We start from the raw sequence: 57,671 nt of genomic DNA, 5'->3' as shown, positions 1-57,671 counted from the left end.
AAGTCATCCACCGGATCGTAGCCGGGCTGCTTTGCTGAGGAAATCTCACCGAATCGTTGATGCGGTGGGATTTTTTTGTATGCCGAAGCGGGACAGGTTCTTGTTCTGTCAATCGATTTGTAGAAATGATCACCAGGGGAATATGAGCTTGTTTTTTTCTGCCTTGAACAGAAGCATGCCATGCCAGGACGAGGGGACATACACCGGTTTGAGTTTAAACTCTTATGTGGTTTATTGTATAATAAATAATGTTTTTGTCAGTAAAGCAGATTTGAGTTGCTTAAGCGGTGTGAAATGCCTTACGGAAACCGAAAAGGGGTTAAACGTGATGAATAAATCCGAACGAATCCACCAGATTACGGACGCGATGTCGAGAAACGGGCTGCGTGTCACCGACCAGCGGAGAACGCTGGCCCAGATTTTTACAGATGATGAAGGGTATTTGTCCCCAAAAGATGTGTATGACAAAATGAAGCAGCAGTATCCGAGCGTCAGCTTTGATACCGTATATCGGAATTTGCGGCTGCTTAGTGAGATGGGGGTTCTGGAGCAGTACTACTTTTTGGATGGCGGCTTGAAATTTAAAGGCTGCTGCTCCACACATCACCATCATCACTTGATATGTCTGAGTTGTGAGAAAACGCTGCCTCTTGATTACTGCCCGATGGACCAGTCTATTGACCTGCCTGCGAATTTCAAAATTTCCAATCATCGTTTCGAAATTTATGGATTATGTGATCAATGTCAGTAGCATGATCAGCCGAATCCTTGGGCTCGGTTAAGTTAATAATTAAATACGACCAAAGGAAACCGCGCATGGGACCGTGCGCGGTTTTGTATTTGTCCGATCGAGAAGAGCGTCCATGTATCCTTTGCTTGGGAAAGTACACTTGGTTTGCATCCAGAATATTTGAAATTTTGAATGGTTGTAGAAAATCAGTTGTTGACAGATTAGCGATTATTGCCTATATTCATACATGATATTAATCGTAATGGTTACGAATAAAAGGAGATGGAACAGAGATGAGAGTGATTGTTACTTTGGCATGCACCGAAACTGGGGATCGCAATTACACAACAACCAAGAATAAGAGAACGCATCCTGAACGTCTGGAAATGCGCAAATATTGTCCTCGCTTAAAAAGATATACGCTGCACCGTGAAACCCGGTAAGCTGCTTCAATCAGCCGCGGGGAAATCAGCGTTCATGCGATTCATGCTTCGTCTTAGATATTAGATAGGCGAGTGACGAGAAGAGTCGCTTTAAAAATTAAGCTTAGATCGTAATTTTTACATGTTGATGTCGTTGGTTTGTTTTGAAATTTGCGAAAGGGGGAGGAGGGATGATTTTGTCTTCCATGCAGGGCGTCGTGTTTGGTTACGGAGATGAAGCGGTCATTGAGAATTTGACGCTGGATATCTATGCCGGTCAATTCACTGCCATCTCGGGTCCCAATGGCGCGGCCAAATCGACGATGCTCAAATTGATGCTCGGCTTAATCAAGCCATGGCGCGGGACTGCCCGATTTACGCGTGTGCTGGAGGACGGGACGAAATTGTCGGTTGGATACGTACCGCAGCAGGTTGCGTCTTTTAATGCAGGATTTCCAAGTAAAGTCATTGAGCTTGTCCGTTCAGGACGTTACAACCGACTTGGATGGTTTCGACGGTTTACGGCGAGAGATCATGAAATGGTGGAACGGAGCCTGAAGGAAGTCGGCATGTGGGAGTATCGCAACCGCAGGATCGGGGAATTGTCAGGAGGCCAGAAGCAGCGGATATGCATGGCCAGAGCGCTGGCCCAAGAGCCGCATGTGCTTATTCTCGACGAGCCTACCACCGGGCTGGACGCGGCCAGCCGTGCGGATCTATACAGGCTGCTCAGCGGTTATGTTAAGGAGCAGGGCAAGACGGTGATCATGGTCACCCATTCCTTGGAAGAAATCGATCCCTATGTGGATCGTATCGTCCGCCTGGAGCGAAAGGAGAATGGGGGATGGCAATGCTCGGTTACGAATTCATGCAGCGGGCCTTTATCGCAGGAGGCCTGATCGGCATTATCGGTCCTGTACTTGGTCTGTTCCTGATGCTGAGACGGCAGGCATTGATGGCGGATACGCTCTCTCATGTGTCGCTGGCAGGGGTGGCGCTGGGCTCGCTCATGAATCTGAATCCAGTTCTAACCGGGTTCGCCGTGGCTGTTCTGGGGGCACTGATCATTGAGCAGCTGCGAAGGGTTTACCGTACATATAGCGAGGTTCCGGTGGCTATTATGTTGACCTCGGGGCTGGCGATTGCGGTTGTTCTGATGAGCTTTAGCCCTAATCTAAGCAAAAGCTTCAGCGCCTACCTCTTCGGCTCGATTGTTGCCGTCAGTGATACCCAGCTTCGGCTGATTGCGATCGTCGCTATGGCCGGAGTGCTGTTTTTCATCGGTCTGCGTAGACCGCTCTATCAATTTGCTTTTGATGAGGAGACGGCTTTCGTATCCGGAACGCCGGTCTCGCTGCTCTCATTTATGTTTGCTGTTTTTACCGGAATGACGGTAGCGGCTGCCATGCCGATTGTGGGGGTGCTTCTTGTGTCGGCGCTGATCGTATTGCCCGCCTCCATAGCGCTTCGGCTGGCATCTGGCTTTCTCGCGGCAGCTGTGATTGCCGTTGCTGTTGGTCTATGCGGTGTTTTCTCGGGGCTCACCGCTTCCTATTATTTAAATACGCCCCCGGGAGCGACCATTGCACTGATTTTATTAGCATTCCTTGTTGCAGCAGTAATCGTCCAGAAACTGCTTGGTATCCAACATCGCAATCAAAAATTAAATCAATATCGGAGGTACAATGCATATGAAAAGCTTTAAGCGAACAATCACCGCTTTATCCTTATCCGCTGTGCTGGCGATTGCTGGCTGCGGTACAGGTAAATCGGCAAGTGAGGGGAACAATCCTTCTACCGATCATCCGTCAGAGACTACAGCCGCATCCTCACCGTTGAAAATTAAAACAAGCTTCTACCCGATGTACGAATTCACCCGTCAGGTAGCGGGCGATTTGGCAGAGGTAGAGAATTTGGTTCCAGCGGGCGTTGAACCGCATGATTGGGAGCCGACTCCTCAGGATATGGCAGGAATTGCAGAAGCAGATGTACTTGTATACAACGGTGCTGGCATGGAAGGCTGGATTGACCAGGTACTCGGCAGCATCAACGCCAGTGACCTGACCGTGATTGAGGCAAGTAAGGGGCTTGAAATTATTGAAGATCCGGACGGGGGACATTCCCACAACCACGGTCATGACCATGATCATGAGGGTGAGCACAGCCATGAGGAGCACGCACATGATCATGACCATGAGGGCGAGCACAGCCACGAGGAGCACGCACATGATCATGACCACGAAGGCGAGCACAGCCATGACGAGCATGCGCATGACCATGACCATGAGGGTGAGCACAGCCATGAGGAGCACGCGCATGATCATGATCATGAAGGTGAGCACAGCCATGACGAGCATGCGCATGACCATGAGCATGAAGGCGAGGACAGCCACGACGAGCATGACCATGGCGGAGAGAGCGGACATCATCACCATGATCATGGTGGATTAGACCCGCATGTATGGCTCTCACCCGTTCTGGCGATCGAGCAGGTGCGCAACATCGAAGCAGGATTGTCCGCAGCAGCTCCGGAGCATAAGGAAGCTTTCAAAGCAAACGCTGACGCTTACATCAGCAAGCTTGAGGCACTGGATCAGGAGTTTCGGGATGGCTTGAAGGATTCCAAACGCAAGGACTTTATTACCCAGCATTCCGCATTTGGATATTTAGCGAGAGAGTATGGCCTGACTCAAGTTCCGATTGCGGGTCTGTCTCCCGATCAAGAGCCATCCGCTGCCCAAATGGCGAGCGTGATTGAATTTGCGAAGGAACATGAAGTGAAGACCATTTTCTTCGAAACGCTTGTGTCCTCTAAAGTGGCAGAAGCGATTGCGGCGGAGATCGGCGCTTCGACTTCCGTGCTCAATCCAATCGAAGGATTGACGCAAGAGGACATCGCGGCCAATCTCGACTACATTTCCATCATGCGTCAGAATCTGGAGGCGCTGAAGACCGCCTTGAACGAATAATCAAAATAAGAAAAGGAGTTGTTACCCTACATTGGCCAAAAAATCAAAAGTAGTGAAAGAGGAGAAACGTCAGCAGTTGGTAGCTAAGTATGCAGCGAAACGCAGAGCCTTGATCGATCAAGGCGATTATGCCGCCCTGCAAAAGCTTCCCCGGGATTCGTCACCGACAAGGCTTCACAATCGATGCGCCGTCAGCGGCAGACCGAGAGGTTACATCAGCAAATTCGGCGTGTCTCGAATCGTGTTCCGTGAACTGGCTCATAAAGGGCACATTCCGGGCGTGAAAAAGGCAAGCTGGTAAAGAAACATTGCATTAAATCGTAATTTTTACATCACTATAGTGCGCCAGAATCCGTGATTTGGGTTTAAAAGCATACATCTCAGGGGGAGAACAGGTCCATGTTTATACGAACTCATCAGCAAAAGAAGAAATCTTACCTCACAGCCGTAATTATACTTCTCGTGTGCTTCGCGATCATGATGTCGGCATGTGGAGGCAGTGAAAGCCCAGCCACTTCGGGATTAAATGACAGCTCTCCAGAAACGCACAATGAAGCTTCTCCGGAGCTCTCCGAATCGGATTCAACAACGGCTGAGGGACCGTTCATGACGTTTCAGGATGCGGCAGACCGCACCATAACACTTCAGCATCAGCCTGAGCGTATTGTCGTCCTCTCACCCGAGTACTTGGATCTGTTATATGCCGTTGGCGGCAAGGCAGTGGGTCGGATGGATGCTACCGGCGTATCCATTCCGGGTGAGGCAGAATCGATCACCTCTGTCGGTACAGTCAGTCAGATCAATCTTGAGCAAGTGGTGGCGCTAAGGCCGGATCTTGTCATCGGTCAGACTCGGTTTCACAAAGATCTGATTCAAGCGCTGGAGAGCAGCGAGATTCCGGTCGCTTTGATGAGCCTGTCCAGCTATGAGGACATGAAATCCAAGGCTGAGTGGATGGCGAAAATCGCCGGCACAGAAGACCAGCTGCCAGAGAAGCTGAAAGCATTGGACGAGAGGGTGGACGCTGTATTGGCTCAATTGCCGAAGGAGAAGCGCACCTTCATCAACCTGAATGTTACACCAGGCGGGATCTCCATTCAGAAGAATGGCACGACCGGGCTTGAAATTGCGAAAATGCTCGGCTTGACCAATGCAGCCGAGACGCTAGAACCATCTCCGAACAGTCCGACAACGACACCATACAGCATGGAGACGCTGGTCCAGCAGGACCCCGATTATATCTTTCTCATCATTCATGGGCAGCGGGCTGCTGGTGAGCAAAAGATCCAGGAAGAACTGGAAGGCAACCCAGCCTGGGCGTCCATCAGGGCGGTTAGGGAACAGCGTGTCATCCTTGTTCCGTCCGACCTGTTCTTGACCAACCCGGGGCTTCAATATGATGAATCTCTGACGTATTTAGCGTCCATGGTGTATCCGGAGCTCTTTGGTGATGCTCAATAAGTCCATCCGGCGTGTATCCATGCTGATACTGTTTACGGCAGCTGCCATGGCAGCATGTTTATTCAGCATCTCGACCGGGGCTGTTATGGTACCGCTGCGAGATATCGTAAACAGCATCCTGCAGTATGATCTGTCTGGTATGCATCGGGATATTATCTGGAATATCCGTCTGCCGCGGACACTGGTGGCGATGGTTGTTGGCGCGAACCTGGCCGTCTCCGGCGCGCTGCTGCAAGGAGTCATGCGCAATCCGCTGGCAGACCCACACATTATCGGGGTCTCCAGCGGAGCGGGGTTATTCGGAATTTTTCTGCTTGTCGTTGTACCCCAGTATGATTACCTTTTGACCCCAGCAGCTTTTGTTGGTGCGACTCTTGCTGCTTTTATTATCTATTTACTGGCCTGGAAAGACGGTGTCAGTCCGCTCAGGATCGTTCTGGCGGGCGTCGCCGTCTCTGCTTTCTTGGGGGCCGGCATCTCGGCAATGCTTACTTTTTACAGCGATCGGGTACATGGCGCCCTTATCTTTATGGTTGGAGGTCTCGCGGCCAAAAGCTGGCCAGACCTCGCCATCATTCTGCCATATTCGATCATCGGCCTTGGTCTGGCGATGATGTTCTCCAAGCAAATGAACATTATGATGCTGGGTGATGTGAATGCACGCAATCTGGGGACCCGGGTGGAGCTGTCACGCTTGTTGATCACGGCAACCGCTACGCTGCTTGCGGCCAGTGCTGTCAGCATTGCGGGCTTGCTGGGATTCGTCGGTCTGGTCATTCCACATATCGCCAAGCTCTTAGTCGGCTCTGATTACCGGATGCTTATCCCATCTTCGGCCCTGTTAGGGGCTGCGGTGCTGACGTTCTGCGACACGCTGGCAAGAATTATGTTCTCGCCGATCGAGCTGCCGGTTGGAATCATAATGGGGGCGATTGGAGCGCCTTTTTTCCTGTATCTGTTAAGGAGGAAGAGAGCATGAATCGCTTGGAGACCGATCGTCTATCGCTCAAGTATAGTGACAGAATCATTATTCAACATTTGAACATCGCCTTTGAGGCGGGGGCGGTGTACAGCATCATTGGGCCGAATGGCTGCGGGAAGAGCACGCTGCTGAAGGCGCTGGCCCGGCAGCTGAAACCGGCGGCTGGTCAGGTGCTCCTGGATGGCAAGGCGATGTCCAGTCTAAGCGGCAAGCAAGTGGCCAGGCAGTTATCATATATGGCTCAAACCCAAGAGCAGATCGAAGTTACGGTCAAGGAGTTGGTGGGGTATGGAAGAACACCGCATCAGCCTTATTGGAACCGCGTTAGTGCGAAGGATCGGGAGATTGCAGATTGGGCGCTGGAGGCAACAGGGTTAACCACTTATGGGGATCGTTTGCTGCACACGCTCTCAGGCGGAGAGAGACAGCGGGCCTGGATTGCAATGGCGCTGGCGCAGCAGCCGGAACTGCTGCTTCTGGATGAGCCGACCACGTATCTGGATATTGCCCATCAGCTGGAGATTCTAGAATTGGTTCGAGAACTGAATCAACAATTTAAGATGACGGTGATCATGGTGCTGCATGATATGAATCATGCGTCAGTCTATTCGGACTATATTCTAGCTATGAGATCAGGAGAGATCGAGGGCTTCGGATCTCCAACCGAAGTGCTGACACCAGATCTGCTTGGCCGCGTCTTTGGCGTGAAGGCACATATTGAGGCTGCGCCGGAGCACGGGAAGCCGATCTGCCGGATTACGGGTTTAATACAGAAATAAGGAGAGGAACGCAGTGGAGCATATACAGCAGCAATATCCTTTTACGGCTATTGTAGGTCAGACACGCATGAAGCTGGCACTCATTCTGAATGTCATTAATCCGAGGTTAGGAGGCGTGCTGATTCGAGGTGAGAAAGGAACAGCCAAGTCCACCACGGTCCGCGCTTTAGCAGGCCTTGTACCTGATCTGAATGTCGTTAATCTGCCCGTCAGTGCAACGGAAGATCGTGTGGTCGGAGCGCTGGACATTGAGCATGCAATCAAAACGGGAGAAAAGAAATTTGAGCCCGGATTGCTGGCTGCGGCGCACGGCCACATTTTGTATATTGATGAAATTAATCTGCTGGACGACCATATCGTGGATGTCCTGTTGGACGCAGCTGCGATGGGAGTCAATACGGTGGAGCGGGAAGGCATCTCTTATTCGCACCCATCTCGCTTCATCTTGGTGGGGACGATGAATCCGGAAGAGGGGGCCCTGCGTCCGCAGCTTCTCGACCGATTTGGTCTCTCTGTTGAGATTGGCGGTGAACGGGATGTTCAGGAGCGCGCGCAGGTGATTCGAAGACGAATGGATTATGAGCGTGATCCTGGCGCATTTGTAAAGCAATACGCGTTAGAGCAGGAACAGATGCTGAACCAGATCCTTCAGGCCCGGAATCGGCTGGATCAGGTTCGGATACCAGACGATATGCTCGAACTGGCTGCAAGCATTGGCATCGCCCTAGAGGTGGAAGGCCACCGATCGGACATCACCCTGATCAAAACGGCTGCAACGCTAGCGGCCTGGCATGGACAAGAAACTGTCAATCCTGCTCATATGCAGGAAGCCGCTTATCTCGTCCTGCCTCACCGCATGCGGAGGAAGCCGTTTGAAGAGGCCGGCGGCATGGAGCAGAAGCTGCAAGGCGTACTAAATTCAGCAGGATCGGTACAGGCAAGATGAAGGCGAAGGAGCTGATGCATGCCGCTCCCGTGTATCCGTTTAGCGCTATAGTAGGACAGGAGAGGGCGAAACGGGCGATCCTGCTCTATTTCATAAATCCGGCTAGCGGCGGCGTTCTTCTCAGCGGTTCTCCCGGTGCAGGCAAAAGCTTGCTTTTGCGCGGGGCAGCTGCTCTTCTGGGAACCCGAAGAAGCATATCCGTACCCGCAAATGTGACCGCAGACCGCCTTCTTGGTGCATGGGATGCAGCCGCCATTGTACAAGGCAGAACGATGACTCACCAGCCTGGGTTGCTCGCGGAAGCTGACGGACAGCTGCTCCTCACGGATCATCTGAATCTGCTGCCGGAAACCATCATCAAGGAAATCGTTCGTGCTTTCAGCATGGGTGTCATTCATTTGCATAGAGAAGGGATATCTGCCGTCCGAAGCAGCCGCTTTATGCTTCTTGCAGCAATGGATGCGGAAGAAGGAGGGATACCTTCTCCCATTCTGGACCATTTCGGTTATGGCATCGCATTGGATACAGCCGAATCCTTGACGTCCAGAGTCGAGATCATTCGCCGTCAGCTTCAATATGAGCGCGATCCGGATGCGTTTGTACACCGGTATCGGGCACAGGATGAAGCGCTTCGGCAACGAATGGAGGCCGCAGCGCGCACGCTGCCCCGCATTAAGGTGGGGGCGTCAATGCTCCAATTGGCGGCTTCCATCGCCAAGGAAGCGGGCATTGCCAGCTCCCGGGCCGAGCTGGCTCTTATTGAAGGTGCTAGAGCGGCGGCAGCCTGGGATGAACGAGGGGAGGTCACTTCTTCCGACATTCGAGAAATTGCGGAGTGTGTGCTGCCTCATCTCATGAGTGCAGTAGCTGATGAGTCTCGTGCTGCAGACCATTCTCCGGCAGCTCCAGATTCCGCAGAGCAGCCAGGCCATTCGCCGGAGGATGATACCTCACGCGATTCACGTTCCCCAGACGGCTCCCCGGATCACGCGGCGAGCGGCTCCGGCCGAATGACAACCACATCCAGTCCGGCTTCAGACCCTTCTGCGTCCAGGGATGAGGATGAGGAAGGGCAGCGCTTATCCGCTTCAGAAGACCGGATCATCCTTCCGGACGACGGTTTCCGGCTTCAGCCCCTGGATTATAATCTTCGGCGGAAGATGGCTGATGGAGGACTGGGCAAAAGGGGGCGAGCCCATGCCAACATGAATAAAGGACGTGTCGTAGGTGCTGTGACTCCGCACCGAAAGGTGCAGGCAGATGTCGCTTTTGATGCTACGATTCGTGCAGCTGCTCCCTTCCAGACGATTCGCGAGAAGAGGGACGGGCTTGCGTTCGCAATCGAGCCCGGAGATTTGCGTCAGAAGAAAAAAGAAAGCAGCGTGGGCGCCTCGCTGCTGTTCGTGGTGGACGCCAGCGGCTCGATGGCAGCTCGGAAACGAATGGCCGCTGTAAAGGGCGGCATTCTGTCCCTCCTTCAGGATGCCTACGTTAAGCGGGACCGTATCGGCATGATTGCCTTTCGAAAAGGAGAAGCCGAGTATGTGCTCCCGATTACGCGCAGTGTTGATGCAGCATCCAAGCATTTGCGGGACATCCCTACGGGCGGAAAGACACCGCTGACAGCCGGGCTTGTCAAAGCTTACCAAACGCTGGAGCTGGAGAAGCGCAGAAACAATGACACGCTGCCGATGATCATTCTTGTCACTGATGGCCGGGCCAATGAAAGTCCAAGCGGTCTTACTTCCTATGCCGACGTCTGGAAGGAGTGCCTCAGTGCTGCCGAGCCTATTCGCGCTTCCGGAATTCCATGTCTCGTGCTGGACACGGAACAGGGATTTGTCAAATTGGGACGCTCGAAAGAGCTGGCGCAAGCGCTGGGTGCTGCATACAGGAAGCTTGAGAATATGGACGAAGAAGGCGTAGCTACCGCAGTTCGTCTGACCAAACGATGACCGGGTACCGCTTCACATCCAGAAAGGAGGCAACAAGATTGAAGATCGTGATCTTTACAACTTCGCATGCGGCCATGAAGGATTTATCGCTGATGTATACCAACATGGAGACATCGCTTCGCAGTCGTATCGCGTTATCCATTTTTAATATTGAAGGAGAGTTATCGGAGGAAGAATGGGAGCGGGTGAAAGCTAGGGCCGAGGAGGCCGAGTTTATTATTCATGATCCGCACGGCACGCCTGCTCAGACCCTGTCTCGTCTCCATAGAATATGCGCAGCTCTCGATACGGAGCAGGTCATTGTAGGGGGGAATGCGGAAGGGATTCAGGAGCTGTTCCGGTTAGGCTCATTGCGTTACGATGACATTGCCGGCAAGCACCAACACGGAAAGCCGCACGCTTCTGCCGATCAGGCTGAGTGCCGAGAGGATCTCGAATGCTACCGATCGCTTGTTGAATACTGGAGACATGCAGGCATCCATAATATGCAGCATATGCTCGGTTACATTGCAGCTAGGCTAGGGAAAAAGCTGGATTGGCCGGCGGTGGAGCCGCCCGCTGCACTTAAAGCGGCAGGCATCTATGACCCGTGTCTGAAGCGGCCCTTCGATTCAATAGAGGCCTATCGCCTCACCGTGCCTGTCCGGAAAGAACTGCCGACGGTAGCCGTGCTGTTCATGGGCTACAGCTATCCGCTCCATACAGGTGACATTGTAGGCAGCATCATACAGGACATCCGGCCCTTCGCCAATGTTCTGCCCGTTGCATTCGCTTCCCTCGTCCGCGTGGACCCGAAGAGGTTGAAGGATTTGCTCATGCACGGCGGGACCTCTGGCAACAAGGTGGACCTGATCGTCAATTTTGTGCCATTCCGGCTGGGGGCAGGGCCTACCGGGGGCAAGAGCGAAGAAATGTTGTCCATGTTAAAAGAGCTGGAGGCGCCGATGCTGCATCCCTTTTTCCTGACACGCAGGGAACGTTCCGACTGGGAACTATCCGCCCAAGGCCTGACCCCTTCCGAATTCCTCGTGCAGATGATGCTGCCTGAGCTCGACGGGAGCATAGATACACTGCCGGTTGCTGCCTTGAGCACGCGTGACTATGATGAGGAGATGCAGCTGCATACCAAGGAGCTGCAGCTGATCGAAGAGCGGGCACACCGATTGGTCAGCCGGATCCGGCGGTATTTGGCGCTGCGCAGCAAGCCGCAATCGGAGAAACGAATTGCTATTATCGGATACAATTATCCGCCGGGAGAAGGGAATCTTTTTCAAGCCTCATTGTTAGATACATTCGAGTCGATCTCCAGGTTGACAGCCGCACTGAAAGCGCATGGCTACGAGACCGATACATTTACCGGTGCAGAATTAAAGGAGCGCTTCCTTCGGGAAGGGCTGATCAATTCCGGTGACTGGGCGGATGAGCGCTGGTCTGAATCTCTTCCCAGGATCAGCACCGATCAGTATGTGAAGAATAACCAGGTATTTGCCAAACGAGAAGATGAGCTTCGTGAGCAGTGGGGAGAGGCGCCGGGAAGCATAATGACGATCGAGAACGAGGCGTTCAAAATCCCTGGTCTGATCAGCGGGAATTTGTTTATCGGACTGCAGCCGAGCCGGGGCGTGCATGAAAATCCCGAAGCGGCCTACCATGATAAAAGCCTGCTGCCGCACCATCAGTATTTGGCCTTTTACCAGTATATCCGGGACGAGTTCAAGGCGGATGCCATCCTGCATGTCGGGACCCATGGCACGATTGAGTTTATGGCAGGCAAGGAGAGCGGCATGTCCGGAGACTGTGTGCCGGATGCCATGATTTCGGATCTTCCTCACTTTTATGCCTATTATGTCGGGAATCCTTCGGAGGCGATGATTGCAAAACGAAGAACCCATGCTGTCCTTCTCGGCTATCAATCCCCGCCATTTACAGCTAGCGGCCTGTATGGGGAATATGCAGCGCTTGAAGGGCTGCTGCACGAATACAGGGAAGCGGAGCGGCTGAATCCGGCGCGGCTTCCGGGGCTGTGGAGAAGGCTGCAGGAGCAGGCTGAAGCGCTGTCGCTTGAAGCCGATGATCTGGAGCAGATCGAAAGCGAATTGTACCGAATGCGAAGATCCTTGATCCCCGAAGGACTGCATGTTCTGGGTGAGGGCTATACCCACGAGCAGGCGGCAGGTCATATGAGAATGATCTTAAGCCATGATAACCGTGCGCTTGGCTCCTTGCAGCGAATCTATGCCACGACACTCGGCTGGGATTATGATCAACTGCTGGATGGGCAGCATATTGATAAGCTGCGAACGGTGGATGAGCATGTCGAGCAAGCCGTGCGGTCCTTCATGCAAACGTCCAGTATTCCGGATGCCCCCGGCGGGCTAAACGAGGAGCTTCAGGCACGCTGGCAGGAACTATGGGAGAAAGGGATGGCGGCGTACCATTCCACAAATGCAGAGCAGGAAATCCAGCAGCTCTTGTCAGCGCTCGATGGGAAGTATGTGCCGGTACGCCTTGCCGGAGATTATATTCGGAACCCGGAGGTTCTCCCGTCAGGGTACAATCTGGTGCAGTTCGACCCAAGAGCCATCCCCACACAAACAGCCGCTTCCAGTGGATGGAAAATCGCAGAGAATACACTGAAACTGTATTATAAGTCTCACCATCAATATCCGGATACCACAGCGCTTGTGATGTGGGGGCTGGAAACATCGCGAACACAAGGCGAGACGCTGGGCCAGATTCTGGCGTATCTCGGCGTCAGAATTAAAGAACGGGGAGCTATGATGCCGATGGCGTATGAAATTGTTCCCCTGGCAGAGCTGAATAGGCCGCGGCTGAATGTCATCGTACATATTTGCGGTTTCTTCCGGGATATGTTCCCTGAGCAGATGATTATGCTGCATCGGATTTTTCAAGACATTTCCGAGCTGGATGAGCCAATGGACCAGAATCTGTTCAAGCGACACTCGGTGAAGCTGTATGAACAGCTTCGCTTGGCTGGCGCAGGACATAACGAAGCATGGGATCTGGCATGCGCACGCATATATGGACCTGCCGAAGGGGAGTACGGCACATCGGTCACCAAGCTCATCGAGACGAAGCAGTGGGAGGATGAAAGCCAGCTGGGCGAGGCCTTTATGAGCAGTCTGAAGCATGTATACAGCTCGAAGTACAGGGGCGAAGACATGTATGACCTCTACAAGGCGAATCTGGCTGCGGTGGATATTGTTTCGCAAATCCGCAGCAATCACGAGCACGAAGTTACGGATTTGGACCACTATTACGAGTTCTTCGGAGGATTGGCCAAATCGGTAGAGATCGCCAAAGGGACAAAAGCAGCGATATACATCACCGATTCGACGGGTGAGCGGGCATTGACCGAGGAAGTGCGGAAGTCGGTGCAGCGCGGGGTTCGCACCCGGCTGCTGAATCCCAAATGGATGGACGGCTTGCTGAAGCATGATTATCATGGCGCGCAGAAAATCGCGGATCGCATCGAAAACCTGCTGGGTCTGGCGGCGACAACCCATGAAGTGGATTCCTGGATTTTCTCAGCGGTTCACAAGGAATACGTGGCTGATGAACAGCGCAGCAAGCAGATGCGGGACAATAATCGCTGGGCTTATCACAGCATGCTGGAGACTTTGCTGGAGAGCCATCAACGCCAATACTGGCAGGCTTCAGATGAAGAGTTGCAGATGCTGCACGAGCGGTATTTGGAGCTTGAAGGTGAACTGGAAAGCAATGAATGATGACATAAGCAGCTCATTTTGAGCTGCTTTTCTGCGTGATATCCGGATCGGTGGCGAGCACGGACGTGAGAAAGTGACCGCAACCATAGATGGAGCCTGTCAGCACAAGCACCGCATGCCTACCCGGATGCATAAAGGCGAGGATGATTGCAGGCTTCATATATGCGGCTTCTTGAAATTGCCGTATTCAAGCCGTTGAGCAGCCCTGGAATCATACGAAATGTACCCTCCGCTCAAAAAGGTACCTATTCAAAAAGTGGCACATCCAGTAACATGGAACCTATATAGAAAACCGGATTGGCCAAAAATGATAGCGCTATCAAGAAAAAAGGGGGGAGTCCAGATTGTTGAAACGATCATTCGCGGCAACCGGTTTGAACAGATGACCATGAGCGCCATTCTGGTTGCAGGCGACGCCAATTCTTGGTATGAGTCGGGTGCCGTTCGAAATATGCTCATTGCAGACCACGTGTTTATTGGCTGCGGCGGTGCGGGGCATCCGGTCATTCGAATTGCGCCCGAGAACGAGGCGGGCTCCGGTGCTGATCCGGTGCATCGCAATATTCGCATCGAGGGGAATCGGTTCGAGGGTACAGCAGCACTTCTGCTGTCAGTGCATGGGACGGAAGGGCTGGTATTTCAGGGCAATGAGGTGGACGTGACGGGAAGCCGGACCGGGACGCTGGAGTCGCTTGGGCTGATCACGGTAGAAACATGCCGGAACGTTGACATTAGCGACAACGGGCTCTTTTACATGCAAGATCTGGACATGGTCCATCGACCAGATGGTTAATCATGGATCTGATATTTAGACATCGCAAGAGAAAACAAGGCAATTCAATTCCATCTACTGAAAGAGAAACGGAGGTAGTTAAGCATGCAAGAGAACAAAAAACTGATGTACGGCAAACCCGCCTCGGTATGGACCGAAGCGCTGCCGATCGGCAACGGCCGTCTGGGTGCGATGATCTACGGCGGCGTGGAGCGGGAGACGATTAGCTTGAACGAGGATACGCTATGGTCGGGATATCCGAGGGACTGGAACAATCCGGCTGCACGGGAGGTTCTCCCGGTTATTCGGCAGCTTACGCGGGAGGGGCGTTATGCGGAAGCGGACCAGCTGGGCCGGAAGATGCTGGGGCCCTACACGGAATCCTATATGCCGCTTGGCGATCTACGTCTGAGCTTTGATCATGGCCCGATCTTCCATTCCTACCGGCGCACACTGGATCTTACGCGCGCTGTTCATCGGACCGAGTACAGTGTCGGTCAGGTTGCTTATGTTCGGGAGATGTTTGCATCATTCCCGGATCAGCTGATTGTGCTGAAGCTGCGTGCCAGTGTACCTGGAGCGCTGGATGTCCATGCGCGGCTGGAGAGCCAGCTCCGTCATGTTCTGCTGATGGAGGATCAGGCCTGCAAGATACGCGGACATGCGCCTGTACGTTTGGAACCAAGCTACGTGTCAGCCGACAAGCCGGTTCGGTATGCGGATTCCGGGCCGGGCAAGGGAGTGGCATTTGAAGGACAGCTGCATGTCGCAAGCACGGACGGTCAGGTCTATGCCGATGCCGGAGGCATCCATGTGTATGGAGCGACCGAAGCGGTTCTGGTTATCAGTGCGGCGACCAGCTTCAGCGGCTATGACAAGATGCCGGCCGGCCCGGACGTTGCAACAGATGCTTGTGAGCGGCATCTGGCAGCGGCGCTGCAGCATGACTATTCACAGCTCCTTGAGCGGCATATGCAGGATTACCGCCGTCTGTTTGACCGTGTCGATCTGCGGCTCGGGGACAGCGTGGCCGGCTGCGCAGAAATGGACACGGAAGAGCGCATTGTGCAGTACGGGGCCTCGGATCCGGGGCTGGTGGAGCTGCTGTTCCACTATGGGCGATATCTCCTCATCTCCAGCTCGCGTCCCGGCACGCAGGCAGCGAATCTGCAGGGCATATGGAATGCGTCCATACGTCCGCCGTGGAGCAGCAACTGGACACTGAACATCAATGCAGAGATGAACTATTGGCCGGCCGAAGTCTGCAATCTGGCTGAATGTCATCGCCCGATGCTCGATATGATCGGCAATCTGGCCCAGAATGGTGCCGTAACCGCCGCGGTTCATTACGGAGCCAGAGGTTGGGTCGCTCATCATAACACCGATCTATGGGGGCAGACTGCGCCGGTGGGCAATTACGGGGACGGTGATCCCACCTGGGCACTGTGGCAGATGGGCGGCATCTGGCTGACCCAGCATCTGTGGGAGCACTATACGTTTGGCGGAGATCTGCAGTACTTGCGGGATGAAGCCTACCCCATTCTGAAAGAAGCTTGTCTGTTCGCCCTGGACTGGCTCATTGAAGGGCCGGCTGGCTATTTGACGACCTCCCCGTCTACATCGCCGGAGCATAAATTCCGCACGGCTGACGGAACTTATGCGATCAGTGAAGGGGCAACGATGGATTTGAGCCTGATCTGGGAGCTGTTCACCAACACGATCGAGGCCAGTAGCATCCTCGGCATGGATGATGATTTCCGACGAGAGCTGAGCAGCACCCGGGAACGACTGTTTCCGCCGCAGATCGGGCGTTACGGCCAGCTGCAGGAATGGGCAGCGGACTTTGAAGACGAGGATCCGTTTCACCGGCACACCTCCCATCTGGTGGGGGTATACCCGGGGCGGCAGCTGACCGCTGAAGAGACGCCTGAATGGTTCGAGGCAGCGAGGGTGACGCTGCAGCGGCGCGGGGATGAAAGCACCGGCTGGAGCCTCGGCTGGCGAGTTGCGCTCTGGAGCCGCTTTGGCGACGGGAATCGGGCTTATCAGCTGCTTAAGAACATGCTGCGACTGGTCAAAGACGGGGAGGGAGAGCGCTATAACTATGGGGGGGTCTATGCAAGCCTCCTGGGCGCGCATCCGCCGTTCCAGATTGACGGCAATTTTGCCGCCTCGGCCGGCATTGCCGAAATGCTGCTCCAATCGCATCGCCCTGCGATGAAGCTGCTGCCTGCGCTTCCGGACGGGTGGCGGGAAGGGGTGGTGCGCGGTCTTCGCGCCAGAGGCGGCTTTGAAGTGGATATTCGCTGGGCATCCGGCTCGTTGATCGAAGCTCGCATATACTCGAATCTCGGGAACCGATGCATCATCGACACGAGCGGCAGCGGGATAAGTTATGCCGTGTACTGCAAGGATGAAAGGTTCGAAATCACGCCGGATGAACAGGGGTACTGCGCTTTCTCAACAGCGCCGGGACTAACGTACCGATTGGAGCCGTTAAAGTAATCGGGGAAGGAGCAAGACGAATATGAATGCTGTGGCGCTACCTGATGATTGCCGAATTGTTCCTGGAGGAGACCTTCACATTCTCTCTTCATCCGAAGAATAGTCATTGTGAGAAAGCGAATAACCCGGAGGGTGGCTTGACCGCTCCTCCGGGTTATTAATGTTGAAGCCCTCTTACGAAGAGTTCCGAAAGGATTGCTGATGAAACGAAGTAATATCGTGAAACAGGGAACGCCCGTCGTCCGTGATGCGAAAATCAGGGGACAGCGGCAGTGCCAGCGCGCGATAGGGCTCCGGAACCCAGATGTACTGATGCACATAAGGGGTTTCGATGAAACCGCAATGATGCCAGAAAGCCAGGCGGTTCCGATTTGTTTCCGTATCCATTGCTTCCGCTTCGATGATCATGGCTTTAACTTGATGCTCGCGTACAGCCCAGTCGCGAATGTGCATGAAAAAGCGTGTGCCGAAACCTTTTCCCCGCCATGTGTCACGGACAGCCATATAGTCGAGGATGAGCCGCCTGTTGCCCAACTTGCCGCGAAATCCGGTCACGGCCATGGCAATGGCCTCGTCCCCGACCATTCCGGCATGCAAGCAGGCAATCCCGCGCTCCAGCATGCTCCGCAGCACGCGTTCCGGCTTGGCTCCGTGTGTAAAGGCCTCCTGGTAGATGGGGCCAAGCTTATTCCACCACGCCTCGCTCCATTCCGTTAATGTCTTCATGTCTAGCCGCATGGCGCGCCTCCTGTTCAGATGTCTTGAATCTGCTATTATTTTATACGGGACAAGGAGTTGCGACAAGCTGACTATAACGCAGTCCATAAGGCTGTTTATCATCAGAGGTGCGTCATTCAGGACATATGTCCTTTCCAAACGGATGAAGTTCATCTTTAATTAGAAATTGACATGAAACAGGAAGCAAGTCGGAAGGAACAAGGAGAGAGATTATGAAAGGGTTGCTGTTTGCTTTTTTGGCAGGGGCTTTTATAACGGTTCAGGGCGTCGCCAATACACGGATCAGTGCAGATATCGGCACATGGCCGGCTGCGGCGCTAACCCAGTTTGTCGGTTTTGTAGCTGCGTTCGTGATCTGGATCATGATCCGTGACGGAAACAGAAGTCAGCTTGCGCAGGTCTCCCCGCTTTATTTAAGCGGCGGTGCGCTGGCCGCGATCATTATTTTTGCGAATGTGACGGCAATACAGAAGGTCGGTGTTACGCTATCGATGGCGGTGGTATTGAATGCGCAGCTGCTGATGACGTTTCTGATTGACAGCTTTGGCTGGTTCGGTGTGAAGCAGAAGCGAATGCGGCTGCCGCAATTTATCGGTATCGGATTGATGATCGCGGGTGTCGTCATATTGAAACTTTAAGTGCAGTGGAATAATGGTTCTTGGGAGCAGCTGATGGATAGGAGAAGGGGGCAGCCATGAAAGAAATCGCGGATCGCAAGCAGTTCCAGCACTATATGGACAAGTACGGATTGGGTGAGGTGTTTACCGAGGCGCTGACCCCTTATTTAAAGCTGTACAGTTGTGACCAGGGAGAGCTGATATGCACGCAAGGCGAACCGGCCACTGCATTGTATGTGCTCGTTAAAGGGAAACTGAAAATCTACAACACCTCCCCGGAGGGACGGACGCTGATCGTCACCTTCCAGAATCCGCTGGAGGTCGTTGGCGACGTTGAATATATCCGGGCTGGTGAGATCATCAACACGGTGGAGGCGGTATCGCCGGTTCATATGATTGGCGTCGAATATCGCTGGCTGCGAAAATATGGAGGCGATCATTCTCCACTGCTGCATTTTCTGCTGGACATCATTACGAATAAGTTCTACACGAAATCAACCTCGATGAGCTTCAATCTGCTATATCCGGTTGAGATCAGACTGGCGAGCTATCTGTTGTCCGTTTCATTTGACGAGGGCGATAGCCAGTTCCGGGGCAGTCTTAGCACGGCCGATCTTGCCGACGCCGCGAATCTGATCGGCACCAGCTACAGGCATCTGAACCGGGTGCTGCGCAAATTCACCGCGCATGGCTGGGTCGAGCGAAGCCGCAGCGGCATCGTGGTGACCGATCGGGACGGCCTTCGCAGGCTGGTCAGCCGGAATATTTATGAATAGAAAAGAGGGACCTTAGATGGTGTTGGGATTATTCTTGGCGCTGATCGCCGGCTCACTGGTCGGCCTGCAAAATGTGTTCAATACGAAAGTGAACAGGCATACGGGGACGTGGACAACGACGACGCTGGTGCTTGGATTGGGCTTTGCTGCTTCATTCATGATCGGAATGTTTGCGGATCGAGAGGGCATGACCGGATTTCTGCCTCATATGCAGACCTGGTTCTGGTTCAGCGGTCTGATCGGTGTCGGGGTCGTTACCTGTATGGTGCAGGGAATGAGGCTGCTCGGACCGACGTTTGCTGTAGCGATCACAATGACCTCACAGCTCGGGCTTGCGCTGCTGTTTGATACGAGGGGATGGCTGGGGCTTCAACAGGTGCCATTCACGCTTCATCAGCTAATCGGCGTTCTGGTGTTTGTGGCCGGCATCTTTGTGTTTAAACTTGGGGGAGCGCGGGAGCGTCTTAAGGAAACGGTCCGCCGTCCTGGAATGGAGTAATCCCCCAGGCCTTGAATGGCCTGGGGGCTTGGTCTTTATTGAATCTGCTCCAGCAGTCCAATCACTTCTTGCTTGGTTTCTGCATGGAGCAACTGGTCGCGGAAGCTGTCATCCATCAGCTTGCGCGAGAGCATCTGCAAAATCTTCAAATGCTCGTTGCCCTTGTTCTCTGCGGGAACGGCAATCATAAAGATCAGCTTGGCTGGCGTGCCATCAGCACTGTTCCAGTCGACCCCTTCACGACTTATGCCGAAGGCGACGCGAGGACTGAGCACGGCATCTGATTTTCCATGCGGAACGGCGACATTCATCCCGATGCCCGTCGAGCTTTCCTGCTCGCGACGCATAATCGCCTCTCGGAACGCTGCGCCGGAGGTCAGCACTTCTTGGGCTTCCAGCTTGCTGATCATTTCATCAATGACTCCATCGCGCGTGGAGGCGGACAAGGAAGTATCAATCAAATCCAGACTGATGATATCGGTCAGCTTGCGAATGGGCCGCTGCTTCTGCTCCGATATCCCGTTGGCCCGAGGGAGTTCCGAGGCTTCGGCTGCTTCTGTGGGGTTGTTGAAATCGTTCGTCTGCACAGGCGTCCCCGAGGCAGGGGAGACCGTGCCTATACTTTCTCCGGCTACGGCCAGCTGCTGCTCAATCTGGTCCTTCTTCAACAGCTTGATCATCAAGGCGGTGACAATCGCACCGACGATGACAGCGACGAAGAACATGAAGACGTTGTCGATGGCGCCAAGAACGGCTACAATCGGGCCGCCGTGAGCCACCCGGTCGCCAACGCCGCCGAGCATCGCGATGACGGATCCGGCCATCGAGCCGACCATAATGCTCGGGATGACACGCAGCGGGTCCTGTGAAGCAAACGGAATCGCGCCTTCGGTAATGCCGAACAGGCCCATCGTGAAGGCAGCCTTGCCGGATTCACGCTCTGTCTCATGGAACTTGCGTTTGAACAGAAAGGTGGCCAGTCCCAGACCAATCGGCGGAACACAGATCGCAACCGCAATCGGCCCCATAATGCCATAATTGCCCTCTGCGATCATGGCGGAACCAAACATGAACGCCACTTTGTTGACAGGACCGCCCATATCGAAGGAGATCATGGCGCCGAGGATGAGGGCCAGCAGAATCGAGCTGGTGCCTTGCATGCCGGACAGCCAATTGGTCAGTGATACGAACACCTGAGCGACCGGTCCGCCCAGCAAATATATGAACGCCAGGCCGACGATCAAGGAAGCCAATACCGGTATAATAATGATAGGCATGATCGGGTGGATAACTTTCGGCACCTTCCAGTTCTTGATCCACAGCGCTACATATCCCGCCAGGAAACCGGCGATAATTCCGCCGATGAAGCCGGCACCAGCCTCACTGCCGTAGAAACTGCCATTGGCCGCGATGTAACCGCCGATGATGCCCGGAGCCAGACCCGGACGGTCGGCGATGCTGAAGGCGATGAAGCCGGCCAGAACAGGCACCATGAACGTAAAGGCTGCAGCGCCCAGCTGTTCGATGGTTTTCCAGAACGAGTCTTCTGGAATTTGCAGCCCGCCGGGTGTCGGCTCGCCGCCAATCGATAATGCGATGGCAATCAACAGTCCGCCGACAACGATAAACGGGATCATGTAGGATACGCCGCTCATCAGGTGGCGATAGAACGAATTTTGCGGTTTTCCGGAAGCGGCAGCCTTCTCGGCTGGCACATCTTCTTCGCTGTGCCCCTGATACACAGGTGCTTCGCCGCGGATCATGGTGTTGATCAGCGCTTCGGGCTGGCGAATTCCTTCCTGCACCCCGGTGACGAGCAGCCTTTTGCCGATGAAGCGGCTCTTATCCACCGTCTTGTCTGCTGCGATGATAATGCCGTCAGCCTCGCGGATATCCTCTTCGGTAAACTGGTTTTCCACACCGATGGAGCCTTGTGTCTCCACCTTTATCGTAATGCCGAGCTTGTCAGCGGCTTTCTGCAGGTTTTCCGCCGCCATATACGTATGTGCAATCCCGTTGGGACATGAGGTAATAGCCAACAGTTTCATTGTTCCATCCTCCTCTTTTTATTGCACTTGTAATCCCTTACCCTCATTATCTTATCGCAAATAATCGAAGAAAATATCTTAATTATTAACCGAAGGCTCTGGAATATACGGATGATTTCCGTGATCAATCTGCTCGTCTAGGCGAAGCACCTGATATCAGGGATTGCTGGATGACAATGTGATGGAACGGTTTAGAGAAATAGGCGAAAAGTAAAAGTATGAGATATCCGCCGATGTGACTGAAACTCCTGAAGGCTGGCTGTATCGGAGTTCGTAACAGGATCAAGAGAAGCCCCCGGCTCCCCGGGGGCTTCTTCTTGTATAAAGGTCACTTTCCGTCGTGTTCGAAACGCTTCAATACAATGGCCGAATTATGTCCGCCAAATCCGAACGAATTGGAAATTCCGATTCGCAAATCCGAATAACGGGCCGTATTCGGGACATAATCGAGGTCGCATTCCGGGTCAGGATGATTCAGATTGATCGTTGGCGGAATAAGTCCTTGCTCCAGCATTTTAACAAGAGCAATCGCCTCGGCTCCGCCGGATGCGCCGAGCATATGCCCGGTCATCGACTTGTTGGCCGTCACCGGGACACGGTAGGCATGATCGCCGAATACCTGCTTGATCGCAGCTGTCTCTGACCGGTCGCCAACGATGGTGCTTGTCGCATGAGCGCTAATGACATCAATATCGGCCGGAGCGAGCCCGGCTTCTGCCAGCGCGGCCTGCATGGCCAGCGCGGCCCCTTGACCGTCTGCCGGGGTAGCCACCATATGGTAGGCATCCGAGCTTGCTCCATAGCCGATGACCTCAGCCAGGATAGGAGCACCGCGCTTCAGCGCATGGGAGAGCGATTCAAGGACCAGGATGCCCGCTCCTTCGGCCATGACGAAGCCGTCCCGATCCCGATCGAATGGACGGCTCGCCTCCGAAGGCGCACAAGCGCGAGTGGAGAGGGCTGTTGCATTCGCGAAGCTGGCGAGCGAAATGTCGGTAAGCGCAGCCTCGGTTCCGCCCGCAATAATCACGTCGGATCGCCCGGCCTGAATGTGAAAAAAAGCTTCGCCGATGGCGGTATTGCCGATGGAGCAGGCGGTTACCGGAGCCAGCGTAGGCCCGCGCGTACCGTAGGTGATGCTGATCAGGGCAGCGGCCATGTTCGGGATCATCATCGGGACGAGTGTAGGGCTGATCCGTTCCGGCCCCCGTGCGGACAAGGTCTCCGTCTGGGAGATGAGCGTCTGTATGCCGCCGATGCCGGACCCAACATATACGCCCATCCGCTCCTTGTTCACCTGGTTCAGGTCCAGTCCGGAACGGGTGACCGCCTCATCGGCTGCAGCCAGCGCAAACTGACAGAAACGGTCCATGCGCCGGGCTTCCTTCGCGCCGAAGCGTTCGTTCGCATCAAATGCGGAGACGGAGCCCGCGATTTTAACTTTATGCCTGGTCGTGTCCAAAGTATCTATAAGTGAAATGCCCGACTCGCCTCTGGACAGTCGGGTCCAGAATGTTTCTACATCGTTGCCGAGCGGTGAAATGATGCCCATGCCGGTAATGACAACTCTTTCCATGAGAACGTCAGCCTCCTTGTTTATCTTCTATATTGGAGAATATAAGGCTATAATGTCACTAGATGTATCCTATTACAAGATACCGTTTATCCTAGTATAAATTATGATAGTTTAGGCTTGGTACTAAATCCAGGTACTAAAGGGAGGTGCGCGCATGGAGTCCCCTACGCGTCGTCATATGTTAATTCGAAGACAGGCATTGTCAGACTTTCTTAAAGGGCAGCGGGCGAAAATCTCGCCAGAAGCAGCCGGGCTCCCTCCCGGTGCGCGGCGGCGAACGCCGGGACTGCGCCGGGAGGAGGTTGCTCAGCTGGCTGGAGTGAGCACCACCTGGTACACCTGGCTGGAGCAAGGCCGTGACATCCAGGTATCGTCATCGGTGCTGGACAATGTAGCCAAGGCGCTGCAGCTCAATGCCGATGAGCGGCGTTATCTGTATTCGCTGGCCATGGACAGCGGGGACAGCGGCGCTGCTTACCCCGTGCGTCAGGGCGAGGTCCAGCTCAGTCCGTCCCTGCAAAAAATTATGAGCGAGCTGAGGCTCTGTCCGGTCATGATTTCGGACCGAATGTGCAATATTGTAGGCTGGAACCGTGCGGCCTCGATAGTGTTCCTCGATTTTGACCAGATCCCGCCGGAAGAGCGGAACATCATTCGGTTGCTGTTCACACGCCGGGAGTTTCGGCGGCTGGCTGTGAACTGGGAGCAGTTTGCCAGCGGTTTTCTGGCAATGTTTCGCACGTATTACGGTCAATATGTGGATGATGAGTGGTATGATCATTTTTTGGAGGAAATGAAGCGGCAGCACCCGGATTTCAAGCAGATGTGGGAACAAAGCCAGGTCAGCTATGCGCCGGAAGTGCATCTGGAATTTCGGCATGCCAAGGCCGGGAAGATGGTGTATGAGCTCACCTCGCTGAAAGTATATGGCGATGCTGACCTGCGCTGCAGCATTTACACCCCTGCGCCGGATACGAATACTGAGGCGAAGTTGCGGCAATTGATGGAGGAAGAATAGCATCAGGGCGGAGAATAGGATTGCGGCTCATTGCGAGAACTTGTGCAAATCCCTCATATAGGGGCAAACAAGCGGCAATGCTATGATTACATTCGAACAAAATCTTCGCATTCTGCGCGCTGTTGAGCCGAATGCGCCTTGAATCAGGCCATCCTTTATATATCAGGGCAAAAGGAGGGGGGCCATGCGGAAGCAGCATGGTTTGCATCACAAATTGGCCTTGTTCCGCCAACAATACCCTGTCAGAACGTTCGTGCACAGTGGCATTCGAATCAGCTACCATATCGGTGGAAGCCATGAACCTGCCTTGATATTGCTGCCTGGCGCGATCGGCAACGGAGAAGCTTTTTTCCTGCATATGCTTGAGCTTGCACAGCGGTATACGGTCATATCATTTTACTATGGGGAAGCCGCCTCGATGGATCAGATTGCAGCCGGAGTATTGGCGGTATTATTGCGGTATCATGGAGCCGCTCATCTGGAAATCAGGCAAGGCGGTCATCTTAGCCTGATCACCGACATGGATTTATATGTGGAGAGGATCATTCGCTTTATGGACGGTGAAGGAACTGTAACCGATGCATAACTCCAGCTTCACCGCTGCAGGCGGTGCGCAGATTCATGTCAGCCGCGAGGAATCGCGGCTTTTTCGCATGCAGTGAAGATGCAGAAGGGATCTTGATCCGCGGAGCAGGGTGCTGTTTGCCGATGAGCTAAGGGATCAAATCGCCGTTTTGGCAAAAAACGCCGGAGGAAGTAGAATGAAGCTAATGAATGAACCGATATGCGGGTCATCAGGAGGTTCAGGATGAGGTGATCGGACTGCAGCAGTGTGTGGAAATGCTCATAATCATCGTAGAAATGCACATATAGGGCTTATTTAGGAACTGATATATTGAGAATAAGCCGGAGGTGGCGAATGAAGTTTCGAAACCCGTTAACCCAAATGAATGTCAAGCAGCAGCTCGTCCTGCTGTTTCTTGTGCTTGTCATTCCGCTGTTCATTCTAAACAGCTATGGCAACAGTACGGCAGGGCAAATATTGAAGCGTCATGTGACCAATGCCTACATCGAGCTGAACCAGCAGAACTTCAAGCTGATCAGCAGGGACATTGAGACGATTAACAAAGTAACTTCCACCGTGGTGCAGAACGAGTTCATACAACAGCTCAGCACGATCGGGGAGGAAGATGTTCTAACCCGGGTCAAACATTATGAGAAAATCGAAGTGATGCTGAATACATACTCTCAGGAATCGGATGAAAGGGAACCGCTGTACTACTCGCTTTACGTGTATGACCCGGATAATGCGTATTTTTTTGCCCCGTATTATCCCGATCCGTTGAAATCGGGTGTATATTTCTTTTCCGATGAGTTGCAAAAGCCGGAATGGTTCGATGAGGCAGTGGCCCGCAAGGGAAAAGGGTACTTGAGGCTCACTGATTATTACTCCCCGTCGGTCCAGGCACCGGAGGAAACGAATGCGCTGCTGTATCTTCGGGCAGTCAACAATATTTATAAAGACGGCACGATCGGCGTACTGGCCGTCTCGAATGTCGAGGCGAAAATCGAGGAATCTTTGAAAACGGTATCATTGCCGGAAGGAGAGCTATATTTTACCGATTGGAACAATTTGATCCTCACATCGAACGTGCCCGGGGAGGAAGGTTATCTTGCGCTGCCGCCGGAGCTGGATCCGGGCAGCTCTGCGATCGGCGTGAAGGATGCGATCACGAAGGATTTCATCTATGTTGCCGATTACAACTACGTGCTTCAGCAGAAGCTCGTGTACAAGGTGCCGGTCAAGGCGCTGCTGCAGCAGCAGGATGAGATGAAGCAGGTCATTCTTCTGATCTCGGTCGCTTATTTTGTGGTTGGGCTGATCATCATTCTGTATTTCTGGCGCTCCCTGATGGCCCCGCTGCAGAAGCTGGTCCATTTCGTGCGCCGCTACGAGCCGGGAAGCATCGTGCCTGAACCCCCAAGCCGAAAGCGCAGCGACGAGGTGAGTGTGCTCATCTCCACCACCTATGATATGGCGCGAAGGCTGAATGATCTGATTCGTGATCAATATTTGATGGAGCTTAAACAGAAGGAGACCCAGCTCGCGCTATTATACCAGCAGATCAACCCGCATTTGCTGTACAACACACTGGAGAGCATTTACTGGAAAAGCGTAATGGAAGGGAACACTGCCTCGGCGGCAATGATCAAGGATCTGTCGAAACTGATGAAAATCAGTCTGAGCCGCGGCCGCGAGCTGATTACGCTGGAGGAGGAGCTTCAGCATGCGACAGCCTATATCAAGCTGCAGCAGAACCGGCATGATTACACCTTCCGCGTGGAGTCGGACATTCCCGCTGCGCTGCTCGATGTGATGATTCCGAAAATTACGCTTCAGCCATTAATAGAGAACGCCATTATCCATGGCATTAAAAATATGGGCGAGGACGGGGAAATCCGGATCAGCGCCGAGGAGAAACAAGGAGCGCTGTATGTTCGCATATCCGACAACGGATTTAAAACGGTGGATTACGAGGCGATTGCCAAGGTGCTGAACGATGAATCGCCGAATCCGTCATCGGGTTATGGCATTCGCAATATTCATCAGCGGCTGCAGCTTCATTATGGCCCGGAATACGGGCTCACGTATGCCAAGCGGCCTGGAGGAGGCACGATGGTGACGGTGAGGCTGCGGGTGATTCGCCAGAGCGATTAAAGGAGGAGACGATAGCGATGTACAACATTTTAGTCGTGGATGATGAGCCGCTCATTTGCAGAGGGCTGGCCGGGCTGCTGCGAGCATCCGGACTTGGCATCGGTCAGATTATGACGGCTGCCAGCGGGGAAGAGGCGCTGGATTATATTCGTATGGAAGATGTCGATCTGCTGATTACCGACATCCAGATGGGCGAGCTATCCGGGATTGAACTGATGCATCAGGCGAAAATGGCAAAGCCTTGGGTGCAGGCGATCATTATCTCCGCCCATGAGACGTTTCAATATGCCCAGATGGCGATCCGGCTCGGCGCCAAAGACTATCTGATCAAGCCGCTGAACAGCGAGCAGTTTCTTGACTCGGTCCGGAGTGTGCTGCTGAAGATGGATAAGCCGCTGCCTCGAACGGAAGAGGTGCTGTCCGCCGGGCATGAGGACTTTCGGATGGAGGAGCCTGGGCCAGCATACAGCGAGCCGCTCAACCAATTGCTGGAGGAGCCTGTGGATCGATTGGATGAGCCTCACCCGAAGACCGCGTATTATGAACATCTGGGCTTGAAAGGCCCGTATTTCTCGGTGATCAAAATCCGCCTAGCTTTAAGCGAAGCGGAGGATGCACGCTATTCGGAGCAGGATGCCCGGCTGCTGCAATATGCGGCCTTGAACATCGTCAAGGAGCTGCTGGATCAGCAATGGCATGCCGATGTCTTCTACGGCCGGAACCGGGACATCCATGTGATCGTCCAGTGGAGCGAGGAGGAATACGCCGAGCTGCAGGCCGGGCGAATTCATCAGCTGGAGATGATCGGCAGAAGCATGCATCACCATATCGTCAAGTATTTAACGCTATCGTGCACGGTCGGCATCAGCCAAATCTTGAAGGGGCTCTCGTTCCTGAACGTATTGAGCCGGCAAGCGGATAAAGCGATGCTGTGGAGCCGGGAGCACAAGGATTACCATGTATTCTATTACGGCGATTTCAGCTGGCATAACTACGAGCGCGACCCGGATGCCGATGAGCTCTCTACCCAGAGCAACCAGATCGTGGAGCAGGTCAAACGCTACATCGATGAGCATTACCATCAAAAGGGGCTTACCATACATGAAGTGGCCAAGCGAAATCATGTCAGCCCGAATTATTTAAGCTATCTGTTCAAGAAAATAACCGGCTCCAACCTGTGGGAATACGTGGTGAAGCTGCGCATGGAAGAGAGCCGGTCGCTGCTCCTTCACACCGATCTGCGCCGGTATGAGATTGCCGAGCGGGTCGGATATGAATCGCCGGAGCATTTCAGCAAAATCTTCAAAAAATATTACGGGGTCAGCCCAAGCGACTTGAAAAAATAAGGGGAGTAAGATCAACCATCATTCTCATAGAACTAGACATGTTCCGCCCTTTCTCTCTTCTCTACAATGATGTTGATTGCATACCAACATGAAATGAGGGAGAACAATGGGGGAGCCAGAAACGGCGCTGCAGCCCGTCTTGCAGAAGCGGTCCGGCAAGCCGAGAGGCCGATTCAGAAAACATCTGTGGGGATATTTGTTTCTGCTGCCGGCGGTCATCATTTTTATTCTGTTTCTATGGGTGCCGATCGCCAAAGGGGCGCTGTACAGCTTCTACAGCATCGACTTTGTGAACGGCAATACGTTTGTGGGTGTCGATAACTATGCGCGCGTATTTCAGGACCCGGACGTGTGGACGGCGGTCAAGAACACGCTTTATTACATGCTGCTCACGGTGATCATCGGCTTCTGGGTGCCGATCGTGGCTTCGATCGCCATCTCCGAGCTGCGCTATTTCCAGGGCTTTGCGCGCATCGCCGCCTATTTGCCTTTCGTTGTGCCGGGCGTCGTGCTGTACGGCATGTGGAGATGGATGTATGATCCGGTCGGTCCGATCAACGGGCTATTGATCACATTTGGCGCGGATCCGGTGTCCTTTATATCCGACAGCCGATGGTCGATGATTGCGATTGTGTTCATGGAGACGTGGCAGCAGTTCGGCTCAGCGATGCTGATCTATCTCGCCGGCGTCTTGAGCATACCGAAGGATTGGTATGAGGCCGCGGAGATTGATGGTGCAGGGGTGTGGAACCGGATCCGGTATATCACGCTTCCTTCGATGCGAACGCTGATTGCATTGATGTTCATTCTCCAGGTCATCAGCACTTCACAGGCCTACCAGTCCCAGCTGGCCTTGCTGGATGGCGGACCGAACAATGCCACGCTGACGTATGCGCTGCTGATTGTGAAATACGCCTTCACACGTCTGGATTACGGAACAGCGACTGCCATGGGCATGCTCATGTTTGCCGTATTAAGCCTGGTCGGGATCATCCAGTACAAGCTGAACAAGGGGGATGATGGAGCTTGAGCAAACCTTATGAACGGGGCATTCTCTCGGATGCCGATCTGCAGAAACCGTGGAACAAGGTTGTCTACGGCTTCATGGTGCTGTGTATTGTTGTCATGATTGTGACGATGCTGTATCCGATCCTGATGACCGCATTTAACGGACTGAAGACGAATCAGGAGGTCAACACCTTTCCGCCGCGGTTTTTGCCGCAGACGTGGAATTGGAGCAACTTCAAGGAAGGCTGGGCCTACATTCAGCTGCCGATGTTTCTGAAAAACACGCTGTATGTATTTGTCGGAAATCTGGTGATGACCATATTTGTGCTCGGGCTTGCGTCTTTCAGCATCTCGCGCCTGAAAGTGCCATTTCACCGCGGGATTTATTTCTTCATTCTGATGACTTTGTTTATCCCGGCTTCCAGCTATATGATTCCGAATTTTGTTAATTTGAAGGATTTGGGGCTGCTGAATACGTTCTGGGCATTCTGGCTGCCAGCGGGGGCGAATGCCTACTTCTTTTTGCTGATGAAAAATTTCTTCGACGGGATTCACCCGGAAATCTTCGAGGCGGCGCGGATCGACGGAGCCTCGGAGATGAACAGCTACATCCGGATCGCCGTACCGCTGTCCATTCCGATCTTCGCTACGCTGGCGATCTTTATATTCTCAAATGCCTGGAATGACTGGTTCTGGCCGTCGCTCGTGCTGCACAGTGAATCGAAATACACGCTCGCCACCGCGATCTATAAATATGTGATCAATGCCCGCAGCATGGACAACAACATCAAGTTCACGATTCTGTTCATGGTGATGGTGCCGCCGATCCTCGTCTTTCTCGTGTTTCAGCGCTTCATTATGCGCAGTGTCAGCCTGGCAGCGGTAAAAGGATAGGTCGAGGTGATCAGGGCAAGGGCGCGCTGAATATCCGGGGAGGCCCGCGTGCAGGCGGGAATTCGGTCATGGAGGCAACATCGTAGGCCTGCACATGAAGGGAATATGATAACACATCGTTCGAAGGAGCGAGCTCTTTTATGATGAGAAAGAAGCAACAACCATTCTGAAGGGAAAAGGGGAGTTTTCATGCGCAAGTATTCAATGCTGCTGCTCAGTTTGATGCTGCTGGCTGCCGTTCTGGCTGCCTGCAGCGGCAATGGAGCGACAGAGGACAATCCAGGCGGGGAAGCGGCAGGCCCGGATGACGGCTCGCAGAGCAAAATTACGATCAAAATCCATTATCCGCTGCCGGATCAGAAGGAGGCCAGGGCACAGGAAGATGACAAAATCAAGCGTTTCACCGAGATGTATCCGAATGTGACGATTGTGAAGGACGACTGGCAGTATAATGTCAACGAAATCGGCATTAAAATGGCTTCGAATGAAGCGCCGACCTTCTACAACACATTTGCAACCGAAGCACAAATGCTGGTGGAGCATGGCTGGGTGGCTGACATCAGCGAGCTGTACAACAGCTGGGAATACAAGGATGAGATGAACTCGCTGCTGCAAAGCCAGTTTATCGTGGACGGCAAGGTGTATGGCATTACGCAAAACGGCTATGTAACCTCAACGGTGATCAACAAAGGCTTGTTAGACGAGAAGCAGATTCCGCTGCCGGACATGGACTGGACGTGGGACGATATGTACAATACCGCCAAGGGCGCAGCAGATCCGAAGAAAGGCATCTCGGGCATTGCTCCGATGGGCAAGGGTAACGAGGCCGGATGGAACTGGACGAACTTCCTGTTTGAGGCCGGCGGGGAAATCCAGGAGATCGAGAATGGCAAATATACGGCCATCTTCAATTCCGAGGCGGGAGTAAAAGCGCTGGACTTCTACAAGAAGCTGCGCTGGGAAGCTAATGCGATTCCGCAGGACTGGGCGCTAGGCTGGAGCGATGCCATCAATGCGTTTCAGCAGGGACGGACCGCGATGGTGATCGCCGGTGCATCGGATATTATCGACTCTGCGCTGAACCAGGGCGGTCTTAAGCCGGAGAATGTCATCGCCTATCCGATGCCGGCCTACGAAAAGGGCGGGAAGCATATCGGCATTCTGGGAGGCAATTACTTGGTTATCAACCCGAATGCAACGAAGGAAGAGCAGGAAATGGCGTTCCGGTACATCACCTTTGATTATTTCACGGATAAAGGGCTGGAGGCGCTGGAGGCGAATATTCAGGAACGGAAGAGCAACGGCAAGTATTATGTCCCGGCACCGCTGAACTATTTCAGCGATGATTCCGAGTATGCCCAGAAGCTGAATGCGATTTACGATAAATACGACAATGTGTATCGTTATGATGAGCGGATGCTGAGCCTGATCGACGGCAAGCCGGAGGCCCAGTACGGAACGCAGGATTACTACGGCGTCATGGCCAACGTAGTGCAGGAATCCTTCTCGAAGGAAGGGACGGATTCCAAGTCCCAGCTGGATGAAGCGGCCAAGACGGTGCAGACGAGATTTTTTGACAAGATTGAAGCGCCATAACGTTGTTAGGATGCAGGAAGCTCCGCGGATCCCAAGGATCTCGCGGAGCTTCTTCCGTTGTACTATCGATGAGGAAATGGAGCGGGCTGTCGTCTACCAGTTGTTGCCGGACACCCGGATCACGCGGAAGTTCGGGGTTCTGTCTTCCCCGTATATGGCGGTGATTCCCGGGTTGTTCACTCGGACATTGGTGAAGCTTGCTTCTCCGACGACAGGGCCTTGACCTGCTTCTGCGCTGACCACCAGCTTGATGCCGTAGCGAGGCGCATGATGGATATTGATATTCTCAAGGCGAACGTTCTCCATCGGCAGATTCTCCGGTGATTTGGTCTGGAACATCAAACCGAAGTAGACCGGGTTGTTGATATCTACATTTTTCACCACAATATTTCGGAAGCTTCGGTCACCGGCAAACAGCCAGATCGCTCCGAAGTTCTGATAATCATTGATTTTGTCATCTGCACCGACGCTGGTCCAGAAATCGCCGCCTGTGCGGTCCAGGGTGACGCCATCGATGACGGTGTCCTGATCGCCAAAGCCGAGCGTGTTGTAGCCAAAGCTCAAGCTGCTGATTGTTAAGCCCGGATATGTCAGCGTATCGGCACCGTACAGATTCTGGAACAGGTTGCCTTGACCGCCATATACGGCGAATGCGGCTGCGCGTCTCACATTGGTTGCCGTCAGATTGGTATATTTGTTGCCAACATTGTAAGAGCCGCCTGCATCAATGGCACTGAACAAAGCAAACGCGTCATCGCCTGTTCCGCGGGCATAGTTGTTGTCGATGACATTGTAGGATGAACCGTTGGTCATGTTGATGCCGTCTGCAAACATGTTCTTGATCCGGTTGTTCGTAAACGTGTTGTATGAAGAGTTCACGCCCCAGTAGAGACAGACAAAATGCTCAGCCCACACGTTATCAACGGTCACGTTTCGCATGCCGTTTCCGTCAATAAATTTCCCGGGACCGTCCTGTCTGTAGACATAATTGCCCCAAGCCGACAGATCCCGGATCGTTGAGCCGTTTGCTTCCTGTCCAATGTTGAAGCCGATATCGGTATTCGTCTGGTTTTGCGGAGCGACGAGCTTCGTATGCCATGGCCCGGCGCCGATAATTTCCGTTGCCCGGCCGTACAGATGGATCTTGGACGATAAGGTCCATTCGCCGGCGGGAATGAAGATGCCTTTCTTCGAAGGGTCCTGCCGGAATTCATTAAGCGCCTGCTCGATCGATTTCGTGTTGGATACCTGGACATACAGGTTGGGGTTCGGGTTGGATGCCGGCGGTGCAACATTCTCGGTTTCGATCATATCGACATAAATCCATGGCACATCGCCGGCGTCCTTTTGGATTCGAATCTTGGTTCCGGCCGGATATACCTGATCCAGCATAAGCTGACTGTCCTCATACAGCCAGTAGGCTTTGGAGCCGGCATTGTCGTAGCCGAGCCGGTCGAGCGTGGTCGGTGTTGCATAGACGTAAGAAAATTTGGAGGTAACAGTAAAGTTGCCTTTATCCACATCGTCGATGTACAGGCTGATCGTTCCGGTTGTATTCTCGGCAACGGCGTTGCGCAGGACAAGCGCGTTGGCGGGTGCGGTCAGCGTGAACTCGACATACTGGCCGTTGCGGTCCAGATATACGGCGGAACGGCCGGAGGCTTCGCCGGCAAAATCGCCGAGGATATAGTTCGGTGTAAGCCGTGTGCCGTTCGTTCTGTTCGAAGGTGCTTCGGCTTCAAGGATGGTGAACGGCATGTTCGCGCCGCGGCCGCTATCATTGCCGCCTGAACCGTATCGGGTGACGGTGTTGCTGGGCGAGGAAGTATTGCCGATGGCATCCTTGGCAACGACATAGTAGCTTACGGTGGCGTTCTGAGGCTGTTGATCAGTATAGGTGAGGGTCGATCCGCTCACACTGCCGCGAAGCAGGCCATTGGCATAAATGTCGTATCCGGTGACGCCCACATTATCGGTGGAGGCTCCCCATGCGAGGCGAATCGTGTCTGGCGCCGGCTCCGTATAGGTCAGATTGGACGGGGCTGTAGGAGGTATACGGTCGGCATTGTCAGGGGCAAACTGTACCCAGTTGATGTTGAAATCATGCCCGCTGGCATATAGACGGAGCGTTTGCTGACCCGCGCTCAACGTGACATAGTCGGTGACCGTCTGCCAATTCTGCCAGCCGCCGGTATTCGGGACCGCCGTCGTGGCCAGCGTCGTGGTGCCGGAACGCAGCTGGATCTGTCCGGTGGAGGCATTGCTGGCCACTCGATAATCTACAGCATACGTGCCGGCGCTCTGAACATGAACATTGTATTCGAGCCAGTCGCCGACATCAATCCAGCCAACGTTCAGACCGCCGCCGATGTCGGATGTCGGCTCAGTCTGGATGCCGTGCATGGCACTGTAGCCTTCGGCTTCAATCTTGCCCGGAATCGGCCAGGTGACCACTTCGGATTGGCCGTATACCTCAAGCTCTGACAGCTGTGCTGCGGGCCAGCCCGTGTTGGCGGTTACGTGGATTCGAATGTATCTCGTGCTGACCGGGCTCCATTCAATGGTGACGGAGTTGCCGGCCGCCGGATTAAAGGTGTAGCTGGCGGATGACTTGAGGTCGGTGAAGCTGGAACCGTTGGCGCTGCCTTGAACGGACAACGTCTGGGCGCGGGTCTCCCAGCCCGGAGGAAGCTTCAACACGACCTGATGGACAGTTGTCTGGCTGCCGAGGTCCACCTGCACCCATTGCGGGAAGGCATGGTTGACGCTTTCCCAATAGGTCCCCGGATTGCCATCGGTCACATTAGCTGCGACGTACACATCGGCATGGCCCGATGCGGTCACCGGTTTGCCTGCAGCGAGATTCTGCAGTGCAGCGGCATCGGCGGTGCGGGGTGTGCCGAGGGAAGAGAGCAGCGTCCCCAGCAGCAGACTGAAGGCACAGACTAAGGCGAGCATTCGTGTGTGGCTGTTCGCAATTTTCATTCTGTACATAAACCTCCTTTATTTAATGGATTTGTAAAGGATTGCATATTGATCATAGGCAGGTTTGGACGATAAATGAAGTCGCGATTCTATGGACATTGTGTGCAGGATTAAGCAGTGAATTGGGTATCGGCTAGATACGATGAAGCGGGATGTGGGAGCGGCAGTTTCTGCGAAGTGCGGGCGGGGACAAGTTCGGCGTGATTTTTCAAGTTAATATGGATGAGCAGGCATCGGAGCAATAATCGTTTGGAAAGAAGCTTGAGGCCATGATGGCAACCTCACAAGACCTTCGTATTGAAGGTCTTTTTCTTATGTGCGCATTCAGGTGTGAATTCGGGCATGCTACTAATGGCCGCGAGACCAGCATCAAGAAATTCTCGAATACGAGGTGCCAAACCCCTTGTCGTTGCCCAATACTTACTTCCACGTAAGTATCTCACTTTCAAGTACGTACTTCCGCATTCTAAAGTAACTGCTCTACAATGAAAGCTGTAATCTACACCAATACGCTCATAAGGAGAGATTCATAATATGGAACTTCAATTGGCACTCGATTTGGTAAATATCCCGGAAGCAAAACAAGTGGTGGCCGAAGTGGCCGAGCATATCGACATCGTAGAGATCGGAACGCCGGTGGTCATCAATGAGGGGCTTCATGCGGTTAAAGCGATCAAGGAAGCATTCCCGCATCTGCGCGTGCTTGCTGACCTGAAAGTTATGGATGCCGGCGGTTACGAGGTAATGAAAGCATCCGAAGCGGGCGCAGACATTATTACGGTGCTTGGCGTATCGGACGACGCCACCATTAAAGGCGCTGTTGCGGAAGCCCGCAAACAAGGCAAACAAGTGATGGTGGATATGATCAATGTGAAGAACATGGAGGAAAGAGCGCGGGAGATTGACGGTTTCGGAGTCGACTACATCTGCGTGCATTCCGGCTACGACCACCAGGCAGAAGGCAAGAACTCCTTCGAGGAACTGGCTACGATCAAACGGGTGGTTCAGCAGGCAAAAACCGCTGTTGCCGGGGGGATCAAGCTCGAGACACTTCCTGAAGTTATTGCAGCGAAGCCGGATCTTGTCATCGTAGGCGGCGGCATTACAGGCCAGTCCGATATGAAAGCTGTAGCTGCGGAAATGAAGCAGCTCGTACAGCAGGCGTAAGCATCGATGAGCGCCATCATGTTCAAACAGGCAGCCGTTATTGCTAGTGAGATCGCAGATTCGGTCGAGAAAATCGACGGCACCCAGGTGGAAGCACTGATTGAACGGATATTGAGGAGTGAAGCGGTGTTCGTCGCCGGAAGCGGAAGATCCGGGCTGATGATCCGGGCGTTTGCCATGCGGCTGATGCAGATGGGACATCGGGTTCATGTCGTGGGCGATACGGTAACGCCTGCAATCGGAGCTCGGGACTTACTTATCATCGGATCCGGCTCCGGTGAAACGCAAAGTCTGGTCGCTATGGCCCAGAAGGCCAAGCAGATCGGATCGAGTCTGGCCGCAATCACGATCAAGCCAGAGTCTCGCATCGGAGCACTGGCAGATGTCGTCGTTCAGCTGCCGGGAGCCACGAAGGATCAGCAGCAGGATTTCCTGACGACGGTCCAGCCGATGGCTTCCCTATTCGAGCAGACGATGCTGGTGGTGCTGGATGCAGCCATCCTGAGGCTGATGGAGAAGAGCGACCAGCAATCGGACCGCATGTTCGGGCTGCACGCCAATCTGGAGTAGATCTGTTTTTTGAAGTTATTGCCCTGACCGTTGTATACTATAGAGTAAAGGGGTGAAGCATTATGGCAAATGAAGTCAAGCAGCGCATCAATCTGAAAGAAATAAACTGCCATAAGGAGTTAACCCTTGCGGTCATCGGCGGTAAATGGAAACTGATCATCCTGTGGCATCTCGGTCTGGGCGGCGTTAAACGATTCGGTGAGCTGAATCGGCTCATTCCGCATATCACACAGAAAATGCTGACCAATCAGCTGCGCGAGCTGGAGGAAGATCAGCTGGTACACCGCGTCGTGTATCCCGAGGTCCCGCCAAGAGTGGAGTATTCGCTCACACCTTACGGCGAGAGTCTGATGCCGATCCTCAAGCTCATGTATGACTGGGGCAAGGATTACGGCCAGAAGGTGATCTGGAAAGACGGAGATATGCCTCTGGATGCAGCCGACGAACAATCTGTGAAAACCGGGCAAGCAGTGGCTGAATAGCCGTATCTGACTAAGACAAGCCTAGGCACCTTCGATAGATAGATTCAGAATAGAGCCATTAGTTTATACCAGATCGAATCATAACAAGGTACGACTTGCTGCACAATCGCTGTGCGATAGACATACACCATGCAACGGGTTCAAGCCTCCGGATTTTATGCCGGGGGCTTATTTAATGATGGGATATCCTTGTTCGGACATAAAGGCGCGTGATTGCCATATAGCCGGGGAGTGAGATAGCCGGGGCGCACGTTACTTCGGTTTCTCTGAATCCCGGTAGGCGCTGGGCGATTGGCCGGTTACTTTTTTGAACAGCATGGAAAAGTACTTGTCATTGCCATATCCAACCCGGAAAGCGATTTCATGAATGGGTGCATCACTGTCCCGAAGCAGGCGCTTAGCCTCTTCAATCCGGCGCTTGATCAAATAGTTCACGGGCGAGTCGCCGAGCTCCTTTTTGAACAGATGGGACAGGTAGTGCTGGCTCACGTACAGCGTGTCGGCAATCTCTTTCAGCGTAATGCTGCGGGTGTAGTTTTTATCAATGAACTGTTTGGTGCGGACCGTAATTTCATTCTTGTCCTTTAGCGGGTCAAACGGGTGCTTGACGTCAATGATCCGGTACAGCAGCGTGATCAGCGACATGAGCAGGTTGCTGCTGAGCGTTTCGTAGCCGAGCACCTGGGAATCGCATTCCTGAAGGATCTCGGACAGATAGCTCTCCACCTTGTAGGCGTATTTCTCGCATGGAACGACCGGCTCCACGGAGGCGGGAAGCAGATGCCCGAGCGGCACCCCCTCGATATGCACATGGCTTACACCGCAGTAGATGAGCTTGAACGGCTCGGAACTGCTGGAAAATTCCTCATGCGGGACACCGGCATTGTAGACAGCCACATCGCCGGGCCGCACCTCATATGACTTGCCTCCGATCCGGAATGTCCCGGTGCCCTCTACAATGTATATAATTTCGCAATAATCGTGAATTTGCGGCGGGGCGTAGAAGCGGCATTCATCCACAACCTGGCCTGCAAATAACAGCTCCGGTCTCTTCTTGAACCGGAAGCGATCGCTTTTGCGATGCGGAATTTCGATTTTGGGCACGCCTTGCATTCCTCCCCCGGCAAATAGATACCTCTATTATAGCTCAATTTGAAACCGATGGAAAAAGGAAGAGAGCCCGCGGCTTCGTCACACACTAAGCGAAGGCACGGGGTTCACTTTTTTGTTGTTTTGGGTTTGGAAAAAGGCAATATAGTAGGTTCTCGCCCCACGCTTCCTCCAATTAGAATAAGGGCATATTCCAATAGCCAAGGAGGCAGGACAGGCATGGTTGAAAACGGTTACAGATGGAGAAACGGATTTCCGAAAATCGGCATTCGCCCGACCATTGACGGCAGAAGAAGAGGGGTCCGCGAATCGCTGGAGGAGCAGACGATGAATCTGGCGAAGGCGGTGGCGCGACTGCTGAGCGAGCAGCTGCGCTATCCGAACGGTGAGCCGGTTGAATGCGTGATTGCGGATACATGTATCGGGGGAGTGGCAGAGGCGGCTGCCGCGGCCAAAAAATTCAAGCAGGCCGAGGTCGGCCTGTCGATTACGGTGACGCCGTGCTGGTGTTACGGCACAGAGACGATGGATACCGATCCGGTAATTCCGAAAGCGGTCTGGGGCTTTAACGGAACCGGACGTCCGGGAGCGGTGTACCTGGCGGCGGTATTGTCTGCCCATGCGCAGAAAGGGCTGCCGGCATTCGGCATTTACGGGGAGGATGTTCAGGATGAGGGCGATGACCGGATTCCGGAGGATGTGCAGGAGAAGCTGCTTCGCTTCGCCCGGGGCGGTCTGGCGGCAGCGATGATGCGCGATCAGGCCTATCTGTCGATGGGTTCTGTATCGATGGGGATTGCGGGCTCGATGGTCAATGATTCCTTCTTCCAGGAATATCTTGGCATGCGCAACGAATATGTGGACATGAGCGAATTCACACGGCGGATTAACGAGGAGATCTACGATCCGGAAGAGTACAAGCTGGCTTTCGAATGGGTGAAGCGGAATTGCCAGGAAGGACCGGACAACAATCCGGAAGACCTGCAGACGTCCAGGGAGCGCAAGAACAAGGAATGGGAGACGGTGGTGAAAATGACGCTGATCGCGCGCGACCTGATGATCGGCAACCCGCGGTTGGCCGAGCTGGGCTTTGAGGAAGAGGCGCAGGGCCATCATGCGATCGCTTCCGGCTTCCAGGGGCAGCGGCAGTGGACGGACCATTTTCCAAACGGCGACTTTATGGAAACGCTTCTTAATTCGTCCTTCGACTGGAACGGGACAAGGGCGCCTTATATTGTAGCAACCGAGAATGACAGTCTGAATGGGGTTGGCATGCTGTTCGGCTACCTGTTGACGAATACGGCGCAGATATTCGCGGATGTGCGCACATACTGGAGCCCAGCGTCCGTAGAGCGGGTGGCTGGCTACAAGCTGGAGGGGCGTGCAGCCAACGGCATTCTGCATCTGATCAATTCGGGCTCAGCCGCGCTGGACGGCACAGGCGAACAGACGAAAGACGGGGCGCCTGTCATCAAGCCGCACTGGGAAATCAGCGATGATGAGGTCGAGCGGATGCTGAAAGCGACGCAGTGGCGTCCGGCTTCGGTTGAATATTTTCGCGGCGGCGGCTTCTCAACCGACTATCTGACCCGGGGCGGCATGCCGATGACGATGGCTCGGCTGAATCTGGTGAAGGGCCTGGGTCCGGTGCTGCAGATTGCCGAGGGCTACTCGGTGGATCTGCCGGAGCATGTGCATGACACGCTGGATAAGCGGACGGACCCGACCTGGCCATCGACCTGGTTCGCTCCGAACCTGACTGGCAGCGGCGCATTCACGAGCGTCTACAGCGTGATGGATCATTGGGGGGCGAACCACGGTGTGATCAGCTATGGGCATATCGGTGCCGATCTGATTACGCTGGCATCGATACTGCGCATTCCGGTGAGTATGCACAATGTGCCGAAAGAGAGCATTTTCCGCCCGCGGGCATGGGGGCTCTTCGGTACCGAGGAAGCGGAAAGCGCCGATTTCCGCGCCTGCGAGACGTTCGGGCCGCTGTATCGATAACGCCCGCCGCCGGCTGACGGCCAGTGACGGCCCATGACCGTGTCGGCCTAGGATGCAGGCTGCCACAGTGGTGATGCACTGCGGTCGGTAACCGGTTGGCATAGTGATGGCAGGCAAGGATCAAAAAAAGCAATAAAGGAGAATCGCAAACCATGAGCAACGATAATGCCAGAGAGGTGCGCCAGGAGTTGTGTAAATACGCTCGTAAAATTGTGGAGGGCGGTCTCGTCGTAGGCCCGGGTGGCAATATCAGCGCGCGGGCTGGTGACAAAATGTATTTGTCGCCAAGCGGCTTCGCGCTGGAGGAGATTGAGCCGGAGCAGTGGATCGAAGTGGATATTCCGACAGGGGAAGTGACCGAGACCGGGCTGCGTCCCTCGTCGGAGGTGCTGATGCATCTGTACGGATACCGCAAGAAGCCGGACATGGGGGCCATGGTGCATACGCACCCGCCGCATTGCATCGCCTTTACACTGATTGAGCAGGAGCTTCCGATCATGTTTCCGGATCAGGCCGCGCTGGTCGGACGGACGGCGTTCATTCCTTACCTCGTGCCGACCACCGATCTGTTGGCCGATGCGGTGGCTGCGAAAGTCAATGAGGCATGCTCGATTCTGCTCGGAAATCACGGCCTGGTAACTACCGGACGCAATTTGCGGGAGGCCTTTTACCGGACCCAGGTTGTGGAGGAGAGCGCAAAAATTTATTTAAGTGCCCGGGCGGCCGGGACACCGGTGCCGCTGACCGATGAGGAAGTGGCTGAGATTGCCGCGCTGGAGAGTGAAGACTACCGAATCCAGCTGCTGCAAAAAATGAAATGACGGAAGGGGCGTGAGGTTGTCCATGACCGTGAATGAACGACGGATTCCTTGCGTGTTGGCGTTTGATTTAGGTGCCGGCAGCGGACGCGCCATCATCGGCGAGATTGTCGAGGAGCCCCCTTGGACGACAGACGGGCCAGGAGAAGGCGGGCGCAATGGCACGGAGCGTGACCAGGACGCGGCGGTCCTGCTTGACCAGGCCGGTGAAGAGATGCACTTGCAGTCAAGCGGATTGGCGGAGGAAGCTGTGCGCAAACTCCGGATCACGGAGATTCATCGGTTTCCGAACCATCCGGTTCAGATCGGCCGCCATTTGCACTGGGATACCCCGATGCTGCTGCAGGAGATTAAGAACGGGATTCGCAAAGCGTTTCAGGCAGGCTATGAGCCGCAAAGCTGTGCCATCGATACCTGGGGCGTCGATTTCGGGCTGCTGGACCGTAACGGCGAACTGCTGGGCATCCCGTACCATTATCGCGACCGGCAAACCGAAGGGGTGGTGGAGGAGGTGTCCGCCCTGGTCGGATCGGAGCGTCTGTTTCGCGAGAGCGGGCTGCAGTTCATGCCGTTTAATACGATCTATCAGCTGTATGCTATGAAAAAGGCCGCTTCCCCCAAGCTGGACGTTGCCGACACCTTGCTGCTCACGCCGGATTTAATGAATTATTTTCTAACTGGCAAGCGCTGCTGTGAATTTTCAATGGCAACAACGACCGGGCTATATGACCCGGGAAGAGGCGGTTGGAACGTTCAGCTGCTGGAGGAGCTGGGGCTGCGCAGCGACATGTTCCTGGAGCCGGTATCACCGGGAACGGTCATCGGATCATTGACGTCAGAGGTGTGTGCGGAGCTGGGAGTGCCGCCGATGAACGTCGTTGCCGTCGCTTCGCATGATACGGAGTCAGCCGCGGCGGCTGTGCCGGCATCCTCAGCTTCCTTCGCCTATCTGGTCAGCGGCACCTGGTCGCTGCTCGGCACGCAGATGCCCGCGCCCTTGCTGACGTCATCGGTATTCGAGCATCAATTCTCGAATGAAGGCGGTGTGGACGGCAATTATCATTTGCTTAAAAATATTATGGGCTTGTGGATTTTGCAGGAGTGCAAGCGCAAGTGGGAGCAGGACGGCTGCAGCTTCACCTATGCCGAGCTCATTGAACTTGCAGAAGCGGCCGAACCGCTGCGCACGCTCATTGATCCGGATGCGCTGCGGTTTATGAACCCTCCGGATATGCCGGAGGAAATTCGAAGCTACTGCCGGGATAACGGCCAGCTTGAGCCGGACTCAGTCGGCAGCATGGTGCGCTGCATCCTGGAAAGCCTGGCCTTCCGGTACCGGCAAGTGCTGGAACAGGCCGAGATGCTGACAGGCTCAAAGTTCGCCGGACTGCACATGGTTGGCGGCGGCATTCAGAATGAACTGCTGTGCGCCTTGACGGCGAATGCCATCGGCCGCCCGGTCTGGGCGGGGCCGGTCGAAGCAAGCGCGATCGGCAATGTGCTTGTCCAGCTCCGAACGTCCGGCCATATCAACGATATGCGGGAGGGGCAGGAGCTGGTGAAGGCTTCGTTCCCGCAGCATATCTATGAGCCGGATGAAGCCGAGCGTCGTGCGGTGTGGGAAGCAGGCTACACGCGATATCTGCGGCTCATCGAGTCGGACATTCGCAGTGGTGCCGGTTAGAGTGCGGAGCCGAGGTTAATCCAACCTGTGAAAGAGGAGGAAACGCATGCTTAAAGGAATATCGCCGTTGATCTCGCCGGAGCTGATCAAACTATTGATGGAGATGGGGCATGCCGACGAGATTGTGATCGCGGATGGCAACTTCCCGGCAGCCAGCCATGCGCAGCGGCTCGTTCGCTGCGATGGTCATGGCGTTCCGGAGCTGCTGGCCGCCATTCTGCCGCTGTTCCCGCTCGACTCCTATGTCGAGCGGCCTGTATCCCTGATGGCCGTCATGCCGGGAGACAATGTGGAGACGCCGATCTGGGATCGTTACCGCGACATTGTGCGGGATCACCATCCGGGGAGCGACCTGTTTGAGACGGTCGAGCGGTTTGCTTTTTATGAACGGGCAAAAAACGCCTACGCTATCGTAGCCACCGGGGAAACCGCGCTGTATGCCAACCTTATTTTAAAAAAGGGCGTGGTCGTTTAAACCCCTTGGATGTGTCGCGTTATCGCATACAGACGGTTCACGGTTCATTTGACGTGACTGAATGTTTGCTGAAGTTGAAGTGAAGTTGATATGAAGTCGGAGGACGTCCAGCGGGCGTTCTCTTTTTTATTATGGGTGTAGTAAATTATTGGTTTTTATAGATTCCAGAAGGGAACGTATGTGCTATCGTTGCTGCTACAAATCGATTCGGAAGAAGACAAGACAGGGGTCTCGTGGGGGGATGCAGGCCGAATCTATTTTTGGATTCATGAGGATGATCTTGCAAGCCTGTGTTTTGACCGGGTCGTATGTGAAATGCAGTGCACCTAAAATTTTGATTCTTTACTTACAATGCAGTTATAATCCAAGTATTCAATACGATGAAGCACTCGTATATTTTCCTGATAGGAGGAGCGGCATGGAGGTTTTTGCGGAATATTTAAAAGGGATCGATCATCCGGATCACCGCGAACGAACTGAAGAGGTCTTGAAATGGGTAGCTCATAAGTTTCCGCAATTAGAGCCGAAAATTGCATGGAATCAGCCGATGTTCACCGATCACGGCACGTATATCATTGGTTTCAGCGTATCCAAGCAGCATATGGCTGTGGCTCCGGAAAGAGTAACGATCGATCAGTTCTATGATGACATTGTACAGGCAGGTTATAGTCACACCAAGGAATTGGTGCGTTTCCCGTGGAAGGGTGAGGTGGACTTCACGCTGCTTGAGAAAATGATCGAGTTCAATATTATGGATAAGGCGGACTGCTCAACTTTCTGGCGGAAATAAACAGGAGTACAGTCGCTGTACTCCTGTTGTGCTAACGCGATGACACAGATTCACAGGCTGCGAATGTGATCGGCATGTGAGCTGATAAAACGACATACGGCTGCGGATTTACGCGTCTGGTCCAGAAGGACAGGGGCGGGATCCAGCCCTTCCTGATAGCGGTGCAGGAAGTGAAGGAAGACATCCAGCTTGCGCAGCTGAAGCAGCTCAGGGAGCAACTTCAACTCTTCTGACTCCAGCGGGCGGACGCTTCTGTAACCAGCGAGCAGCTCATGAATCACAATTAACGAAAGCCCACCGGGGGCGGATAGCTGTTCAGCGAGGCAAACAGCAAGCTCCATCGCCCTAGAATCACGTGTAGCAAACTCGAAGTCAAGCACAGCGCGGATAACGCCTTCTGGCTCGATTAAGACATTGGCGAACGATACGTCGCCGTGTATCCATTGTCTATTCAGGCAGCGAATGGCGTCAGCGTAACGGTTCAGTGCAGCCAGAACTTTCAGCAGGAAATCAGCGTCTTCCGCAAGTGCGGTAAGAGCGGGGTCGGACGCATAGAGGTTGCGGGCGGTTGCCGCAACTTCTTCCGTGTCCGGGCCGAGTAATTCATCATACGGCGGGTATGCAGGCGCAGCTTCAAGCTGCAGCTTCTCCATCGCCTGCGTAAGCTGGCCTACGACTTGTCCATATGCGTAAGACAGGTCGTGGCGATCGGCAGCGGGTTTGATACCCGGCAGATAGGTGAAGAGGGCGGCGAGCTTCCCGTCATTAGCCGTCGTCCAGGTCCGGCCTTGATCCGTGCGAAGCGGGCAAGGGATCAGAAAGGGGAGGAGCTGCTGCTGTGCCAGTTGGAGCAGCAGTTCATGCTCGGCAGCCAGCTTCAGGGTTGAACGATGGTTCTCGTAAATACGCAGCACGATCGTTTGTCCGTCTTCCAGGACAGCGTAGCGGGTCGTATTGTTCATGCCGCTCTCGCGCGCTTCGATCTGACTGACTGGCGGAAGCGGATAAGCGGCGAGTATGGCTTGGTAGTATTCTTGGTTCATCGAATCCATGGGATACAGACTCCTTAGCTGAATATTCTTTACCGGGTTAACGTGAATTATCGGGCAGCTTTCCATGCAGCGCTGTAATAAATTTTAGCATATTAGGTCCAAGCGGTTTACATCGATATTTGCTTTGTGCTGGCTTTACGCGGGCTCCATGTTCTGTTCTTCAAGATCATGGAGCCCGCGTTTATTTTGTGTGAAGCTACAGGAGAGAATCTCTTGTCCTGTTCTTCAGCTCTCGTTAGCTGGTCTCTAAGCTTTCGATACCTCGCCAGCTGGTGGTGAAGCCTTTGTATGTACCTTGTATTCCCGAAACGTTTCTAACGACGATTCAAAATAGATAGGAAGACAGGATTATCTCAGCACAGAGGAAATCGCTCGGAATCAAGGCGTAACAGGGCAAAAGCGTTTATATATTTTCAAATAACCTGTGAAAATGGTATTGACGAATAGGATGTAAGCGTTTAAAATAGCGACTAGAGTTGAGTGAAACGTTTCGATTGACTTGGATTCATTCTATTAGCTGAAAGAAATGAGGGACTTCAAGGTGAATGCTACGACAGATGAAATGAAATACTCCATCCGGAGCGGCCAGACGACGTTCAATTTTTTAAGAAGCGGGGATATTTTCGATATCACGCATGAGCACACGATGATCAATCAGCTGTGCGGCAACGTGCTTGACGGATCGGCCAACAATTTGTTTCTGCGGGTTCATGAGTCATCCGGCATCAAGGTTTACCCGCTGCTTGGAACAGCGTCTGCAAGCACCGTTTCCTTTGCGGAGCAGCAGGTGAAATGGGAAGGAAACGCCCATGGCATCCAGTATCAAGTGCTGTTCACATTAACGGACCAGTCGATTTGGTTCTGGGATGTTCGTATAGAAGGGGACGGAGACAGGGTCGATGTCATTTACGGGCAGGATGTTGGTCTCGCTTCCCGAGCGGCGATCCAATCCAACGAAGCCTATATGTCCCAGTACGTTGACCATGTTGTATTTGAAGATCAAGAGCATGGGTATGTCGTATGTTCGCGTCAAAATCAGCCGCAGAGCGAAGGCCGGTTCCCTTATCTCCAGCAGGGGGCTTTAACGAAAACGATCGGATATTCAACCGATGGGTATCAGTTTTTCGGTAAGTCATATAAAGAGACGGATCAGCCGGAAGCGCTTTATAAAGAGACTTTGGCGAATGAAATCTACCAATATGAATTTGCATACACGGCGCTGCAATCGGAGCGGATCAAGCTTCAGGGTAAGGCGCAATTCATATTCTACGGACTGGCTAAGGCCGATCATCAACCGGCCATTACGGAAAGGGAGTATGCAGACGAGATTCGTGCGGCTTGGTCCGGTGTCTGCGAGGCTGAATCCTTTCAATCGGTCCCGAAATATTCGAAGAAAACGAACATCGGTAAACCGCTTCAGACGCTTTCCATATCCAGGGATGAGCTGGAACTGTTGTTCCCGGACCGGCATCAGGAAGAGTTGGAAGGGGAGCAGCTGTTGTCTTTCTTTACGGAAACGCATGAGCATGTTGTGCTGAAGGAAAAGGAACGGCTGGTCGAGCGTTCTCATGGACATATCGTCATGAGCGGCAAACATTTGACAATCAACGAGTCCATTGTGACCTCAACCTCTTACATATACGGGTTGTTCAACGCGCAAGTCGTAGTTGGAAACACTTCTATGAACAAGATGCTGTCCAATGCCAGAAATTCGCTGAATGTGATGAAAATTTCGGGACAGCGGATTTACGTGAAGATCGAGGATCAGTATCGCTTGCTGACGATGCCTTCCCTGTACGAAATGGGCTTTAACTATTCAAGATGGTATTACAAAACGGCGGATGAAATGTTCATCGTCACCAATTTCACGACAGTGGATGCGCCGGAAATCCGCTTGGACGTCAGAGCGGCTAGCGGCAAGGCTTATTCGTTCTATGTCACCAATCAGATCACGATGAACGATAACGAGTATGTTGTCCCGTTCCGTATGGAGCGTAAGGGAAATACGCTGACCTTTAATGTGCATGAGTCAAGCTTCCCGGCAAGCGTATACCCTAACTTAGCTTATGATATGCATCTGGAAGGGGCTGAGCTTCACGTCACGGACGAGACGGCATTTATCGAGCATGCTGCGCCGGGGTCCGCTTCGTTGGTCGTGCTGGATATCAGGTCGGTCGATCGCTTCGGGCTGATCATGCAGGGGCGGATTCATGGTGATACGATCCTGCTCACCGATCGGGAGTTCGGCGATGAAGTTGAGAAACACCGCGCATTCTATAAAGAGCTCATGAATGGGTTCAAACTTACCCAGCATGAGAAGGTTACGGACGAGCTGGCCAGAGTGAACACCATCGCATGGTGGTATACGCATAATATGCTGATCCATTATCTGGTGCCGCATGGTCTAGAGCAGTACGGCGGAGCGGCGTGGGGGACGCGCGATGTGAGCCAAGGACCGATCGAATATTGGATGTCGATGGGCAAATACGATGTCGTTCGCGAAATTTTCAAAACGGTGTTCGCCCACCAGTACGAGAATGACGGCAGCTGGCCGCAGTGGTTCATGTTCGACAACTATTTCCGAATTCAGGCTGGCGAAAGTCATGGTGATGTCATTGTCTGGATGCTGAAGGCGATGAGCGACTATTTAACTGCGACGGGCGATTTCAGCATTCTGGAAGAACAAGTGCCGTACACGAATCGTGAAACGTTCGAGCCGACCGCATACACAGCGAGCATTTACGATCATTTGAAAAAGGAAATCCAGTATATCAAAGACCATTTCCTGCATGATACGTTCTTGTCCAGCTATGGGGACGGCGACTGGGACGATACGCTGCAGCCGCATGATCCGTCACTTAGAACTTATATGGCAAGCAGCTGGACGGTTGCTTTAACATACCAAGCCATGAATCAATTATCGCAGGCGTTGACCGGACACGATGAGAAGGAAGCGGAAGAAATTCGCCAGCTGGCTGAAGGGATTGCAGGGGATTTCAACCAATACATGCTTCAGACCGATGTCATTCCGGGATTCATATACCTGGAAGATCCGAAGCATCCGGAATGGATCATACATCCAACGGATACAAAAACCGGCATCCAGTACCGTCTTCTTCCGATGACGCGCAGCATGATCGGGGAGTTGTTTACGCCAGAACAGGCAGAGCGTCATTATCAGTTAATTAAAGAGAAGCTGCAGTGTCCGGACGGCGTCCGGTTGATGAACCGGCCGGCCACCTATGCCGGCGGTGTCAGCACGAACTTTAAACGGGCGGAACAGGCCGCTAATTTCGGGCGCGAGGTTGGATTGCAGTATGTTCATGCTCATATCCGTTTTGCTGAAGCTATGGCCAAAATGGGGAAGCGGGATGAAGTCTGGAATGCCCTGGCGATCGTGAACCCGATTAACATTAAGGATGTTGTGCCGAATGCGGAGAGACGCCAGAGCAATGCATATTTCAGCAGTTCGGACGGCAAGTTCAATACGCGTTACGAAGCACAGGCGCGCTTCGAGGAACTAAGAGAAGGGAAAGTCCCTGTTAAAGGCGGATGGCGAATTTATTCCAGCGGTCCTGGAATTTACATGAATCAACTCGTTTCGAATTGCCTTGGCATTCGACAACATCAGGGGGATTTGATTCTGGATCCGGTGCTGCCGACTCATCTGGATGGGTTGTCTCTGACGTTTAAGTACCAGGGGCACGATATTCAAGTGAATTATCATTTAAATAATGTCGAAACGATTCAGGTAAAGATTAACAACCAAGCGGTCACAGCAGAAACGGCTTCAAACCGGTATCGCAACGGCGGTGTTATCATCAAAAAAGCCGATATTGCTCCGTTTTTAGGGCAAGAGAAGATGGTAATTGACCTGATGCTGTAACAAAAATAATTTATATAATCGAATATGAAGACATTGTAAACGGTTGCAGGACAATATATAATCGCTGTAGAAACGTTTCATCAACCAATCAAATCATGGGAATGTGAAATTTAAGAGGGGGAACAAAGATCATGATGTTAAGAAAAGGCATGAACTTAGCTTTAGCAATTTCGCTAGCAGCGACCCTGGCCGCTTGCGGTTCAGGGGAGAAAGCATCCGAGGGATCGAACCAAGATGTTGGCAATGCGGACAAGATCGTATTGAAATACGCCAACTGGAACTTAGGTACGGAAGCGGATCAGAACCTTGAACGCCGTATGATCCAAGCTTTTGAGGAATCGCATCAAAACGTATCGATTCAAATCGACGAAACGATTACGACGGACGATTGGAAGGCTTCTCTGGCAACAGCGGCAAGCGCCAACAAATTGCCCGATGTATTCATGCTCAATGACATTCCTGGTAGTGTAGCCAACGATTGGCTGCTGGACGTATCCGATATTGCCGGAAATGACAGCGAATTCACCAACTTGCCGCAATCGATTCAAGATTCAACGAAAGTGAAGGATGGGTTGTATGCTGTTCCATTCGCCCAACACATGATGGGCTACTATGTGAACAAGGAAATTTTCAACAACTTGAACCTGGACATTCCGCAATACGGAATCGAGCTTGACGCCTTCATCAAAGCGATCAAAGATTCGACGGATATTGGTCAAGGGACCATTGGCATCGACTCCGCACAATCCTTGGTCGATTGGTATCCAGCTATGAAAAACCCAGACTTTAATTGGTTTACATATGCTGACGGCAATTACCATCTCGATTCTCCAGAAATGGTCGAAGGCGTCAACACGGCCAAGGATCTCGGCGCGAACGGTTATGCGTACGAAGGGCTTACTCCGGAACAGAAGGAAGGCTTGAGCGGAGAAGATCCTGGCGTAGCCTTCAGATCCGGACAGATGGCATTCTACTGGAACGGTACATGGATGAACAACATTTTCGCAACCGAAGCAAACTTTGATTGGGATTTCATCGGCTTGCCAACCGGAAGATCGGCGCTGGCGACGGATTACCTGGGCATTGCCAAAACTACAAAAAATCCGGAAATGGCTTATGAATTCGCCAAATGGATGTCATTCGGCAAAGAAGGCTTCATGAAACGAATGGCGATTGCGGACGAGACGGGACTGGAGTTGGCTTCACTTCCGGTCACGACTGATCAAGAAGTGCTGGATGCATACTGGGAATTGGTGAACGTGCCGGGGATCAAAAAAGCATACGAAAATCTGGACACCGCAATGCTGGATCCTATCAAAATCGTACCGGGATACGCCGCTTCCCGCTGGCAGGCCGAAACGGGTCTGAAAATCGCTGATAAAGACAATGCCACCATCTCGGATATTATCTTTAACAGCGTATACGGAAGCATCAGCTATCAAGATTACGCGAAGCAATTAAACGATTTAGCACAGCAGCAATATGACGATGCACTGAACGCAATGAACTAGGAAGCGCGAACTTGAGTTTGGAAGGGTTGATGACATTGATCTCTAAACTTTGTAAATGGATGACAGCCTTGGCTTTGATTGTGACAATGAACGGTATGGGTATCGTTTCAGCGGCTCAGGCTCAGCCAGCCGATTCTTCCTCCGTGACAATCGAATCTGCCGAATCTGCCGAGTCTGTCGTCGAAAAGAGATATCATCAAGTCCTCGAAGAATGGGAGAAAACGGTTAGGGACAGCACTTCGTTTGAAAGTGCTGTTTCTCCTGTTCAATTTAAGGATGCCGATGACAACCGTGTTGAGCCAGCATTCGTAAACTATGGTTATGGCGAAGAAGCTGTTGCATTCGGAAACCGAAATGAGATCCATCTGGATATTGAAGTGCCTGAAGATGCCTTGTATCATATCGGCTTCGATTTTTATAAACTGGGCAACGATCTGATGAATCCTGAGCTGTCGATCAAAATCAACGGCCAGCATCCTTTTTATGAAAGCAGAAGGATCATCGCTACGGTCGATTGGAAAAACAAGTCCGAATCGTTCGAACGAAATCAATATGGAAACGAACTGATCCCGGAGCAGGTCCCGGTTCAGCAATGGAAACGGATCAACGCGCAAGATCCGAATTTTTTGCAGCCTGATGATTTGAAATTCAGGCTTGCGAAAGGGAAAAACACGATTACGCTAACGAACACAAGAGGCGAAATGCTGCTTGGTAAAGTATACGTTGAATCTCCGAAACAGCTGGAAACGTACGAGCAATACGCTCGTAATCTGCAAGGTGAAACGGTTCAATCCGAACTCGTGGAATTGGAAGCGGAGCATCCCTTTATCAAGAATAGCTCATTTATCAGGCCAATCGCCACGCAGAGCATTGACGTATATCCGTACAGCAGCCATAACTTGCTGCTGAATACGATCGGGGGAGAATCATGGGCGAGCAGCGGACAGAGCATCACCTGGAAGTTCTCGGTGCCCCAATCGGGCAAATATGCGCTCAGTTTTAAAGTCCTTCAAAAAAACGACTCCGGGGCTTCGATCTACCGGACGATAAGCATTGACGGCCAAATCCCTTTTCAGGAACTGAAAAGCTATCCGTTCGATTATTCCGGGGAATGGAGAAATGAGACCTTGCGTGATGCAAAGGGAAATCCGTTCTATATTTATTTGGAAGCAGGCGAGCATGAGCTGACCCTTGAAGCAGACGCCTCTCCTATAGCGCCGGTTCTGGATGATTTAAGCACGCTGATGTCCGACATCGGCGATTTGGGGTTATCGGTCAAGAAATTGACGGGCAGCCAGACCGATATGAACCGCGAATGGGAGATCAAAGAATATCTTCCGGATATCGAGGATCAGCTGGAGGGTTTTATTTCCACTCTTCACAAGACGGAAGAAGTCTTGAAATCGATGCGCGGCAGCAACAAAAAACAGACAAGTGACGAAGCGAAAATTGTTTTGATTATCAAAAAACTCGAAGCGCTTAAAGCAAAGCCCAATGAAATACCGAAACGGCTGACGGATCTGTCGGAAGGATCAAGCTCGGCGGCGCAGCTCATCGGAGACTTGCAGGCCTCATTACAGCGGCAGCCTCTTCTTATGGATAAAATCTACGTGCACGGGGACGTGAAATTGCCGGAACCCCAAGCCAATTTTGGCAAAAAAGTGTCTAGCAAATTCAAGGAATTCTTCGCTTCCTTTAACCAGGAGACCTATGATCCGGCCAAGGTGGACGAACATACGCTTGATGTCTGGGTCAATCGCTCCCAGCAATACGTTGAGCTGCTTCAAAATATGGCGGACAGCACCTTTACCAAGGAGACGGGCATTCCAGTCAAGTTCTCGGTCATGCCGAATGAACAGAAATTGATCCTGGCCAATGCAGGTAACCAGCAGCCGGACATTGCGCTCGGTGTCAGCGTCGGCACGCCGTACGAGCTTGCTATACGTGGTTCTGCGGCAGATCTTAGCAAATTTCCGGATTTTAAGGATTACATCCGATCGTTTTCGCCAGGGGCATTCCTGCCGATGATGGTCGACGACAAGGTGTATGCCTTGCCTGAAACACAGGATTTTTACGTGCTGTTCTACCGGAAGGATATGCTGGATAAATTGCAGCTTCCCGTGCCGGATACGTGGGATGAAGTGTTGATGGAACTGCCGGAGCTGCAGCGGTTGGGAATGAATTTCTTTGTACCTCTGTCTGGCGGGGCTGGCAACAAGGCGTTTATGTTTACCGCACCCTTCATTTATCAATACGGCGGCGAGCTGTACGCCGAAGATGGCATGAGCACAGCCATTGATTCCGAAGAGTCGCTAAAAGGGATCAAGCTTATGACCGAGCTGTACACGCTGTACAGCATGCCGCTGCAGGTGCCGAACTTCTACAACTCTTTCCGGTACGGCACGTTGCCGATGGGGATATCAAACTTTGAAACGTATGTGAAATTGACCTCGGCGGCGCCGGAAATTGCCGGTTCGTGGGATATCGCATTATATCCGGGCGTAAAGCAGGAGGATGGCAGCGTCTCCAGATGGGCGACCGGATCGGCGCAATCGGCGATGATTCTGGAGAAAAGCGATAAGCAAGAAGAAGCCTGGCAGTTGCTGAAATGGTGGATGTCCACGAAAACCCAATCGGACTACGCGACCAATCTGCAAACGGTTTTCGGCCCGGAATATATGTGGAATACCGCCAACCTGGAGGCGTTTGGCAATCTTCCGTGGCCGGAAGAGCATAAACAAACGATTCTGGAACAATGGGAATGGCTGAAAGAGGTTCCGAAAACGCCTGGCGCCTATATGATCGAGCGCGAAATCAGCAATGTATGGAACAAGGTTGTGTTTGATGGCAGTAACCTCAGAGCCTCGGTGGATGATTCGACGATCATCATTGATCGGGAAATTAGACGGAAGATGGAGGAGTTCGGATACATGAAGGACGGCCAAGCGGTAAAGCCATATATCGTTCCTAAATTAGAAACCGTAGAGGACTGGGTATCGGAAAAATGATAACAAAGAAAAAATTTGATTATAGCACATGGATCTTTTTAAGCCCTTATCTCTTGTTTTTCACGGCCTTTATCGTCGTCCCGGTATTGATTGCGATTGCGCTATCCTTTACGTATTTCAATTCAATCCAGTTTCCCTCGTTCATCGGCTTGAAAAACTATATCAATCTGATTACGCAGGATGCCGTGTTCATGCAGCATGTCCTGCCGAATACGCTGAAATTCTCATTAATCGTCGGGCCGGGAGGATACATTCTGTCCTTCCTGATGGCCTGGTTGCTCGCTCAGATTCCCCATGGCCCGCGCACCGTCTTGGCGCTCATTCTGTACTCGCCGTCCATGACGGCAGGCGTGGCGATGTCGGTATTATGGACTGTCATTTTCAGCGGTGATGCGAGCGGATATCTCAACGGCCTGCTGCTGCGATTCAATCTGATTACAGAGCCGATCCAATTTCTCCAGTCACCGGATCATTTGATGACGATCATGATTATCGTCACGCTCTGGAGCAGCATGGGGGTCGGATTTTTGGCGATGCTGTCGGGGATTCTCAACATCAATCCGGAGGTTTATGAAGCGGCATATATCGATGGCATCAAGAATCGCTTTCAGGAAATTATCTATATTACCATTCCTTCGATGAAGCCGCAAATGCTGTTTGGTGCGGTGATGGCCATTGTCAACACGTTCCAGGCGGGGGCGATCGGCGTTGCCCTGTCAGGGACAAACCCGACACCGCAATATGCAGGTCAGTTAATGGTCAATCATATCGATGATTATGGGTTTATCCGGTTTGAGATGGGATATGCGGCCGCGATATCCGTGCTGCTGCTGTCGATCGTTTACCTGTTCTCGAAGTTTGCCAGAAAGCTGTTTACCGAGAAGGATTGAGACAACCAAGAATAGGAGGAAGACCATGGCGTCTTTTCAGGGCACGAAAATCAACCCGAAAAAATTTCACCGGAGCCAGTTGAAGTTCTATGCGATCTTGATTCCAATGGCAATTATTATGGGTTTGCCCATTGTATTTATTATAAATCATGCCTTTAAGCCGATTGACGAGCTGTTCGCCTATCCGCCGACCTTCTTCGTGCAGAAACCGACGTTCCAGAACTTTGAGGATTTGATGGCCGGCTCCAACGCCGGAGGCACGCCGATGGCGAGATATTTGTTCAACAGCATCGTGGTCACGCTGATCGTTGTGTTTTTGACAGTGCTGATTAGTACGATGGCCGCTTATGTGTTATCGAAGAAACGATTCCGGTTGAAATCAACGATCTTTGAAATCAACACGCTGGCGCTCATGTTCGTTCCGATAGCGGTGGCGATCCCGAGATATTTTATCATTGAGAAGCTGGGGCTGATCGACACATTCTGGGTGCATATATTCCCGATGCTTGCGCTCCCGGTCGGACTGTTCTTGGTCAAGCAGTTTATTGATCAAATTCCGAGCGCGCTGATTGAAGCCGCGACGATCGATGGGGCGAACGACTTCCATATTTATCGGAAAATCATCGTGCCGATGGTCAAGCCGGCCATTGCCACGATTGCAATTCTATCGTTCCAAGCCGTATGGAACAATGTCGAGACGTCCGACTTGTATGTGAATAGCGAGAATATGAAAACATTTGCTTTCTACATGAGCACGTTGACCTCGACTTCAGGAAATACGGTTGCAGGCCAAGGATTATCCGCCGCCGCTTCGTTAATTATGTTTATCCCTAACTTGATCATCTTTATATTCATGCAAAAACAAGTGATGAATACCATGGCTCACACCGGTATTAAGTAACTTGGGGAGCGGGGGAAGAAATGAAAAAATTCATACAGCGATCCTTGATATGTTGTTTCGTGATCATGCTGGTCGGCTGGCCGCTTGATGCATATGCACAGGATGCTTATAAAACCTACACCATTTCGGTGGACGGCGAGCCCATTGAAACACAAACCGCTTATGCCGCGATCGGCGTCATATCCGATCCCTCCCTTCAGCAGCCCGAAGATGTATATATCGATGAGCATAACCGCATGTATATCGCGGATTCGGGTTCGAAGCAGATCATCATTCTCGATGAATCAAGAGAAGTCGTCAAGGCGGTTGGTCAGGAGGTCCTGCAGAAGCCTACCGGCGTAGCCGTAGGTCCCGAAGGGAAGATTTATGTAGCGGATTCAGGCAAAATATACGCATTCAGCAAAGACGGCGAACTGCTCGCTGCGTTTGGCAAACCGGAATCCCCGTTGTTCGGCAAAAATCAAATTTTCCAGCCATCAAAGCTGGCTGTAGACATCCGAGAGAATCTGTATGTCATTGGCGAAGGGGCCACCAATGGAATCATTCAGCTGAATAAAGATGGAGAGTTTGCCGGATATTTCGGGGCGAATACAACGCAAACCTCCTTTTTCCAGGCGTTTCGAAATTTGATTACGGCGAATAGCGGGATCAAGACCGGATTTATGAATGTGCCGATTGCTCCGACCAACATTGATATCGATGACCGCGGAATCGTCTATACAGTAACGAACGGTCTGGAGAGTCAAGCGGTCAAGAAATTGAACGTTGCTGGAAGAAACATGCTTCCGAGCAGCATGTTCAATCCGGAGCTTACGATCGATATCGAGGTGGGCAATCAAGGAAATTTCTATGTGCTGAGTTCCCGGGGGAATGTGTATGAGTATGACAGCACAGGCAATGTATTGTTTATATTTGGCAGTCAGGCGTCGGATTCGCAGCGGCTGGGCATTTTGAAAGAACCGTCCTCCATCGCTGTTGATCCGCAAGGGAAGATTTATTTAACCGATAAAAGCCAAGGCTTGATCCATACGCTTGAACCTACCGAGTTCACCGATCTGGTGCATCAAGGGCTGGCCTATTATGAAGAAGGGCTGTACGTTCAAAGCGAACAATACTGGAAGCAGGTGCTTCAGCTTAACTCATCCTTTGCACTTGCGCATATCGCGATGGGCGAAGCATATTACAAACAGCTTCAATACGCCGAGGCATTGAAATCCTTCGAAATGGCCAACCATGTCGTGGGGTACTCGCAAGCGTTCTGGGAAATTCGTTATAACTGGATTGAAGCGCATATCGGACAAATGATGGTCGGGCTCATCCTCGCGTTTATCGCCTGGAGGGCGCTGAAATATGCCGATAAGCGAACGGATTGCTTGCGGGGCATTCGGGCAGTGTGGAAGAAGATCCGCTCCGTCCGCTTGATCCATGAACTGCTGCTGTTGTTCAAAATGCTCAGGCATCCGCTGGATACGTTCTACGATATTAAGAACGGAAATAAAGCTTCCGTGTTATCGGCATCGATTCTTTACATCGTTTTCTTTGTTGAATATATGCTGTCGCTCGGTTATACCGGCTTTATTTTTTCGACCGGTTTGCTTGAAAACATCAGTTTGTTGCTGATCATTGCAATCTTCGTCTCCGTATTGGCGCTGTTTATTATCGTGAACTATTTGATCAGTACGATTACGGACGGAGAAGGGAGCTTTAAGCAGGTTTACATCAGCAGCATTTATTCATTGGCACCGTATCTCATTTTTATACTGCCAATTACGCTCCTATCGAGAGTGTTGACGATAAACGAAGCGTTTCTCTATGACTTCTCTCTACAAATCATCATCGTCTGGTCTGTGCTGAATCTGTGCATCATGGTCAAGGAAATTCATAACTACACGATCAGCGAAACGATAAAAAATATACTTCTGACCTTATTTGGAAGCATCATCACGGTCACGGTGCTCATTATCGTGTACATCCTGCTAGGCCAAGTGTATGAGTTTATCTATTCCCTGATCCAGGAGGTGACGATCCGTGTATAAGAAACTATCGGCCTGCCTGATCGCATTGCTGCTTGTCGCTCAGCCGCTGCTGCTGGCAGCATCCGCAACTGCCGAGAAGGCTCCAAGGCAGATGCAGCAGTTTACCTCGAATCGATATACTCAAGCGGATGACAGGGGACGAGCAGTACCGAATGCCAATGCTTCCGTAACGGATTTCGACCGAGTGGCCG

Annotated in this window: 48 protein-coding genes (2 of these 48 only partly in view); 42 read left to right on the top strand and 6 right to left on the bottom strand. The window is 52.7% G+C overall.

The genetic code is table 11. The annotated features are described in order from the left end of the window. From CHH75_RS01260 to CHH75_RS25100, 16 genes are all read left to right on the top strand, one after another. Position 1, top strand: partial view of a GNAT family N-acetyltransferase gene (locus CHH75_RS01260; protein ID WP_095265211.1) — a 1-nt sliver only. The gene continues 560 nt to the left of window position 1, outside the view; only 1 of the gene's 561 nt is visible here; its start codon lies beyond the left edge, outside the window; its stop codon straddles the left edge of the window (only 1 of its three bases is visible, at position 1). 327 nt (positions 2–328) lie between these two features. After that, a complete protein-coding gene (locus tag CHH75_RS01255) occupies positions 329–751 on the top strand; it encodes a Fur family transcriptional regulator (protein ID WP_095265210.1) in 423 nt (140 codons plus the stop codon). 272 nt (positions 752–1,023) lie between these two features. Further along, positions 1,024–1,173: a 50S ribosomal protein L33 gene (gene rpmG / locus CHH75_RS01250; protein ID WP_095265209.1), complete on the top strand. Its 150-nt coding sequence runs from the start codon at positions 1,024–1,026 to the stop codon at positions 1,171–1,173. A 170-nt stretch (positions 1,174–1,343) separates the two neighbouring features. Next, positions 1,344–2,051, top strand: a complete 708-nt coding sequence (locus CHH75_RS01245; protein WP_095397239.1) for a metal ABC transporter ATP-binding protein — start codon at positions 1,344–1,346, stop codon at positions 2,049–2,051. Beyond that, positions 1,997–2,857 (top strand): metal ABC transporter permease, encoded by an 861-nt coding sequence (locus CHH75_RS01240; protein WP_095265207.1) that lies wholly within the window; start codon positions 1,997–1,999, stop codon positions 2,855–2,857. The genes CHH75_RS01245 and CHH75_RS01240 overlap by 55 nt, the downstream gene beginning before the upstream one ends. Further along, positions 2,844–4,121, top strand: a complete 1,278-nt coding sequence (locus CHH75_RS01235) for a metal ABC transporter substrate-binding protein (RefSeq protein ID WP_095397238.1) — start codon at positions 2,844–2,846, stop codon at positions 4,119–4,121. The genes CHH75_RS01240 and CHH75_RS01235 overlap by 14 nt, the downstream gene beginning before the upstream one ends. A gap of 31 nt (positions 4,122–4,152) precedes the next feature. Next, on the top strand, positions 4,153–4,422 hold the full coding sequence (rpsN, locus tag CHH75_RS01230) for a 30S ribosomal protein S14 (protein WP_095265205.1): 270 nt from the start codon (positions 4,153–4,155) through the stop codon (positions 4,420–4,422). A gap of 98 nt (positions 4,423–4,520) precedes the next feature. Further along, a complete protein-coding gene (locus tag CHH75_RS01225) occupies positions 4,521–5,582 on the top strand; it encodes an ABC transporter substrate-binding protein (protein ID WP_095265204.1) in 1,062 nt (353 codons plus the stop codon). 19 nt (positions 5,583–5,601) lie between these two features. Beyond that, positions 5,602–6,561 (top strand): FecCD family ABC transporter permease, encoded by a 960-nt coding sequence (locus CHH75_RS01220; protein WP_244908151.1) that lies wholly within the window; start codon positions 5,602–5,604, stop codon positions 6,559–6,561. Continuing rightward, a complete protein-coding gene (locus CHH75_RS01215; protein WP_095265202.1) occupies positions 6,558–7,343 on the top strand; it encodes an ABC transporter ATP-binding protein in 786 nt (261 codons plus the stop codon). Before CHH75_RS01220 ends, CHH75_RS01215 begins: the two co-directional genes overlap by 4 nt. 13 nt (positions 7,344–7,356) lie before the next feature. Beyond that, positions 7,357–8,289 (top strand): magnesium chelatase ATPase subunit I, encoded by a 933-nt coding sequence (locus CHH75_RS01210; RefSeq protein ID WP_217989065.1) that lies wholly within the window; start codon positions 7,357–7,359, stop codon positions 8,287–8,289. Then, the gene (locus CHH75_RS01205; RefSeq protein WP_095397237.1) at positions 8,286–10,244 is read left to right on the top strand and encodes a VWA domain-containing protein; all 1,959 of its coding nucleotides are present in this window, start codon (positions 8,286–8,288) and stop codon (positions 10,242–10,244) included. Before CHH75_RS01210 ends, CHH75_RS01205 begins: the two co-directional genes overlap by 4 nt. Before the next feature lie 47 nt (positions 10,245–10,291). Beyond that, positions 10,292–13,993: a cobaltochelatase subunit CobN gene (locus CHH75_RS01200; RefSeq protein WP_255222939.1), complete on the top strand. Its 3,702-nt coding sequence runs from the start codon at positions 10,292–10,294 to the stop codon at positions 13,991–13,993. A gap of 307 nt (positions 13,994–14,300) precedes the next feature. After that, positions 14,301–14,786: a hypothetical protein gene (locus CHH75_RS01195; protein ID WP_095265199.1), complete on the top strand. Its 486-nt coding sequence runs from the start codon at positions 14,301–14,303 to the stop codon at positions 14,784–14,786. 84 nt (positions 14,787–14,870) lie between these two features. Continuing rightward, positions 14,871–17,270: a glycoside hydrolase family 95 protein gene (locus CHH75_RS01190; RefSeq protein ID WP_095397235.1), complete on the top strand. Its 2,400-nt coding sequence runs from the start codon at positions 14,871–14,873 to the stop codon at positions 17,268–17,270. A gap of 26 nt (positions 17,271–17,296) precedes the next feature. Further along, on the top strand, positions 17,297–17,431 hold the full coding sequence (locus CHH75_RS25100; protein WP_255222930.1) for a hypothetical protein: 135 nt from the start codon (positions 17,297–17,299) through the stop codon (positions 17,429–17,431). Between the two features lie 13 nt (positions 17,432–17,444). Here CHH75_RS25100 and CHH75_RS01185 read toward each other — a convergent pair whose 3' ends face one another. Continuing rightward, positions 17,445–18,008 carry a GNAT family N-acetyltransferase gene (locus CHH75_RS01185; RefSeq protein ID WP_095397234.1) on the bottom strand — a complete coding sequence of 188 codons (564 nt, stop codon included), beginning with the start codon at positions 18,006–18,008 and terminating at the stop codon, positions 17,445–17,447. A gap of 212 nt (positions 18,009–18,220) precedes the next feature. Between CHH75_RS01185 and CHH75_RS01180 the strand changes: the two genes are divergently transcribed. From CHH75_RS01180 to CHH75_RS01170, 3 genes are read left to right on the top strand one after another with little or no spacing between them, the layout of a single operon-like run. Continuing rightward, entirely contained in the window at positions 18,221–18,646 is a 426-nt protein-coding gene (locus CHH75_RS01180) for a DMT family transporter (RefSeq protein ID WP_095397233.1), read from the top strand. A 56-nt stretch (positions 18,647–18,702) separates the two neighbouring features. Next, on the top strand, positions 18,703–19,401 hold the full coding sequence (locus CHH75_RS01175) for a Crp/Fnr family transcriptional regulator (RefSeq protein ID WP_095265195.1): 699 nt from the start codon (positions 18,703–18,705) through the stop codon (positions 19,399–19,401). Between the two features lie 16 nt (positions 19,402–19,417). Then, the gene (locus CHH75_RS01170; protein ID WP_095265194.1) at positions 19,418–19,900 is read left to right on the top strand and encodes a DMT family transporter; all 483 of its coding nucleotides are present in this window, start codon (positions 19,418–19,420) and stop codon (positions 19,898–19,900) included. Positions 19,901–19,935: 35 nt separating this feature from the next. On the opposite strand, the gene CHH75_RS01165 is transcribed toward CHH75_RS01170, so the two are convergent. Together CHH75_RS01165 and fabF are read right to left on the bottom strand one after the other, a co-directional pair. Beyond that, the gene (locus CHH75_RS01165) at positions 19,936–21,948 is read right to left on the bottom strand and encodes a PTS fructose transporter subunit IIABC (RefSeq protein ID WP_095265193.1); all 2,013 of its coding nucleotides are present in this window, start codon (positions 21,946–21,948) and stop codon (positions 19,936–19,938) included. Positions 21,949–22,276: 328 nt separating this feature from the next. Continuing rightward, positions 22,277–23,524, bottom strand: a complete 1,248-nt coding sequence (gene fabF / locus CHH75_RS01160; RefSeq protein WP_095265192.1) for a beta-ketoacyl-ACP synthase II — start codon at positions 23,522–23,524, stop codon at positions 22,277–22,279. A 154-nt stretch (positions 23,525–23,678) separates the two neighbouring features. On the opposite strand from fabF, the gene CHH75_RS01155 reads away from it, so the two are divergent. The 7 genes from CHH75_RS01155 to CHH75_RS01125 all read left to right on the top strand — a co-directional run bounded on the left by CHH75_RS01155 (position 23,679) and on the right by CHH75_RS01125 (position 32,105). Beyond that, positions 23,679–24,542: a helix-turn-helix transcriptional regulator gene (locus CHH75_RS01155; protein ID WP_176475420.1), complete on the top strand. Its 864-nt coding sequence runs from the start codon at positions 23,679–23,681 to the stop codon at positions 24,540–24,542. Between the two features lie 184 nt (positions 24,543–24,726). Then, a complete protein-coding gene (locus CHH75_RS01150; protein WP_095397232.1) occupies positions 24,727–25,128 on the top strand; it encodes an alpha/beta fold hydrolase in 402 nt (133 codons plus the stop codon). A gap of 333 nt (positions 25,129–25,461) precedes the next feature. Further along, positions 25,462–27,261, top strand: a complete 1,800-nt coding sequence (locus CHH75_RS01145) for a sensor histidine kinase (protein ID WP_255222929.1) — start codon at positions 25,462–25,464, stop codon at positions 27,259–27,261. A 17-nt stretch (positions 27,262–27,278) separates the two neighbouring features. Continuing rightward, positions 27,279–28,607, top strand: a complete 1,329-nt coding sequence (locus CHH75_RS01140) for a response regulator transcription factor (RefSeq protein ID WP_095265190.1) — start codon at positions 27,279–27,281, stop codon at positions 28,605–28,607. Positions 28,608–28,713: 106 nt separating this feature from the next. Beyond that, on the top strand, positions 28,714–29,637 hold the full coding sequence (locus tag CHH75_RS01135; protein ID WP_095265189.1) for a carbohydrate ABC transporter permease: 924 nt from the start codon (positions 28,714–28,716) through the stop codon (positions 29,635–29,637). Continuing rightward, positions 29,634–30,509, top strand: coding sequence for a carbohydrate ABC transporter permease (locus CHH75_RS01130; RefSeq protein ID WP_095265188.1), 876 nt, complete (start codon positions 29,634–29,636; stop codon positions 30,507–30,509). The genes CHH75_RS01135 and CHH75_RS01130 overlap by 4 nt, the downstream gene beginning before the upstream one ends. A gap of 189 nt (positions 30,510–30,698) precedes the next feature. Continuing rightward, positions 30,699–32,105 (top strand): ABC transporter substrate-binding protein, encoded by a 1,407-nt coding sequence (locus CHH75_RS01125; RefSeq protein ID WP_095265187.1) that lies wholly within the window; start codon positions 30,699–30,701, stop codon positions 32,103–32,105. A 93-nt stretch (positions 32,106–32,198) separates the two neighbouring features. On the opposite strand, the gene CHH75_RS01120 is transcribed toward CHH75_RS01125, so the two are convergent. Continuing rightward, entirely contained in the window at positions 32,199–35,090 is a 2,892-nt protein-coding gene (locus CHH75_RS01120) for a carbohydrate-binding protein (RefSeq protein ID WP_095397231.1), read from the bottom strand. Between the two features lie 534 nt (positions 35,091–35,624). On the opposite strand from CHH75_RS01120, the gene hxlA reads away from it, so the two are divergent. The 3 genes from hxlA (at position 35,625) to CHH75_RS01105 (ending at position 37,309) form a co-directional block, all read left to right on the top strand. Beyond that, positions 35,625–36,257 carry a 3-hexulose-6-phosphate synthase gene (gene hxlA / locus CHH75_RS01115; protein WP_095397230.1) on the top strand — a complete coding sequence of 211 codons (633 nt, stop codon included), beginning with the start codon at positions 35,625–35,627 and terminating at the stop codon, positions 36,255–36,257. A gap of 6 nt (positions 36,258–36,263) precedes the next feature. Next, positions 36,264–36,827, top strand: coding sequence for a 6-phospho-3-hexuloisomerase (gene hxlB, locus CHH75_RS01110; RefSeq protein ID WP_095397229.1), 564 nt, complete (start codon positions 36,264–36,266; stop codon positions 36,825–36,827). A gap of 62 nt (positions 36,828–36,889) precedes the next feature. Continuing rightward, on the top strand, positions 36,890–37,309 hold the full coding sequence (locus CHH75_RS01105; RefSeq protein ID WP_095265183.1) for a winged helix-turn-helix transcriptional regulator: 420 nt from the start codon (positions 36,890–36,892) through the stop codon (positions 37,307–37,309). Positions 37,310–37,561: 252 nt separating this feature from the next. Here CHH75_RS01105 and CHH75_RS01100 read toward each other — a convergent pair whose 3' ends face one another. Next, on the bottom strand, positions 37,562–38,422 hold the full coding sequence (locus CHH75_RS01100; protein ID WP_342351954.1) for an AraC family transcriptional regulator: 861 nt from the start codon (positions 38,420–38,422) through the stop codon (positions 37,562–37,564). A 216-nt stretch (positions 38,423–38,638) separates the two neighbouring features. On the opposite strand from CHH75_RS01100, the gene CHH75_RS01095 reads away from it, so the two are divergent. The 6 genes from CHH75_RS01095 to CHH75_RS01070 all read left to right on the top strand — a co-directional run bounded on the left by CHH75_RS01095 (position 38,639) and on the right by CHH75_RS01070 (position 44,196). Further along, on the top strand, positions 38,639–40,429 hold the full coding sequence (locus CHH75_RS01095; protein WP_095265182.1) for an L-fucose isomerase: 1,791 nt from the start codon (positions 38,639–38,641) through the stop codon (positions 40,427–40,429). A 152-nt stretch (positions 40,430–40,581) separates the two neighbouring features. Then, positions 40,582–41,250: a class II aldolase/adducin family protein gene (locus CHH75_RS01090; RefSeq protein WP_095265181.1), complete on the top strand. Its 669-nt coding sequence runs from the start codon at positions 40,582–40,584 to the stop codon at positions 41,248–41,250. A gap of 28 nt (positions 41,251–41,278) precedes the next feature. After that, positions 41,279–42,931, top strand: a complete 1,653-nt coding sequence (locus CHH75_RS01085; RefSeq protein ID WP_341037397.1) for a rhamnulokinase — start codon at positions 41,279–41,281, stop codon at positions 42,929–42,931. Between the two features lie 46 nt (positions 42,932–42,977). Further along, positions 42,978–43,406: an L-fucose mutarotase gene (gene fucU, locus CHH75_RS01080; RefSeq protein WP_095265180.1), complete on the top strand. Its 429-nt coding sequence runs from the start codon at positions 42,978–42,980 to the stop codon at positions 43,404–43,406. 180 nt (positions 43,407–43,586) lie between these two features. Next, positions 43,587–43,736 carry a DUF1963 domain-containing protein gene (locus CHH75_RS01075; RefSeq protein WP_255222928.1) on the top strand — a complete coding sequence of 50 codons (150 nt, stop codon included), beginning with the start codon at positions 43,587–43,589 and terminating at the stop codon, positions 43,734–43,736. A gap of 88 nt (positions 43,737–43,824) precedes the next feature. Continuing rightward, the gene (locus tag CHH75_RS01070) at positions 43,825–44,196 is read left to right on the top strand and encodes an iron chaperone (RefSeq protein WP_095397228.1); all 372 of its coding nucleotides are present in this window, start codon (positions 43,825–43,827) and stop codon (positions 44,194–44,196) included. A 50-nt stretch (positions 44,197–44,246) separates the two neighbouring features. On the opposite strand, the gene CHH75_RS01065 is transcribed toward CHH75_RS01070, so the two are convergent. After that, positions 44,247–45,248: a phosphotransferase enzyme family protein gene (locus tag CHH75_RS01065; protein ID WP_176475419.1), complete on the bottom strand. Its 1,002-nt coding sequence runs from the start codon at positions 45,246–45,248 to the stop codon at positions 44,247–44,249. Between the two features lie 526 nt (positions 45,249–45,774). Here CHH75_RS01065 and CHH75_RS01060 point away from each other — a divergent pair. The 7 genes from CHH75_RS01060 to CHH75_RS01030 all read left to right on the top strand — a co-directional run. After that, the gene (locus CHH75_RS01060) at positions 45,775–49,134 is read left to right on the top strand and encodes a GH36-type glycosyl hydrolase domain-containing protein (protein WP_483310897.1); all 3,360 of its coding nucleotides are present in this window, start codon (positions 45,775–45,777) and stop codon (positions 49,132–49,134) included. 131 nt (positions 49,135–49,265) lie between these two features. Then, a complete protein-coding gene (locus CHH75_RS01055) occupies positions 49,266–50,645 on the top strand; it encodes an ABC transporter substrate-binding protein (RefSeq protein ID WP_095397226.1) in 1,380 nt (459 codons plus the stop codon). A 59-nt stretch (positions 50,646–50,704) separates the two neighbouring features. After that, positions 50,705–53,653 carry an extracellular solute-binding protein gene (locus CHH75_RS01050; protein WP_176475418.1) on the top strand — a complete coding sequence of 983 codons (2,949 nt, stop codon included), beginning with the start codon at positions 50,705–50,707 and terminating at the stop codon, positions 53,651–53,653. Then, on the top strand, positions 53,650–54,543 hold the full coding sequence (locus CHH75_RS01045; RefSeq protein ID WP_095397224.1) for a carbohydrate ABC transporter permease: 894 nt from the start codon (positions 53,650–53,652) through the stop codon (positions 54,541–54,543). The genes CHH75_RS01050 and CHH75_RS01045 overlap by 4 nt, the downstream gene beginning before the upstream one ends. Before the next feature lie 25 nt (positions 54,544–54,568). Next, positions 54,569–55,444 (top strand): carbohydrate ABC transporter permease, encoded by an 876-nt coding sequence (locus tag CHH75_RS01040; RefSeq protein ID WP_095397223.1) that lies wholly within the window; start codon positions 54,569–54,571, stop codon positions 55,442–55,444. Between the two features lie 65 nt (positions 55,445–55,509). Next, positions 55,510–57,480 carry a YIP1 family protein gene (locus tag CHH75_RS01035; RefSeq protein ID WP_369680139.1) on the top strand — a complete coding sequence of 657 codons (1,971 nt, stop codon included), beginning with the start codon at positions 55,510–55,512 and terminating at the stop codon, positions 57,478–57,480. After that, on the top strand, positions 57,473–57,671 hold the beginning of the coding sequence (locus tag CHH75_RS01030; RefSeq protein ID WP_095397221.1) for a DUF5696 domain-containing protein. It continues 2,069 nt past the right edge of the window; 199 of the gene's 2,268 nt are visible here — the first part of the coding sequence; the start codon lies at positions 57,473–57,475; the stop codon falls past the right edge of the window. The genes CHH75_RS01035 and CHH75_RS01030 overlap by 8 nt, the downstream gene beginning before the upstream one ends.

Origin of the sequence: Paenibacillus sp. 7541, from assembly GCF_002276395.1 — a bacterium.
GTDB lineage: Bacteria > Bacillota > Bacilli > Paenibacillales > Paenibacillaceae > Paenibacillus_AQ > Paenibacillus_AQ campinasensis.
Note: the sequence above shows the minus strand (reverse complement) of the source record. Positions and strands in the feature narration are given on the sequence as shown.

Excerpts from the sequence above, each read along its gene's own strand:
- CHH75_RS01255 (WP_095265210.1), top strand. The coding sequence starts at position 329 with ATGAATAAATCCGAACGAATCCACCAGATTACGGACGCGATGTCGAGA.
- rpmG (WP_095265209.1), top strand. The coding sequence starts at position 1,024 with ATGAGAGTGATTGTTACTTTGGCATGCACCGAAACTGGGGATCGCAAT.
- CHH75_RS01245 (WP_095397239.1), top strand. The coding sequence starts at position 1,344 with ATGATTTTGTCTTCCATGCAGGGCGTCGTGTTTGGTTACGGAGATGAA.
- CHH75_RS01240 (WP_095265207.1), top strand. The coding sequence starts at position 1,997 with ATGGCAATGCTCGGTTACGAATTCATGCAGCGGGCCTTTATCGCAGGA.
- CHH75_RS01235 (WP_095397238.1), top strand. The coding sequence starts at position 2,844 with ATGAAAAGCTTTAAGCGAACAATCACCGCTTTATCCTTATCCGCTGTG.
- CHH75_RS01225 (WP_095265204.1), top strand. The coding sequence starts at position 4,521 with ATGTTTATACGAACTCATCAGCAAAAGAAGAAATCTTACCTCACAGCC.
- CHH75_RS01220 (WP_244908151.1), top strand. The coding sequence starts at position 5,602 with ATGCTGATACTGTTTACGGCAGCTGCCATGGCAGCATGTTTATTCAGC.
- CHH75_RS01215 (WP_095265202.1), top strand. The coding sequence starts at position 6,558 with ATGAATCGCTTGGAGACCGATCGTCTATCGCTCAAGTATAGTGACAGA.
- CHH75_RS01205 (WP_095397237.1), top strand. The coding sequence starts at position 8,286 with ATGAAGGCGAAGGAGCTGATGCATGCCGCTCCCGTGTATCCGTTTAGC.
- CHH75_RS01195 (WP_095265199.1), top strand. The coding sequence starts at position 14,301 with ATGATAGCGCTATCAAGAAAAAAGGGGGGAGTCCAGATTGTTGAAACG.
- CHH75_RS01190 (WP_095397235.1), top strand. The coding sequence starts at position 14,871 with ATGCAAGAGAACAAAAAACTGATGTACGGCAAACCCGCCTCGGTATGG.
- CHH75_RS25100 (WP_255222930.1), top strand. The coding sequence starts at position 17,297 with ATGCTGTGGCGCTACCTGATGATTGCCGAATTGTTCCTGGAGGAGACC.
- CHH75_RS01185 (WP_095397234.1), bottom strand. The coding sequence starts at position 18,008 with ATGCGGCTAGACATGAAGACATTAACGGAATGGAGCGAGGCGTGGTGG.
- CHH75_RS01180 (WP_095397233.1), top strand. The coding sequence starts at position 18,221 with ATGAAAGGGTTGCTGTTTGCTTTTTTGGCAGGGGCTTTTATAACGGTT.
- CHH75_RS01175 (WP_095265195.1), top strand. The coding sequence starts at position 18,703 with ATGAAAGAAATCGCGGATCGCAAGCAGTTCCAGCACTATATGGACAAG.
- CHH75_RS01170 (WP_095265194.1), top strand. The coding sequence starts at position 19,418 with ATGGTGTTGGGATTATTCTTGGCGCTGATCGCCGGCTCACTGGTCGGC.
- CHH75_RS01165 (WP_095265193.1), bottom strand. The coding sequence starts at position 21,948 with ATGAAACTGTTGGCTATTACCTCATGTCCCAACGGGATTGCACATACG.
- fabF (WP_095265192.1), bottom strand. The coding sequence starts at position 23,524 with ATGGAAAGAGTTGTCATTACCGGCATGGGCATCATTTCACCGCTCGGC.
- CHH75_RS01155 (WP_176475420.1), top strand. The coding sequence starts at position 23,679 with ATGGAGTCCCCTACGCGTCGTCATATGTTAATTCGAAGACAGGCATTG.
- CHH75_RS01150 (WP_095397232.1), top strand. The coding sequence starts at position 24,727 with ATGCGGAAGCAGCATGGTTTGCATCACAAATTGGCCTTGTTCCGCCAA.
- CHH75_RS01145 (WP_255222929.1), top strand. The coding sequence starts at position 25,462 with ATGAAGTTTCGAAACCCGTTAACCCAAATGAATGTCAAGCAGCAGCTC.
- CHH75_RS01140 (WP_095265190.1), top strand. The coding sequence starts at position 27,279 with ATGTACAACATTTTAGTCGTGGATGATGAGCCGCTCATTTGCAGAGGG.
- CHH75_RS01135 (WP_095265189.1), top strand. The coding sequence starts at position 28,714 with ATGGGGGAGCCAGAAACGGCGCTGCAGCCCGTCTTGCAGAAGCGGTCC.
- CHH75_RS01125 (WP_095265187.1), top strand. The coding sequence starts at position 30,699 with ATGCGCAAGTATTCAATGCTGCTGCTCAGTTTGATGCTGCTGGCTGCC.
- CHH75_RS01120 (WP_095397231.1), bottom strand. The coding sequence starts at position 35,090 with ATGAAAATTGCGAACAGCCACACACGAATGCTCGCCTTAGTCTGTGCC.
- hxlA (WP_095397230.1), top strand. The coding sequence starts at position 35,625 with ATGGAACTTCAATTGGCACTCGATTTGGTAAATATCCCGGAAGCAAAA.
- hxlB (WP_095397229.1), top strand. The coding sequence starts at position 36,264 with ATGAGCGCCATCATGTTCAAACAGGCAGCCGTTATTGCTAGTGAGATC.
- CHH75_RS01105 (WP_095265183.1), top strand. The coding sequence starts at position 36,890 with ATGGCAAATGAAGTCAAGCAGCGCATCAATCTGAAAGAAATAAACTGC.
- CHH75_RS01100 (WP_342351954.1), bottom strand. The coding sequence starts at position 38,422 with ATGCAAGGCGTGCCCAAAATCGAAATTCCGCATCGCAAAAGCGATCGC.
- CHH75_RS01095 (WP_095265182.1), top strand. The coding sequence starts at position 38,639 with ATGGTTGAAAACGGTTACAGATGGAGAAACGGATTTCCGAAAATCGGC.
- CHH75_RS01090 (WP_095265181.1), top strand. The coding sequence starts at position 40,582 with ATGAGCAACGATAATGCCAGAGAGGTGCGCCAGGAGTTGTGTAAATAC.
- fucU (WP_095265180.1), top strand. The coding sequence starts at position 42,978 with ATGCTTAAAGGAATATCGCCGTTGATCTCGCCGGAGCTGATCAAACTA.
- CHH75_RS01070 (WP_095397228.1), top strand. The coding sequence starts at position 43,825 with ATGGAGGTTTTTGCGGAATATTTAAAAGGGATCGATCATCCGGATCAC.
- CHH75_RS01065 (WP_176475419.1), bottom strand. The coding sequence starts at position 45,248 with ATGGATTCGATGAACCAAGAATACTACCAAGCCATACTCGCCGCTTAT.
- CHH75_RS01060 (WP_483310897.1), top strand. The coding sequence starts at position 45,775 with ATGAGGGACTTCAAGGTGAATGCTACGACAGATGAAATGAAATACTCC.
- CHH75_RS01055 (WP_095397226.1), top strand. The coding sequence starts at position 49,266 with ATGATGTTAAGAAAAGGCATGAACTTAGCTTTAGCAATTTCGCTAGCA.
- CHH75_RS01050 (WP_176475418.1), top strand. The coding sequence starts at position 50,705 with ATGACAGCCTTGGCTTTGATTGTGACAATGAACGGTATGGGTATCGTT.
- CHH75_RS01045 (WP_095397224.1), top strand. The coding sequence starts at position 53,650 with ATGATAACAAAGAAAAAATTTGATTATAGCACATGGATCTTTTTAAGC.
- CHH75_RS01040 (WP_095397223.1), top strand. The coding sequence starts at position 54,569 with ATGGCGTCTTTTCAGGGCACGAAAATCAACCCGAAAAAATTTCACCGG.
- CHH75_RS01035 (WP_369680139.1), top strand. The coding sequence starts at position 55,510 with ATGCTGGTCGGCTGGCCGCTTGATGCATATGCACAGGATGCTTATAAA.